The following is a 57,671-nucleotide window of genomic DNA, read 5'->3' as shown; positions in this document are numbered from 1 at the left end:
CCAGGCAGTACGCCTGAAGTCTTCAGGGTGTTTTCATACTTATAAGACAAGTAGTAGCGGGCCTGGTTGGCCGAGGTCACCGTGTAATCGGCTTTTGCGTCCCGGACCATATTCAAGGCATCGGCGATATTGTCGGTGGAGATCAGGTTCAGGTTCGGATAGCGCTGCTTGATAAATTCTTCAAGCGCGTCCGAGCGGGGTAGTGCAATTGTTTTGAGGTTAGAGTCGCTCAGGTCGAAATTGTCGTAGTCGCTGGTGCGGGTAATTACGGTATATGGGGTGGTGATGATGGGCTGGGTAAACAGGTACTTTTTATCCCGCGAGCGGGTCTCGGACAGAATGCTCAACTGTGCGCTGCCATTGTCGAGCAACACCTGGGCGTCGTGAACCGAGCGGGTTCTGATGACTTCGAAATTCAGGCCGGAACTCAGGCGTACCAACTCCAGAAAGTCGGACATGGAACCGCCAAACTGACCGCTGGTGTCAAACAACGCATAAGGCGCCAGATCCTCGCTGACCGCTATTTTGAACGTCGTGTTGCGACTTAGCAGTGCTTTTTCTTCATCGCTCAACAGGTGCAGGAATTCGCCGTTGTAACATTTGAGCGTCGACACCCACCAGTTAACCATATCCACTTTTTGGCAGCGACTGCGGGTACGCAGTTGTCGGCTGATGATGGTTTCAAGAACATGGTTGCTTGGCATCACGCCGAAACTGATCGGGGTGTCGGTGTTCTCAACAGTGAGATTGGTCACCAACTGATTGTTGAAGGTCTGGTTGATCAGATAACTGGTGCTGACGGTGTCACCCAGATAGGCCTCTGCAGAACCGTCGAGCACAGCGGCAATGGCTTCGTAGGGTGACTGGTAGCTTTTGATCGTGGTGTTGCGAAATTTTGAGAATGCCAGGTCGCTGACAAATCCGTCTTTTGTGGTCGCTATAACCGATGCTGGGTTCTTCAGGTCCAGGCTCAACAGGCTGCCGGTCTTTGAGTAAAGAGCGACACGGGTGTACGTGTACTCGGCGGTCAGCCCGGAGCCGTACTCCCTGGCCTCGGCCGGTGTGACGGCATCGACCAGATCAATCTCGCCTCGCCTCAAGGCATCAAAGGCCCGCGCCCGATTATCGAAGCGCAGGATGTCAAAGTGGATACCCAGTTTTTTCTGCAGACCGTACAAGTTGTCGGCGGAGATACCTTCGAGCTCATTCTTGGCTGTGGTAATGGTGAAAGGCGGGAAGTTGGGGCTGCTCACTCCCAAACGGACGACTTTTTTGCCCTCGAGCCACTGGTGTTCCTGCTCAGTGACTGGCGCGCTAAACCCGATGTTTTGCCCGACGTTGGACAGCTGGACGGCAGTAGCGGTCATCGCAAAGGAATGACGGACCAGTACGATCAACAGCAGCGCGGCCAGCGTCATGCCCAGGTAATTGCGCTTCATGGACTGATACTCACAACAGGTTCAGTTCTTTGGCGATGCTGGCCAGTTCGATATTGGTGCGCACGCCGAACTTTCTGAGGATTTTGATTTTGTGCCCACTGATGGTCTTGTTGCTTAAATGCAACTTTTCGGCAATTTCAAGATTGCTCAGGCCCTTGGCCAGCAATTGCAGCACGATTACTTCTTTATCGGTCAGTTGGTGCTGCGTGTTATCCGCTTTTTGATCCGATTCGCGGTAATGCGCCAGGACTTCTCTGGGGAAATACAGATACCCCTCGGCGAGGGTATTGAGCCCTTTTAATAGCACATCCAGGCTGGCGTTTTTATTAATAAAACCCACTGCCCCGGCTTGCATGCAACGGGAGGCATAGGTGTTGGCCGGGTTAGAGGTGAACACCATGGTTTTGACGGGCAGTTGCTCGGCATTAATACGTTGTAGCACCGAGAGTCCGTCCAGACCGTCGATACCGATATCCAGCAACAGATATTCTGGCGCCAAGGCGCGAATTTTGCTCAGTGCATCGATACCGTCGGCGGATTCGGCCAGCACGTCAAAGCCATTGCGCTCCAGCATCGCCTTGATTGCACTGCATATAATAGGGTGGTCGTCGACGATGATAATGGTTTTATTCATAAATCCACTCGCGCAAATATGACTGAAAAAAGCGAGTGGCAGTATAGCGACGCAAATGCTCACCATGTCAGTTAAACGGTGGTTTGGGGGCATTGATATAAGCCACTGAGTGAATTCAAGACCGTTCTTGTGTGTTTTCAAGAAAGTGCAGGGTGCTCGAACACGGATTGTTCTTTAGGGTATGGATACAGACGTATTTATGCAGGTTGGGTGTTTATGAAGTTTATCGGTGTAGATAAACGTTATGTGACAAGTCTCGCGATGGTGTGGGTTTGTGTGTTAGTCAGTGGTGTTGCGCGGGCTGACTGTACGGCTGACTTTGACAACGAGTTTCCGACGTTTGATATGGGCAGCCACTATGTTCCTCGTGATGCGCCAATAGGCTCGGTGATAGGGACGGCAAGTAAAAGTTATACGTATAGCTTCTCGGGTAGTCTCCGATGTAATCGCGGTGATACTCTCTCCACCCTGGCAAATTGGCCCGTTGTGCCGGGCATTAAAGTTCCTGCCCTTTTACAAGATGGGACAGTCTTCAAAACCAATATTCCAGGCGTTGGAATGATCGTGGAGAGCAGATGGTTAGCATTGAAAGGGTGGGAAGTAGTGTCTGGTAACTACAGTTATTCACCCTTTACCATTCGAATGACCCAATTGAATGGGGTGATTAGTTTTCCCGCTGTTGTCCGGTTTACCTTGGTTAAAACAAGTCATGATATCCCTGTTGGCACGACCAAGCTGGTAAATGGTACGTCTGCCGTGAGGTTTTATTCGGGCAGTAAAATTCTGTTCAGTACTTTTGTTACAGGTTCTGTTATCCGCTCCGAGTGCTCCTTGCCTAACACCTCACCCGGTGGGCAGACGTATATCGATGTGCCCATGGGGAGTGTTCAGCGCCGTGAGTTCAAAGGCAAGGACAGCTACCTTGACAGCAAGGCCTTCTCCATTCCGTTAACCAGTTGTGTTGCCGGTACTTACCCGACCGACCAGTCCTGGAACTTTTATGAAAATTCCAATGTGAATATAAAGTTTGAGGGCGCTGGCGGTTCGGCAATTATTGATGCGGCCAGAGGTATTGTGGGCCTGACCACAGATTCAACCGCCAAGGGCGTGGCGGTGCAAATCATGCGTAAAGACGGGGTCACGGCCTTGAAGCTCAATGAGGATGTGCCCCTTGCACAAATAAAGGGCATTAGCATGAGTATTGATTTGAAAGCCCGCTATATCCAGACCAGTGACAGCCCAATGGGGCCGGAACCGGGTGTGGCGAATGCCAAGGCGGCTTTTAGTGTGACGTATAAATAATAGTTGCTGGGGCGTTCTTGAGCGGTCAAACAAGACCGCTCGGTGAGCTATTCAAGAATTGTCTTATGTTGCGTCAAAGAGCAAGACGATAGGCTGGTATTTTTCCGCAGGTGATTCCTGTGCAGGAGCTTGGGGCTGTTGTTTTTTTTTCGCAGGCCTCGAATGACTGCATTGCAGCTATGCTGCGGGGTGGTGAATTTACACGTTGTGGGCGGGGATAATTAAGTGCAAACAAATAATGGTCAGTCGATTTCATCGACGGCCCTGCGTGCTGAGTTGATGTGTGAACTCGAGGTGCTGCGCGCGCTGGATGAGAAAGAAATCATTCCTTATTTTCAGCCAAAAGTATGCCTTGCCACGCAAAAAATCCTCGGAGTGGAAGTATTGGCCCGCTGGAAGCATTCTCAACATGGCCTGTTGTCGCCTCTGTTCTTCCTGCATTTGATCAGTAACGAAGACCTTCACCAGCAGTTGTTCTCTTGCCTGCTTGCCCAGGGGTTGAAGTTGCACAAGTACCTGTACTCCATCGGTGAGTCGCTGGTGTTCTCTTACAATATTGAAGCCAGTCAACTGGCCGATAGCGGTTTTGCCGAAGCGTTGGTATGGCAGATCAAAAAGGCCGGGGTGCCGCTCAATCAAATCACCCTTGAAGTCACCGAAAAAGAGGGCCTGGACCTTGATGCGGAGTGTGTCGAAAACATAGCCACGCTGATTAAACACGGCTTGAAGCTGTCCCTTGATGACTTCGGTACAGGGTATTCGTCAATTATGCGTCTGGCCGATTTGCCCTTCAGTCAGATCAAGCTGGATGCGGAGTTTGTCGCCAGGTCCCAGGGGGTAAAAGAGACTCGCATCATCGAGTGTGTCGCGGCCCTGGCCCGATCTCTGGATCTGGAACTGGTCGCCGAAGGGGTCGAAACACAAGCGCAGTGCGCGCACTTGCAACATCTGGGCGTTGATTCGGCCCAGGGCTATTGGTTTCACAAACCCATGGGGGGTGCTGTATTGCTGAAAGTGATTTTGGCGGACAAGCCCCTGCAACGCTTCTTGCTGCAAGGCTAAGGGATACTCATGTTTTACGGATTCACGGTACGTTTTTTGTGTGCGGTTTTAATTTCAGGCGTTCTGGGCGCAAGCATCGCGGTAGCGGCTAATCAGTACATCGAATTATCGCCCCCCGTAGAGAAGCTCGAAGGCACGCAAATCGAGGTGGTCGAGGTTTTTTCCTATGGTTGCCAGCACTGCTACAACCTGGAAAACACCATCAATCCCTGGGTTGAAACCTTGCCTGCAGATGTGAAATTCGAGCGTATCCCTGCCATGTTCGGCGGCATTTGGGATATCCACGGCCGGCTCTTCCTGACCTTGCAAGTCATGCAGGCCGAGCCATCGGTACATCGGGCCGTGTTTGAGGCGATTCGTCATCGCCAAAAACTGGTGAGCCCCGATCAAATGGGCGACTTTTTGCTGGGGCATGGCATCGACAAGGCGCTGTTTATCAAGGTTTATGCCTCCGATGAAGTACAGGCCAGGGTCATTGATGCACAACAGAAAGTCCGTGCATATGGTGTTACCGGGGTGCCGGTACTGATCGTCGATCGCAAGTACCGGTTTGATCAAAGTGCCGGTGGCCCGGAAGGCATGCTGAGACTGGCCGAGCGTTTGATCTCGCAGGAGCGGGTGGCTCGGCAACAGCCTTAGCGGATACCAGCGTGTTGCACCGGACAGCCCGGTGCCAGTCTGGTAGTACGCCGCCATACCAGGCGCCCCAGGGTAATCGTCCAGTTGCACACAGCAACTGCCAGAATGATCCAAAGCAGGGCAGGCATCCCGTAGTTGACGATGATCTGCCCGGCTAGCCAGGGAAACCCGAACACCCCGATAAAGTACGCCAGGCTGAACAGCACCAGCGACTGCGGCGTATACCCGGCAGGCGCCTCGTTGGCCGCCAGCCCATTGATCACCGAATACGTCAGGCCGTAGCCAACCCCAAGCACAACGGCGGCCAGCAAATAGGTAATGCCGCTGCTGACGAAGAACATCAGCATCAGCACCGAAACCACGATCAAAGCCGTCAGCAGGCAAGCCATGACATAGGGATCGCGCTTGACGATAAAACCTGCAATCAACAGGCGGCAGGAGATCGCTGCACCCATGAAGCCCAAAAAGAAGAGTGAGTAGTCCAGCTGGTTGAGCGCGGCATAAGAGGTTTGAAAACTCGACAGTCCGCCAAAAATGGCTCCGCCCAGCCCGACCATGATAATCGCGAACACGGCTTTGGAACGCAGCACCAACCCCGCAGCCCGGGGGGTGATTTTGCACACGGTGACCGGGCCGGATGTGCTGTGCTGGTGTTTGATTTTCGGGCCGATGGCGATAAACATCAGGCCGCCCAGCAGGCTGGCAAGCGCCGCCACCAGAAACGCCGACTCCACCGGGTAACCCAACCCCTGGGCCGCGCGCCCGAGCAAGGGGCCGGTGCCGATCCCGCTCATCATGCTGCCCGACAGCAAGGCGAAGTATTTAACCCTTTGCGCGGGTTCGATAAGCATGGCCACGACGATTGGCCCAAGGGTGTAAAACACCCCCCAGCCCAACCCCAGTAACAAGCCGAACACGAGCACTGCTGCGCCATACCCTGGCACGCTGGCAAAGCCCAGGCAGGCTGCGGCCAGCAGCAGCGCCCCGGCGGCAATCGCCTTGGGTGCGCCGAACACGTCGGTCAGGTGCCCGGAAAAAATCACTGCCATAAAGGTACTGAGCATGGCCACCGAGATGATTGTGCCCGCATCCGACTCGCTGCCGCCGTGGGCCCTGAGCATCATGGCCAATAAAAATGTGCTGCCATAAGACACCGACAACAGGTAGCTGGCCAGGCAGAACAGTCCGAAGACGCCCTTTGCCTGGCTGGGAGGGGAGGATGGCATGGCGGGTCTTCCTTGAGATTCGATTATTGTAGTGCGTCGAACCTTAATAACAGACAGCCCCGCGATCTCAGGATTCAAAGATTTGAATCCTGAGATCGGCATGCTCTAAACAAACAGAGCGCTGGTACGCGGCCGAGACCGTTTTTTAACCACGGTTTCGCAGCCTCGCGTGGCTCGTCAGCGGCTACAAAGCCCCGGTTTCAGGCTCGGGTCCTGATTGGCGCGGGCAATCACCGTAATCACCGCCAAGGCTGCAATCACCAGCCCCGGCGAGGTTGCCAACAACACACCGGCAGTACCGGCCCCGGCGGCAAGGATCTGCCCTGCGGCCAAGGGACCAGCAACCGAACCCAAACGCCCGATGGCCACAGCCGCACCGACGCCGGTAGCCCGCACTGAAGTCGGGTACAGCGGCGGGGCCATTGCATACAGCACCAACTGCGCCGCCATCACAAACAGGCCCACCGCAAAACCGGCCGTGGCCACGGGTACGATCCCCACCGAAAAACCAATCCCGGCCAGTGACGCAAGCAAACCGGCATACACCGCCAGCACCACCTTGATCGGGTTGCAGCGGTCCAGCAGCAGCCCGCCGAGCAAGGAACCCAAGGTGCCGCCGATATTGAACAGCATTTGCACCATGCCCGCCTGCGGCTTGCTAAAGCCCTGGTCGAGCAGCAGCGTGGGCAGCCAGTTCAGCAGCATGTACATCACGGTCAGGGTGAAGAAGTAACTGAGCCACAACGCCAGGGTCGAACGGCCACGGCCTTCACCGAACAGGGCCTGGCCGGTGGAGACGCGCGAGGCCTGGCTGACGTCCTGGCGGAACACCCGCGATTCGGGCAGCAGGATGATCATCAACGGCACCACCAGCAGCGGTGCCAGCCCGCCGATGATAAAGGTGGTTTGCCAGTGTTCATGGGAGAACATCGCCACCACCGCAGCCAGTGCGCCACCCAGTGGCACGCCGCAGTACATGATGCTGATGGCCGTGCCGCGACGGCGTTCGTCCACCGCTTCGGCACACAGGGCGATCAGGTTGGGCAGGGCGGCGCCCAGGCCCAGGCCGGTCATGAAGCGCACCAACAGCAGGTGTGAGTAACTGTCTACATAGGCGGTCAGTAACGAAAAGACGCCAAACAGGATGACCGCTGCGACAAGGATTTTTTTACGCCCGATCCGGTCGGCAATCCAGCCACCGAAGAATGCGCCGGGCAGCAGGCCGATGATCCCGGCGCTGAACACCCAACCCATCATTTTCGGGTCCAGGGTGAACGTTTGGCGCAGGCCTGCAGCGGCGGTGCCTGCAGCTTGCAGGTCAAATCCTTCGATAAGCGCAACGATGAAGCACAAAGCGATTGTCAGCGTTGAACGCTGCTGTGGAGTGTTCATGGGCGAACCTCATTATTGTTTTTGTAGGGGGGCTTTCTGCGAGCCAAATAAAGATTAACAAAGATAACTAAAAAAAGAAGCTGTGATGACTGATGGGATAAAAATGCCATTTAAGCCGTTTAAAACAAGGTTTTAGCTTGTTTAACCAGTCGGAATGCATAACTAGATAATAAACATAACGTTCGATTATCGGCTGTTTATGATTGACGTTGCCATGAGTTGTTTACATTCTCGTGCCCAGGAAACGCCACAAGAGCGTTCTGGTTCGTTCAAAAACAACAATAAATGGACATTCAATATGCATAAGCTCAACCAAAGCGCCCTTCGTTTATTCCCTCTCTCGTGCCTTGCCCTGAGCCTGTTTTCCACTCCGCTTTGGGCTCAGGGGTTTATTGAGGACAGCCACGGCACTCTGACCCTGCGCAACTACTACATGGACCGCGACTACAAGGACGGCGGTGCCAAAACCGCTGCACGGGAATGGGCTCAGGGTTTTATCGCCAACGTGGAATCGGGCTTTACCGAAGGCACGGTCGGCTTTGGCCTGGATGTGCGCGGTTTACTGGGGGTCAAGCTGGACTCTTCGCCTGACCGCAGCGGTACCGAATTGTTGCCGGTCAACAGTGACAAGCAGGCCGCAGATGAGTATTCGCGGCTGGCCTTCACCGGCAAACTGCGTGTTAGCCAGACCACGCTCAAGACCGGGGATGTCTCGATCTTCTTGCCGTTTGCCTTTGCCAGCCCGTCGCGCTTGCTGCCCCAAACTTTTCGCGGAACCATCCTCAGCTCGAAAGAGATTGCAGGCCTGACCTTCAACACCGGCTATATCGACGCCATCAACAAGCGCGACTCCACCAATTACCAAGCCATGACCATTGCTTCGCCCAATGGCCGATTCAAGGGCTCGGCAGAAACTTCGCACCTGGCCTACGCGGGCGGTGATTATCAGGTCAGCAAGGAACTTAGCCTGCGCGCCTACCATGTCGAAGTGGCGGATTTGTACAAGCAAAGCACCCTGGCATTGCTGCATGACCTGCCCCTGGGGGACGGTGTGCTGACTACCGATGTGCGCAGTTTTTTCAGTGATGAAGCGGGCAGCGCCAAGGCTGGCAAAGTCGACAATATCAACGCTTCGGCGTTACTGGGTTATCGACTGGGCGCGCATCGCTTCAGCGTGGGTTATATGCATTCCAGTGGTGATACGGCCACGCCCTATATCTCCGGGACCGAGCTGATGGGTATGAGCGAACTGACCATGAGTTCGGACTTCCTCAATGCCAAGGAGCGCACCTGGCAAGCCATCTATGACTACGACTTTACGGCGGTGGGGCTGGTGGGTTTGAAAGGGCGACTGCGCTATGTGCGCGGTGACAATATCGAGCTGGCGGCCCTGAATGCGGATGATCGCAAGGAGCGGGAATTTCAGATGGAGCTGGGTTATGTGATCCAGAGCGGGCCGCTGAAAAACCTCGGGCTTCTGGCGCGAAAGTCGATCTATCGCAACGATTTCCCGACTGGTGCTGCCTTTCGCGATGAAAACCAGACCCGCTTCCTGGCGATTTACACCTTACCGATCTGGTAGGGCGCTACAGGCACCGCGAAATTCCTGTAGCAGCTGACGAGCCTTGCGAGGCTGCGTTCGGCTGCGCAGCAGTCGCTAAACCAATCAACGTGGTGTTTCAGATGCACTGCATTGGTCCGGATTACGACGACTGCGTCGCCGAACGCAGCCTCGCTCCGCGAGTCAGCTGCTACAGGTATCCACTAATCGCACAGTGCTCAGTTCTGATACACCTTCTTCAACAGCCGCAGCAGTTCTTCGCGCTCGGCGCTATCCAGCGCCGAAGTCGCGTCGATATCGCTCTGGGCCGCGATGGCTTTGAGTTCCTTGAGCAGCGCTTCACCGGTCTTGCTGAGGAATATGCCGTAGGAGCGCTTGTCGGGTTTGCATCGGACCCGTACCGCCAGCGCACGACTTTCCAGTTTATTCAGCAACGGCACCACTTGCGGCGGCTCAATGGCCAGCGCACGGGCCAGGTCGGCCTGCATCAGGCCGGGATGCTGGTCGATGATCGCCATCGCCGAAAACTGCGCGGGGCGCAGGTCATGGGTCGCCAGGCGGCCGATCAGGTTCTGGAACAGCTTGAGCTGGGCGCGGCGCATGGCATAGCCAATCAGTTCGTCCAGCGCGGTGTCCAAGGGGGCCTGTGCGTCCGGGGTTGCAGGCAGGGCCTCCTGAACGTCGGCAGGGGTGGCAGGCTTGGCCATAAAGAAAAGGTCCTTGCGCGAATGAAGTTAATAAACGTATCTAGTTTGCCGCGATTGCAAGGTGATAGCCACCGTTGCTTTGTTTGACGTGCGTTTGCAGGGAATAAATTTGGTTAATTTAATTAATGGTTAATTGACATAACTAATTTTGCCGGTTAGTTTTTACTCATCTTCAAGCGAACAACAAGAGAGCTATCGCCATGAGCAAGTACGAAGGCCGCTGGAAAACCGTCAAAGTAGAAATCGAAAACAGCATCGCCTGGGTGATCCTCAATCGCCCGGAAAAGCGCAATGCCATGAGCCCGACCCTGAACCGCGAAATGATTGATGTACTGGAAACCCTCGAACAGGATTCCGAGGCTGGGGTGTTGGTGCTGACCGGTGCGGGCGATGCCTGGACGGCGGGCATGGACTTGAAAGAGTATTTCCGCGAAGTGGACGCCGGTCCCGAAATCCTCCAGGAAAAAATCCGCCGCGAAGCCTCGCAATGGCAATGGAAGTTGCTGCGCATGTACGCTAAACCGACCATCGCGATGGTCAATGGTTGGTGCTTTGGCGGTGGCTTCAGCCCACTGGTGGCATGCGATCTGGCCATTTGTGCCGATGAAGCGACCTTTGGCCTGTCGGAGATCAACTGGGGCATTCCACCGGGTAATCTGGTGAGCAAGGCTATGGCAGACACCGTGGGCCACCGCCAGTCGCTGTACTACATCATGACCGGCAAAACCTTTGACGGGCGTAAGGCCGCCGAAATGGGCCTGGTCAATGAAAGCGTGCCGCTGGCGCAACTGCGTGAAGTCACCATTGAGCTGGCGCGCAACCTGCTGGAGAAAAACCCGGTGGTACTGCGTGCGGCCAAGCATGGCTTCAAGCGTTGCCGCGAACTGACCTGGGAACAGAACGAAGACTACCTGTACGCCAAGCTCGATCAATCGCGATTGCTGGATACTGAAGGCGGGCGTGAGCAGGGTATGAAGCAGTTTCTCGATGACAAGAGCATCAAGCCCGGCCTGCAGGCTTACAAGCGCTAATCACGATGTTCAGGGTGCGCCGGTTGCACCCTGCAAATGAATTCCCGATAACGACAATAAAGAGGAATCACCATGTTGGACGTGCCCCTGCTGATCGGCGGAAAGTCGTGCCCGGCCCGTGATGGCCGAACGTACGAGCGCTGCAACCCGGTGACCGGTGAAGTGGTATCGCGCGTGGCCGCCGCCACCCTGGAAGATGCCGATGCCGCCGTTGCGGCAGCTCAGGCGGCGTTTCCTGTCTGGGCCGCACTGGCGCCCAACGAGCGGCGTACGCGACTGCTCGCCGCCGCCGAGCTGATGCAGGCGCGGGCCGCCGAGTTTATTGCAACCGCCCCGGAAACCGGGGCCATGCCCAACTGGTATGGTTTCAACGTCAAGCTGGCGGCCGGGATGCTGCGCGAAGCCGCGTCCATGACCACGCAAATCAACGGTGAAGTGATCCCCTCCGATGTGCCCGGCAGTTTCGCCATGGCCTTGCGTCAACCCTGTGGCGTGATCCTGGGGATCGCGCCCTGGAATGCCCCGGTGATTCTGGCTACCCGTGCCCTGGCCATGCCGCTGGCGTGCGGCAACACCGTGGTACTCAAGGCCTCTGAACTGAGCCCGGCGGTACACCGGCTGATCGGCCAGGTCTTGCAGGACGCCGGGCTGGGTGATGGGGTGGTCAACATCATCAGCAATGCCCCAGCCGATGCCCCGGCAATTGTTGAGCGGCTGATCGCCAACCCGGCGGTACGCCGTGTCAACTTCACCGGCTCAACCCATGTGGGGCGCATTGTTGCCGAGTTGGCAGCACGTCACCTGAAACCGGCACTTCTGGAGTTGGGTGGCAAGGCGCCGTTTCTGGTGCTGCACGATGCGGATCTCGATGCCGCGGTCGAAGCGGCAGCCTTTGGCGCTTACTTCAACCAAGGCCAGATTTGCATGTCCACCGAGCGTCTGATCGTCGACAGTCAGGTGGCAGACGCTTTTGTCGCCAAGCTGGCAGCCAAGGTTGCGACCTTGCGTGCAGGCAACCCCGAAGCGGGCGACTCGGTGCTCGGTTCGCTGGTCGATGCCAGCGCAGGAGCGCGGATCAAGGCGCTGATCGACGATGCGGTCGCCAAAGGCGCACGGCTGGTGGTGGGCGGTCAGGTTGAGGGCAGCATCATGCAACCGACCTTGCTCGATGGCGTGACCCCGAGCATGCGGCTGTACCGCGAAGAGTCTTTTGGCCCGGTTGCGGTACTGATGCGCGGGGAGGGGGATGAAGCGCTGCTGAAGCTGGCCAACGATTCGGAGTTCGGTTTGTCGGCGGCGATTTTCAGCCGTGATACCGGGCGCGCCCTGGCACTGGCGCAGCGGGTCGAGTCGGGCATTTGCCATATCAACGGACCCACGGTTCACGACGAAGCGCAAATGCCCTTTGGCGGAGTCAAGTCCAGCGGTTACGGCAGTTTCGGCGGCAAGGCATCGATCGAGCAATTCACTCAGTTGCGCTGGATCACCTTGCAGAACGGGCCGCGTCACTACCCGATCTGATCGTCTGCACAAGGCATAACAATAACAAGGATGCAGCCACGCGCTGCCATGCCTGCGCCATGCCGCTTAGATGTCGGACGGGCAGCGCATGCCTTGCTGGAGGAATACGACGTGAGTTTCGAATTCAAATTGCAGGCACGGGGCGATGCAGCTGCACCGCGTTATCGCCAGGTAACCATCGGGCACCCGCAGGTCGAAGTGGTGGAAGAAGGCGGCATCTTGCATATGCGCTCGCTCGAAGCGCTGCTGCCAAGACCCGAGCGTTTGCTTGACCGCCTGCTGCACTGGGCGCAGGTAACGCCTGAGCAGACCTTTATCGCCGCCCGGGATACCAGCGGTGAATGGCGGCGCATCAGCTATGCACAAATGCTTGCGGATGTGCGCGCCATTGCGCAAAGCCTGCTCGCTTATGGTCTGAGCGCTGAGCGTCCGTTGGCGATTTTGTCGGGTAACGATATCGAGCATTTACAGATGGCACTGGGTGCGATGTACGCCGGCATACCTTACTGCCCGGTTTCGCCAGCCTATTCGTTGCTGTCCCAGGACTTCGCCAAGTTGCGCCATGTCTGCGACCTGTTGCAGCCGGGTTTGATTTTTGTCAGCGATGCTGCGATTTATCAGCGCGCCATCGAAGCCGTATTACCCGGTGACACGCCATTGGTGGCCGTGCACGGTGAGTTGGCAGGGCGCCCCCAAGTGAGTTTCGCCAGTTTGCTGGCGCACCCGGGTGGCGCCGAGGCTGAAGCGGCTTTCAGGGCGTGCGGTCCGGACAGCATCGCCAAATTTCTCTTCACTTCGGGCTCAACCAAACTGCCCAAGGCCGTGATCACCACCCAGCGCATGCTCTGCGCCAATCAGCAAATGCTGCTGCAGACCTTCCCGGTGTTTGCCGAAGAACCGCCAGTGCTGGTGGATTGGCTGCCCTGGAACCATACCTTTGGCGGCAGTCATAACCTCGGTATCGTGCTCTATAACGGCGGCACGTTGTATCTGGATGGTGGCAAGCCAACCGCCCAGGGCTTTGCCGAAACCCTGCGCAACCTCAAGGAAATTTCGCCCACCGCTTACCTCACCGTGCCCAAGGGCTGGGAGGAGCTGGTCACGGCGCTGGAAACCGACGGTGAATTGCGCGAGCGCTTTTTTGCCCGCATCAAGCTGTTCTTTTTCGCTGCCGCGGGGCTCTCGCAAAGTGTCTGGGACCGGCTCGACCGGGTTGCCGAGCAACATTGCGGCGAGCGTATCCGGATGATGGCCGGGCTCGGCATGACCGAAGCCTCGCCCTCGTGCACGTTTACCACCGGGCCATTGTCCATGGCCGGTTATATCGGTCTGCCCGCGCCGGGCTGCGAGGTGCGACTGGTGCCGGTGGATGGCAAGCTGGAAGGACGTTTTCGCGGACCGCATATCATGCCCGGTTACTGGCGCGCCCCCGAGCAGAGCGCCGAGGCGTTTGATGATGAAGGCTATTACCGCTCCGGTGATGCGATCAAGCTGGCCGACCCTTGCAACCCTCAATTCGGGCTGATGTTCGATGGCCGACTGGCCGAGGACTTCAAGCTGTCGTCCGGGGTCTTTGTCAGCGTCGGGCCGTTGCGCAACCGGGCAGTACTCGAGGGTTCGCCCTATGTTCAGGATCTTGTGATTGCAGCGCCGGATCGTGAATGCCTGGGGGCTTTGGTGTTTGCGCGGTTGTACGAGTGCCGACGCTTGTCGGGTTTGCCCGCACAGGCCAGCGATGCACAAGTGCTGGCCAGCGAGCCGGTGCGCCTGTGGTTTGCTGATTGGTTGCAGCGCCTTAATCGTCAGGCCAGCGGCAATGCCAGCCGCCTTGAGTGGATTGCATTGCAGGATGAAGCTGCGTCGATTGACCGCGGTGAAATTACCGACAAGGGTTCGATCAATCAGCGTGCGGTACTGCAATGGCGAGCAGCACACGTCGAGGCGTTGTATCGAGGCCTGGAGCCTTCGATCCTGCGTGCCGGTAAACCGTCGTGAGCAGTACGGGGCAATACTCGGCGTTCACGGATGTGGCCATTGTTGAAGCGTTGCGCACGCCATGGGTCGACCTCGGTGGGGCGCTGGCCCAGGTATCGCCAATCGACATGGGGATCAAGGTCGGTCGCGAAGTGCTGGCGCGTGCCGGGCTGGATGGGCGAATGGTGGATTCAGTACTGGCCGGCTCCATGGCTCAGGCCAGTTTTGATGCCTACATGCTGCCGCGGCATATCGGCCTTTACAGCGGCGTGGCGCACCAAGTACCGGCGCTGGCGGTGCAACGTATTTGTGCTACCGGGTTCGAACTGCTGCACCAGGCCGCCGGGCAGGTGCGCGACGGCATGCAACTGGCGCTGTGCGTGGGTACGGAGTCCATGTCGCGCAACCCGATTGCCGCCTACACCCATCGCGGCGGCTTTCGTCTGGGGGCTGCGGTGGAGTTCAAGGACTTTCTCTGGGAGGCACTGTACGACCCAGCCCCAGGGTTGGACATGATCGCCACGGCGGAACACCTCGCCATTCGTTATGACTTGAGCCGCGAGGCGGTGGACAGCTATGCCCTGAGCAGCCACCAGCAGGCGTTACATGCCCAGGCCAGCGGCTGGCTGGCGGATGAAATAGTCACCCTGCGCAATGAAGTGTTTGAGCTTGATGGCTATCAGTCGCGGGGCATCAGCCTGCCGCGCCGTTGTGAGTCGGTCAGCCTTGACAGCCACCCGCGCTCGACCGATGCAGCGGCTCTGGCCAGGCTTGGGGCAATCCATCCTGGCGGCGTGCAAACCGCGGGCAACAGTTGCGCGGTGGTTGACGGTGCGGCGGCAGCGCTGGTCGCTCGCGCATCGGCGGGCCAGCCAGCTCTGGCTCACCTGCTGGCCACTGCGGTGGTTGGCGTGGAACCGCAACTGATGGGGATCGGTCCGGTGCCTGCAATCCAGCTACTGCTGCAGCGCAGCGGTCTGGCGTTGGATGCCATCGACCGTTTCGAAATCAACGAGGCGCAGGGAGCGCAGGTGTTGGCTGTGGCGCAGGGGCTGGAACTGGACAGGCAAAAGCTTAACTGCCGTGGCGGCTCTATCGCCCTGGGGCACCCTTTGGCGGCGACCGGTTTGCGTCTGGTGCTGACCCTGGCGCGGCAACTGCGCGAACAAAATCTGCGTTACGGGATTGCCGCAGCCTGTGTGGGTGGCGGTCAGGGCATGGCGATACTGATCGAGAACCCGCTTTTTTCGACGAATTGAGGTTTTCCCATGTGGCAGTACCAGGCGCCGTTGCGCGATATGCAATTTGTCTTTGAACACTGGCTTGATGCCCCGCGGGCCTGGGCGCAAACCACGCGTTTCGAGGGGCTGGATCTGGCCCTGGCGCAGCAGGTCCTGGAACAGGCCGGGCGATTCAGTAGCCAGGTTCTTGCGCCGCTCAACAGCAGCGGCGATCGCCAGGGCTGCGGTTTTGAGGCAGGCCAGGTGACCACTCCGAGCGGTTTTGTTGAGGCTTATCGTGCCTATACCGAAGGCGGCTGGTCAGCCCTGGCCTGCGATGAGGCCGATGGTGGGCAGGGGTTGCCGCAGTTGCTCGATGCGGCGCTGCAGGAAATGCTCTATGCCAGCAACCACGGCTGGGCCATGTACACCGGCATCGCCCACGGCGCCTACCTGTGCCTCAAGGCCCATGCACCGGAGTGGATCAAGGCGCGTTATTTACCGCAGATTGTCAGCGGTGAAATCTTGCCGACCATGTGCCTGACCGAGCCGCAGGCGGGCAGCGATGTCGGCCTGCTACGCAGTCGTGCCGAGCCGCAGGATGACGGCAGTTACCGCGTGACCGCCAGTAAGCTGTTTATCTCGGGTGGTGAGCACGACCTGAGCGCCAATATCCTGCATCTGGTACTGGCCCGATTGCCCAATGCGCCTGCTGGCAGTCGCGGCATTTCGCTGTTCCTGGTGCCCAAGCTATTGGATGACCATCAGACCAACAACGTGCGTTGCGATGGCATCGAACACAAGATGGGAATCAGGGCGAGCGCCACCTGCTCTCTGGTGTTCGAACAAGCGCAAGGCTGGCTGATTGGCGAGGCCAACCGCGGCCTGGCCGCGATGTTTGTGATGATGAACTCGGCGCGGCTGCATGTTGGCCTGCAAGGCCTGGGACATGCCGAGGCGGCGTGGCAGAACGCGCGCAGCTATGCCCGGGAGCGCAAGCAAATGCGCGCCCCCGTGCGGCCTGCCGGGGTGAGTGCCGCAGACGCCGACCCGATCCATTTCCACCCGGCCATGCGCCGCACCTTGCTTGAGTTGCGCGCCTGTACCGAGGGCATGCGGGCTGTGGGCTATTGGGTGGCGCATCTGCTTGATCAGGCCGAGCATCACTCGAGCCCGGTCGAACGTCAGCGTGCCTTGCAACTGGCACAACTGCTGACACCCGTGATCAAGGCGTTTTTCACCGACCAGGGGTTCCACCTGGCCAGCAGTGCGCTGCAGGTATTTGGTGGTTACGGCTATGTGAGCGAGTTCGCCATCGAACAAACCCTGCGCGACAGCCGGATCGCGATGATTTACGAGGGCAGCAACGAAATTCAGGCCAATGATCTGTTGCTGCGTAAGGTGCTGGGCGATGACGGGCAGGCGTTTGCCCAATTGTTGCTGGTGATGCGCGAAGAGGCTGCGCAGGCCTTGAGTACCAATGATTGCGCCAGTTTTGGCACTGAACTGGCGGTGCTCTGCGACAAACTGACAGCGGTAGTGAGTGCGGTGCGTGAGCGGGCTGTAGAGGAGGGCGAATATCCCTATCGGGTTGCCGGGGACTTTTTGCAATTGTGCGGCGTTGCGCTGTTGGGGTTTGCCTGGGCGCGTGCGGCGCGTGTTTCCCGGTTGCTGCCCGACAGTGATCCGTTGCAAGCCAGCAAGCTGCAAACCGCACACTTCTTTTTCGCTTATGGGCTTCCCGAGGCTGACTATCGCATTGCGTCAATCCATGCGGCAAAGGCAGGCCTGGCGTTTATTGAGCCCTAGGTTGTCGGGTTAGTGGATCCAATTGACTGGTTGTCTAAGCTCAAAACCAATTGAGCCCGGTGTCAGCGCCTCCTTGTGACGAGACTGGTCGATAATCGAACGGTAAAGTTGAGTCGATAGCCTAAATATAACTTCTTGTTTTTAAAGGATATAAATTATTTAAGCATATTGGTTTCAGTATTCATCTGCAGATTTTCTGGCGAGTGCGCCAGTTCCTCATATTGCCTGTGGATCCATTAACAGGTTGACTAGCGCCCTGGTGACGGCTGGATCCCCTCCTGACCGTCACCCATAAAAATTACAAAAAAAGGGTCTCGTCATGAAAGGCTTATCCAGGGCGCAGAACTGCCTGAGTTCTGCCCGTTTTATGTCTGCGCGCAATACCGTTGCTTGCCATGCCCCGATCATTTGCGACAGGCAGGTGCAGTGATGGCTATCGATCTGAAATTACGCGTGGATAACGGTCCGATGGTGGGATTTCAATGGCTTGCCATCGGGATTTGCATCGTGCTGAACATGATCGATGGTTTTGATGTGCTGGTGATGGCGTTCACTGCCGCTTCGGTGTCGGCCGAGTGGGCGCTGAACGGAGCGCAAATCGGCATGTTGCTCAGTGCCGGATTGTTCGGCATGGCGGCGGGTTCGCTGTTTATCGCGCCCTGGGCGGACCGTATCGGTCGGCGCCCGTTGATCCTGTTGTGTCTGGTGGTGAGCGGGACGGGCATGCTGCTCTCGGCATTGAGCCAGTCACCGCTGCAACTGGCGCTGTTGCGCGGGCTGACGGGGTTGGGCATCGGCGGGATTCTGGCCAGCAGTAACGTGATTGCCAGTGAATATGCCAGCAAGCGCTGGCGTGGTCTGGCGGTGAGCCTGCAATCCACCGGTTATGCCCTTGGCGCAACCCTGGGTGGCTTGCTGGCGGTCTGGTTCTTGACGCATTGGGGCTGGCGTTCGGTGTTTGTTTTCGGTGGCGTTGCCACCTTTGCAGTGATTCCGTTGGTGCTGCTATGGCTGCCCGAGTCGCTCGACTTCTTGCTGGCCCGCCGCCCGGCCACGGCCTTGCAGCGCATCAACCGTCTGGCCCGCCGACTCGGCCAGCCGGCCCTGAGCCAATTGCCTGCTGTGGTGGCGAGCCCTGCAGGGACCCGTACCGGCCTGAGCAAGCTGTTGGCACCGGCCATGCGGCGCACCACATTGCTGATCTGGTTGTTGTTCTTCCTGGTGATGTTCGGGTTCTATTTTGTAATGAGCTGGACCCCAAAACTGCTGGTGTCGGCCGGGCTTTCGGCGCAGCAGGGCATTACGGGTGGCGTGCTGCTGAGTGTGGGCGGAATCTTCGGCGCGGCACTGATCGGTGGCTTGTCATCACGCTGGCCGCTGACCCGTGTGTTGTCGCTGTTTATGCTGATTACTGCAGGTTTGCTGGTGCTGTTTGTCGGCTCCGGGTCTTCGGTCATGACTGCGTTGGGGCTTGGCTTGCTGATCGGGATGTTTGCCAATGGCTGCGTTGCCGGGCTCTATGCGTTGTCCCCCGTCGTGTATGACGCATCAGTGCGCGCCACGGGCGTGGGCTGGGGTATCGGCATTGGCCGTGTTGGCGCAATTTTGTCGCCTATCGTGGCCGGTTTCCTGCTGGATGGCGGCTGGCAGCCGCTGCATCTGTACGGGGTATTTGCCGTCGTCTTTGTCATTGCCGCAGGTTGTTTGCTGCTGCTCAAACCTTCTGCGGCTCAGGCGCAGCCAGCATTGGCCGAGGCCTGATTCAGCCGCCTGATTAATGCCCGGCCTGGTCGGGCACATTCCTCATACCTACAGAGTTGGGCGGGCTATTTCAGCTGCGGGGAGCGGCTGCGCCCAAAAAACCGGAGAACAATAATAATGAAGATGCTCACCAGTTTGCTGTCGTTGTCTGTTTGCGCATCGGCAATGGCCCAGGACGAAGGTTTTATTGACGGTGCCAAGGCTGATTTGCTGTTGCGCAACTACTACTTCAATCGGGATTTTCGCGATCACAGCGCAGGTAAAAGCAAGGTCGATGAATGGGCGCAGGGCTTTATTCTCAAGTTAAGTTCCGGTTACACCCCAGGACCAGTGGGCTTTGGTCTGGAAGGCATTGCGATGCTCGGGGTCAAGCTCGACAGCAGCCGTGTGGCCAGCGGCTCCGAGCTATTGCCGGTGAACAGTGATGGGCGCGCAGCCGACAATTTTGGTCGTGCGGGGCTGGCGGCCAAGGCCCGCTTTTCGGCAACCGAGTTGAAAATTGGCGAGTTGCTGCCGGATGTTCCGGTGTTGCGCTATGACGATGGTCGCCTGCTGCCCCAGACCTTCCGCGGGGCTATGCTGGTGTCCAAAGAGATTGAAGGCCTGGGGCTGCAGGCTGGGCAATACCGGGCTGTAAGCTTGCGCAACTCTTCGGATATGCAGGATCTCTCGGCCTGGGCTGCGCCGGGGGTGACCTCTGACCGATTCAATTATGCCGGTGCGGAATATCGCTTCAATGAGCAGCGTACGCAGGTCGGCGTGTGGCATTCGCAGCTGGCGGATATCTATCAGCAAAGCTATTTCAACGTGCTGCACAAACAGCCGGTAGGCGATTGGGTGCTGGGCGCCAACCTCGGTTATTTTATCGACAAGGACGATGGCAGTGCGCGTATCGGCCAGGTCAGTAGCCGCACGGCATACGGACTGTTTTCGGCGGCAACCGGTGGCCATACGCTGTACTTGGGGTTGCAGCGGGTCAGTGGCGACAGCAGCTGGATGTCGGTCTACGGCAGCAGCGGGCGTACGCTGGGCAACGACATGTTCAACGGTAATTTCAGTAACGCCGACGAGCGTTCCTGGCAAGCGCGTTATGACTACAACTTTGCTGCGCTCGGGGTGCCGGGGTTACTGGCGATGGTTCGCTATGGGCATGGCGACAATGCAACGACCAAGCAGGGCAGCAACGGCAAGGAGTGGGAGCGCGACACCGAGGTCGGGTATACCTTCCAGAGCGGTACGCTGAAGAATCTGAGTGTGCGGGTCAACAACGCCACCAACCGGCGCAGCTTTAACAGCGACTTCGACCAGACCCGGGTAGTGGTGAGTTATCCGTTGTCGATGTAACGCGAGAAGTCTTTGCGTGCCTTGTAGCCGCAGCCTTGTTCCTTCAGCAGCGGCTTAAGATACTTCAAGCGTGGGAGCGAGCCTGCTCGCGAAGATCATTCGCGAGCAGGCTCGCTCCCACTGGGGCTTGACCTGGAGCAGAGTATCTACAGGTTTGGTTTGTACCTTGGCTGATTCCTGTAGCCGCTCTTGCGTTACTATGCCTGCTCACGTTTTCTGGATGTTGTCTGGATGAGCAAACCAGGTCAATTGGTGCTGATCGCACTGCGCAAAATGATTGCCTCGGGCGAACTGGCCGCAGGCGAACGCTTGATGGAAACTCCCACCGCTGAATTGTTCGGTGTCTCTCGGATGCCGGTCCGTATGGCTTTCCGCACTCTGGAGCAGGAAGGCCTGTTGGTGCGGTTTGGCGGGCGCGGTTTTCAGGTGCGTTCGGTGAGTGCCAATGACATCGCGGGTGCGGTTGAAGTACGCGGTGTGCTAGAAGGCCTTGCGGCACGGTTAACGGCCGAACGCGGATTGTCGGTAGAGGCGCGGGCGGCCCTGGAGTTATGTTTGCTGCAAGGTGATGAGTTGTTCGACAAGGGCTTTGTCACTGAAGACGATCTTGAGGTGTATCACGATCTCAATATGCGTTTTCATCAGGTTATCGTTGAGGGCAGCCACAACCCGGCTATCGCGGATGCGCTGGCGCGCAATGATCATTTGCCGTTTGCTTCGGTGACGGCGCTGGCGGTTGATCGCAAGGATATGGCGCGTGAGTACCGGCGTTTCAACTACGCCCATATGCAGCACCATTCGGTGTTCGATGCGCTGGTCAGTCGCCAGGGTGCTCGCGCCGAAGCAATTATGCGCGAGCATGCCAATGCGACCTTGCGCTATGCCGAAATCTTCGGCTCGGCGACGGCTGATGAGCGGATGAAGGTCATTCACCGCTCCGGTTGAGGCTTAGATATCCAGCACTAGCAGAGGGGATTTCGAGCGCGAGCAGCACGGTGTGAACTGGTCGTTGCAGGCTTGCTCGTCCTCGGTGAGGAACATGTCGCGGTGATCCGGCACGCCTTCAAGTACCCGGGTCAGGCACGTGCCGCACACCCCTTGCTCGCACGACATGGGGATCTCGATGCCGTGACTTTCCAGCACCTGAACCACGGTTTTATCGGCTGGAATATCGAAGACCTGGCCGGTGCTGCCCACCTTGACTGCAAAACTACCGTCATTGCTGCTGTCCACGGGGGCGGCGGCGAAGTATTCGCGGTGCAGCGCCTGTTCCTGCCAGCCTTGAGTGCGGGCACTTTCCAGAATGTGCTGCATGAAACCGCCGGGGCCACATACATACAGATGATTGCCGGCTTGTGGATTGGCCAGTACCCGGGCCGCATCCAGCGCAGTTTCGGGCTGTTCGTCGAAGTGTAAAAACACCCGGTCGGCAAAAGGCGAAAGCTGGATACGCTCGACAAAGGCTGCTCGCTCGCTGGAGCGGGCGCAGTAATGCACCTCGAAATCTGCCCCGCTGTGGGCCAGGCGTTCCGCCATGCACAGAATCGGTGTGATCCCGATTCCGCCTGCAAACAACAGGCTGCGCCGGGCTTCATGGATCAGCGGGAACAAGTTGCGCGGTTCGCTGATGCGCAGGCGGTCGCCGCTATTGATCTGTTCATGCAGGCTTTGTGAGCCGCCGCGTGAAGCCGGGTCCCGGAGCACGCCAATCAGATAGCGGTGCTGCTCCTCGGGATGGTTGCACAGGGAATACTGACGGATCAGGCCGCCGGGCAGATGAACATCAATATGCGAACCGGCGCTGAACGCGGGCAGGGCGCTGCCATCGACGCTGGCCAGTTCATAACTGCAAATACCTTGGGCTTCGTTGTTGCGCGATACCACCACCACATCAATCATGTTACATCCTCGAAGCGTTGCCATTCTGGGGGGCGGGCGCAGGTGTATGCGCCATGCCCGGGGAGTTACTGCGCGGTGGCGATCAGTTGTGGTTCGGGGGTGCGTTCGCTGGCAATGATGCGGTCCAGAACCCGGCGTGACTGCACGCCGCCCGAGTCAATATTGAGCTTGAGTAATGCGCGTTGCGGGTGGTCCAGCAGGTTTTGCTGCTGGCGCTCGAGCATTTCCAGGTCTTCGCTGAAAATCTTGCCCTGACCCTCGCGAATAGTGGCTGTAAGCTCCTGGTCCTGAGGGTTGAAGTTGCGTGCCATGCCCCAGAAATACCAGATCGAGGTGTCGGTTTCGGGAGTGATAAAGTCAACCACGATGCTCGCTGCCTTGAACTCGGGCGCCGCGTGATATCCGCCTTTGCCTGCGTGAGCGACCCCGACTTCGATCAGGACGTGGCTCGGTGGCGAGAAACGGCAAATCTGCCAGCGGTCCACCGGCACATCGTCGGCCAGATTGTTGCCGCGCAATGCCATGCGCCAGAACGGCGGGGGCATGATGTTTTCCATATGGCGCGCTGTGACCACTTCGTTGCCCTCAACGGTGGTGGTCGGGGCCACTTCGTCGATTTCCTTTTGGCCAATGCTGGAGGCGTGGACGTAGGTCTCATGGGTCAGGTCCATCAGGTTGTCGATCATCAGGCGATAATCGCAGCCGATATGAAACAGTCCGCCGCCATAGGCCCACTCGTCACTCACCGCCCATTCCAGGTGGTGGATCAGTGCCGGGTCGGCCTGGTCCTGATCGCCGGGCCATACCCAGACAAAGCCGTAGCGTTCGACCACGGCATAGGTTTTGTTGCACGGGAAGCCGCGTACCCGCTGTCCGGGCATCTCGACGGTCTTGCCGTCGCAGCCCATCACCAGGCCGTGGTAGCCGCACACCAGATTGCCGTTTTCGACATAGCCCAGCGAGAGCGGTGCGCCGCGGTGCGGGCAGAAATTCTCGACAGCGGCCACCCGGTTTTCATGGCCGCGATAGAAAACCATCTTTTCGCCGCATATCTGCCTGCCCAAGGGCTTGTCGGTAATTTCATCGGGGGTGCACGCGACATACCAAGTGTTTTTTGGGTACATGACCAATCTCCAGATCAGGTGTTATTGCTTTTATGGATCCATTAAGCGGCATCTTGAACTTTCAAGTCAATTTGCCGCGCTGGAAATATGCGGATTATTTAGGTGTTTTTGCGATTACCGAACACAAAATTAAAAACGCACACGCATAGTGGATCCATTAAAAATATCTGGATCAATGGCTGATGTTCATCAACGCTTTTGCGATAAGGCTATAAACTACAAGCCTGTGTGGTTCTGACTCCTTGGTCATGGGCCTGTTAGATCATCGATAGCGAGCAGTGCATCCCTTAAATGAGCAACCCCACTTCTTCCTCCAGCGCCAACTGGCAGCCGGTCATCGCGCTGGCGCTGGCCGCTTTTGTGTTCAACACCACTGAATTTGTGCCTGTGGGGCTGTTAAGCGCGATTGGTGCAAGCTTTGACATGACCACGGCCAGTGTCGGGTTGATGCTCACCATCTATGCGTGGGTGGTGTCACTGGCCTCGCTGCCGATCATGTTGATGACCCGCAACGTGGAGCGGCGCAAGTTGCTGCTGATTCTGTTCGGGCTGTTTATTGTCAGCCACGTGCTGTCGAGCCTGGCGAACAACTTCGGGATCCTGTTGCTGAGCCGGATCGGTGTAGCGCTGTCCCATGCGTTGTTCTGGTCCATCACTGCGTCGCTGGCGGTGCGGCTGGCGCCGGAGGGCAAGCAGGTACAGGCGCTGGGCCTGCTGGCAACCGGTACATCACTGGCGATGGTGATGGGTGTGCCTCTGGGGCGTTTGCTGGGTGAGGCCATGGGCTGGCGCACGACCTTTATCGTGATTGGCGGGCTGGCCGCGTTACTGGTGTTTTGGCTGGCTCGTACTCTGCCATTGCTGCCGAGCCAGAACTCCGGCTCCCTCAGAAGCCTGCCGGTACTGTTCAAGCGCCCGGCACTGGTGGCGGTTTATGTGCTGACAGCGGTGGTGATCACTGCGCAGTTCACCGCTTACAGCTATATCGAACCTTTTGTGCAAAACGTGGCTGGCATGAGCGGTAGCACCGTCACCTTGATTCTGTTGCTGTTCGGTGGCGCCGGGATTATCGGTTCGCTGTGCTTCAGCTGGTTCCACAAGTACAGCCCGCAAGGCTTCCTGCTCACGGCTGTGGGGCTGCTTGCGCTGTGCCTGTTGCTGCTGTTGCCGGCCAGCAACTGGATCGAGTCCCTGGGCGTGCTGAGTATTGTCTGGGGGGTGGCGATCATGGGTTTTGGCCTGGCGTTGCAGTCCAGGGTGCTGACCCTGGCGCCCGATGCGACGGATGTGGCGATGGCCATGTTCTCGGGCATTTACAACATTGGCATCGGCGGCGGTGCACTGCTGGGCAGCTCGGTTGGCAGCCATTTCGGCTTTGCCTGGATCGGCCTGGTGGGTGGTTCATTGGCAGGGCTGGCGTTGGCGGGTTTTGGCTGGACAATGTACCGTTTGAAACAAGCGGGCCAGGCAACCTGAAGTGTTGACGGCCTTGGGCCGTCAACTGGCATCAGTGCCGTGGGTAGTTGAAGCGCGGGTCCTTCAACCATTCCTGCAGTTCAATTTCCGCCTGTTCCAGTGCAGTGCGGTTCAGCAACTTGCGCAGCAATGCCACATTTACCGCCCGCGAGCGCAGGTTAAAGGCCGGTGCACTGTCATTGTCATCGCCGGGTTGGCGCACACCCAGCTTCTCGTAAAGCTGTTGCAGGCGATTTTGCACGCTGCGCAACGACAAGTTGCGCCGCTGGGCAATAACCCGGTCCGTCAGCCCCAGCGCGATATCTTGCAGCACTTCATACTCGGTATCGGTCAGGCCCAGTAGCTGGTTCTGGCTTTTCTGCTGTACCCCGCGCACCTCACGGTCGATCACGCATTGCTGTTCGATAAACAGGCTGCGCAGTGCCAGCCGCAGGCGATCTTCCGAGGCGGTCTTGAGGATGTAGCCGTAGGCTGCTCCCTCCGGCACGATCCGCGAGATCCCCCGCACGTAGGCTTCATCGGCGTAGTTGGACCAGAACATGATCGAGGTGTGCGGGCGTTCACGCCAGATCGCCCGTGCGGCCTCAACCCCGGTACGACGCGGCATTTGCAGGTCCATGACGACCGAAGTGATGGCAAACTCTTGCGCCAGGCGCTCGCCTACCAGCCCGTCTTCGGCCTCATGCAAGCGCACGCATTCGGGCAGTGCGCCTTCGATGACTTCCTTGAAGAACGCGCGATGCACCGGATCGTCTTCGATTAACAGGATTTCCATGACTGTTTCCTATGCCTGACCCGCGTTCGACGGCAGCGGCAGACTGATTTGCACACAGGTGCCTTTACCGTCCGGGCCTTTGTCGATTTGCACATGGGCGCTGAGCAGTTGAGCGCGAACCTGCATGTTCTTGATGCCCCCGGTTTCCAGGCGGCTGACGCTGTTCAGGCCGGGGCCGTCGTCGAGTATGGTCAGGTGCAAGTGGCTGAGGGTAGCGGTAATTTCGACCACAATTGCATGCGGCGCGGCATGCTTGATCGCATTATTGACGGCCTCCTGAATAATGCGAAACAAGGCAATTTTTTGCGGCTCGGCCAAATCGTTGGCCAGCCCGTTCGTGTAATCGCGCAGATGCGTGACTATCGCCAGGCCACTGTTGCGCACACTACGCAGCAACAGGTCTTCCAGGCCTTCGACAAAACCGAACAGTTGCAAGATGGTCGGTTTGACCGCATCAATGATCAGCCTCAATTCCTGCATGCTTTCGTATAGCGCTTGGCCGATGGGGGCCAGATCACTGGCTGCAACCTGGTCGAGCAATTGCAGGCGGGCAAGGCGCCGGTGCAGGCGGGTCATGTCAGCCAGGGTCTGGTCGTGCAGGTCCATACCGATGCGCTGGCGTTCGTTTTCCAGCTCCTCGGTGAGGCGCAGCACACCAAGGCGCAGGCCTTCTTCACGGGCCCGGATCTGCGCTTGGGCAATGGCCAGTTGCTTGGCTTGCTCAGTCTGGCGCAAGGCGTACAGATAGGACGCCAGCAAGTCAGCCACATGCTGGGTGTGGCGCACGTCATCGAGGGTATAGAAGTTGGCCACATGGGTGGAACAACTTAGTGCGCCGATCACTTCACCCCGGGCGCGCAGCGGCACATGCAGGCGGCTGCGCAAGTGCGCGTCGAAAATCGGGTTGTTGAGCGCGCCGGGGAATTGAAAACGTTCATCGTTCATGGCGTCGTCGCTGAGGATATACGGCTCCATGCCCAGCAGCAGTGTGCGGATCGGGCTGCGCGCAATTTCCAGCGGATGAATCGCAAATTCGCTCCAGACCGTATGCAGGCCGGTCTCGTAAGCCGACAGGTGATTGTCGTCGTCCAGCAGCAGGCTGACGTCGAGATGGTCATGGGGCAGGATAAAACGAATCTCTTCGGACACTGCTTCAATCATTGACTGAAAGTCCAGGCGTCCGGCCAGTGCGCGGGAAATTCCCAGAAAGTGGTGCAACACGTTCTCTGCCGCGATGGGGACTCTTTGCGCCATGACCTGCATTCCATGAAAAGGCTCCCCGGTGGTAGCCCTGGGGCGAAGTATGGCCCAAAGAGCAGGCGGCGCAGAGGCAAAAGAGCTGCATGGATGCGCGTTTCTTTTGCGGGATCCCGCAGGTTATTTGCGTGCAAAGGGTATCAAGTGTGCAGTAACGCTCCAGACACAGGCCTTGGGCCCTAGCACACTGGCGGCGCCACTCAGTAAGCAGGTACGACCGAATCAATCGGCGACCGATACCCACAATAATAAAAAGGGTTATGTCATGGAACGTCACATGCTGCGCTGCGCCTTGTTGTCTTCTGCATTGTTGCTTGCCCCCTTTATGTCCGCCCAGGCCGACACGGCCGATAAAACCATTGCACTGTCGAATAATTACGCCGGTAATTCCTGGCGCCAAAGCATGCTCAGCAGTTGGCAGCAAACCACTGACCAGGCGGTGAAGGCGGGGATCATTGCCGGTGCCGACTCATTTACCACCGGCGAAAACCAGGCCACCGAGCAGGCGGCACAAATCCAGAACCTGATCCTTCAGGGTTACAACGCCATCGTCATAGATGCGGCGTCGCCAACGGCCTTGAACGGCGCAGTGAAACAGGCCTGCGATGCCGGAATCATCGTGGTCTCCTTTGACGGTGTGGTGACTGAGCCCTGCGCGTATCGCATCTCCATGGACTTCAAGCAAAGCGGTCTGGATGGCATGAACTATCTGGCCAAGCGCTTTCCTGGCGGCGCCAATATCCTTGAAGTGCGCGGTCTGGCCGGTGTCTCGGTGGACGAGTTGATACACACCGGGGTCATGGCCGGGACGAGTAAACATCCGCAGTTGAAAGTCGTCGGTTCAGTCAACGGCAACTGGTCGCAGACGGCCGCGCAAAAGGCGGTAGCGGGGATCTTGCCGAGCCTGCCGAAAATCGACGCGGTAGTGACGCAAGGCGATGACGGTTTTGGCGTGGCCCAGGCATTTACGGCAGCCGGTCGCCCGCTGCCGGTGATCATCTTCGGCAACCGCGAAGAGGAGTTGGCCTGGTGGAAAAAACAGAAGGACGCCAATGGCTATGAGGCCTTCTCGATCTCCAGTGCGCCAAGCATTTCCAGCCTGGCATTTTGGGTCGCCCAGCAATTGCTCGACGGCAAGCAAATGCCCCATGACCTGTTGTCGCCCGCCATCAGCGTGACTCAGGACACACTCGAAAGCTCGCTCAAGGGGTTGGAGAAGGGCGGCATCGTCAGCCATGTCTATAGCGTTGATGACGTCGCCCAACTGAAGAGCCCTGTGGCGCAGTAAGCGCAGCCAGCCGAGGAAAAGAGTCATGACCATGACCCCAGCACCGCTGGTTGACCTTAAAGGGGTTGGCAAGCATTTTGGCGCCGTACGCGCATTGAATGAAGTGGATCTGTCGTGTCAGGCCGGGGAGTGTCTGGGCCTGATTGGCCACAACGGCGCGGGCAAGTCGACGCTGATGCATATTCTTGCGGGCACCCTGCGCGCTGACTGCGGCGTGTTGCTGATGGGCGGTGAAGATGTACGCCACGGCTACTCGGTGCAGGTGGCACGCCAGCACGGTATCCGCTGCGTGTTTCAAGAGTTGTCGCTGTGTCCCAACCTGACCGTGGCCGAAAATACCCGGCTGATGTGCCCCGGATTGCGCGGCTTTGGCTGGCGGCGCAAAGCTGGCGCGCTGATTGTGGCGAGCCTGGACAGTATCTTCCCCGGCCACGGCATCAACCCCGCCGATGTGGTGGCCGACCTGCCTATCGGCCAGCGCCAGATGGTGGAAATCGCCCGGGCCTTTACCTGTGTTGATGAGCACCTGGCGTTGGTGATTCTTGACGAACCGACCTCGTCTCTGGACGCGCGAGTTGCCGAGCAATTACTCGGTTACGTACGGCACTATGTTGAAAGCGGCGGTTGTGTGGTGCTGATCAGTCATATCCTCGGCGAGATGCTCGCTACCTGTGACCGGATAGCGGTAATGAGTGACGGCTGCGTGGTTGATGTGCGTGCGGCCCGTGCGTTTACCCATGCCACACTGGTGGAGTCGATGGGCACCGTGACCCGCTCGCAGGGTGAACATTATGAATTCGTCTCCAAACGCGGCAGTGCACAGCCGGTCGTCAACCAACGCCCGGCCCGCCAGCAAAATGGCCAGACTGTTGCCGCCTGGCCCGGTGAGATTGTCGGGCTGGCGGGGTTGGCCGGGCAGGGCCAAAGCCAGTTGCTGGTGCAGTTGTTGCGCGAACGCATTGCAAGCGGCAAGCGTGTGGCGCTGGTCGCGGGGGATCGACAAACCGATGGCGTGTTCAGCCTGTGGTCGATAGCCGAAAACATCACCATCAGTTCCTTGGCTGCACTCAAGCGCGGCGCGTTGATTGACCCGCAGGCCGAACAGGCGATGGCGGCCGAGTGGCAAGCGCGTATGGGTATTCGCACCCCGGACATGAACCAGCCGATCCTGTCGCTTTCAGGCGGCAACCAGCAAAAGGCCCTGTTTGCCCGCGCCTTGGGCAGCGACAGCGACCTGATCCTGATGGACGACCCGATGCGTGGTGTCGATGTAGGCACCAAGCGCGAGGTCTACGCGATCATCAAGGAGGAGGCGGCCCGTGGCCGGACATTTATCTGGTACACCACGGAGCTGGAAGAGCTTGACCACTGTGACCATATCTACGTGTTCCGCAGCGGTCAGGCGGTAGCAGATGTGCCCCGTAATGAACTGAGTGAAGCGCAAATCCTGCGCAGTTCCTTTCAGGAGGAGGTGGCATGAACGCGCCTCAACCCATGACGTTAAAACCCCAACCCATGCTCAGTGGCACTCAGGGTGCGGCGGTCAACCGCGCCCGCTGGCTGCGCAATGCCTTGCCGGCGTTTTCGTTGATCGTATTGCTGGGCACCATCTTTATCATGCAGCCGCGGGCCATGAGCTACATGGGCATGAACCTGATGCTCAACCTGGCGGTGCCCATTGCCTTGGCGACCATCGCGCAGATGTTGATTATCACGGTCAACGATCTGGACCTTTCGCTGGGCAGCTTTATCAGTTTTGTCGCCTGTGTCGCTGCGACCCTGCTCAACGATCACCCTTTGTTGGGCAGCCTGGCGCTGCTCGGGTGCATCGGGGTGTATGCATTGCTGGGGGCGCTGATCCATATCCGCCAGCTACCGGCGATTGTGGTGACGCTGGGCATGTCGTTTATCTGGGTCGGCGGCGCCGTACTGCTGTTGCCTGCACCCGGCGGCAGCGCGCCGCAATGGTTGCAGGCACTGGTCAAGATCAAGACTCCGCTGCTGCCGTTTGCGGTGGTGGTCTGTGTTTTGTTGGCCATCGCGGTGCACCTGTTTTTGATGCGCTCAACCTGGGGCGTGGTGTTGCGCGGTGCGGGGGGCAACCCGTTGGCGATTGCCAAGGCGGGTTGGTCGCTGCTGCGGATCAAGGTCACGCTGTACGCCATGGCCGGGAGCTTTGGGGTGTTGTCGGGGCTGTTTCTGGTGGGGCTTACCACATCGGCGGACGCCAATATGGCACTGCGTTACACCCTGCTGTCGATTGCCGGGGTGATTCTGGGCGGGGGTGAGTTCACCGGAGGCCGGGTCTCGCCGATCGGTGCGGTGTTGGGCGCGTTGACCCTGGTGCTGGCCGGTTCGTTGCTGTCGTTTATTCGCATTTCGCCTGACTGGCAGATAGGTGCCCAAGGGGCAATCCTGATCCTGGTGCTGGCGTTGCGCACTGCCGTTAACCGTCTCGAGGTACGCCCGGCATGAACCTGTCCTTGCAGTTGAATCGCGTGCGCAGCAAGCCCTGGTTGTGGTCGTTTCTGGCGGCGTTACTGGTGTGGCTGGCGACCCTGGCGTTCACCCGTGGCGAGGGTGCGGGTGCGCTGACTTCCGGTGCGTTGGCGTTCTCGGCATTCTTCGTGATCGTCGGGGTTGGGCAGATGTTCGTCATCACCACCGGTCCCGGCAATATCGACTTGTCGATTCCGGCCAATATCGCCCTGAGCGGTGCGGTGGGCATGAAGCTTATGGAGGGTCAGGACAGCCTGATTGCCGTGGGGGTGGCCGGTGTACTGGCGGTCGGAGTGCTGATCGGTTGCGCCAACTACGCGTTGATACGTGTGCTGCGCATTCCGCCGATCATCGCCACCTTGTCCGCCAGCTTTCTGTTGCAGTCCATGGCCATTGCCTACGGCCGCAGTGTGCGCATAGCTCCGCCGGAGCTGTTCTATCAATTTTCCACCGGGCGTCTGCTGGGCATCCCGTACCTGGCATTGGCGGTCGCGTTGCTGACAGTGGTGGCCGGTTATGTCTTGAGCCGAACCCTTTATGGGCGCTGGACTCTGGCCGTGGGGCAGAACATGCGCGCCGCAGAATTGGCCGGTGTGCGGGTCGAGCGGGTGCGTTGGGCCACCTACGTATTGAGTGCGGTGTTTGCCAGTGTGTGCGGCGTGTTGCTGGCCGGGTTTTCCGGCGGCGCATCGCTGAGCATGGGCGATGAATACCTGCTGGCCTCGATTGCGGTGGTGGTCATCGGCGGTACCTCGGTGGCGGGCGGTTTCTCCAACGTGCCGGGCTTGTGGGGTGCGGCGCTGTTTTTGTATTTGCTGGTGAGCATGCTCAACACCTTTGGCGCCAGTGCCGGAGTGCGGTTGATTCTTACCGGCGTGATCATTATCGCGGTGATAGCCGCCGTTAGCGGGCGCAAAAGCCAGCGCAGCCTTTGAATCAGGATAGAACCATGAGCGACGATATCTACGAGTTTCACGACAAGCGTTTTCGCAGCCTGACCTTGCCCAACACCCAGCTTGAGCGCCTTTACGATCAGTGCCGCTGGGCAGAGGGGCCGGTGTGGTTCAACGACGGTGGCTACCTGTTATGGAGTGACATTCCCAACCAGCGCATCCTGCGCTGGACCCCGGAGCAGGGCGTCTCGGTGTTTCGTGCCGCCTCCAACTTTGCCAACGGCAACACCCGCGACATACAAGGGCGATTGGTAACCTGCCAGCACGGCACCCGCAGCGTCACCCGCACCGAACCCGACGGCAGCATTACCGTGCTGGCTGACCAGTTTGAAGGCCGGCGCTTGAATTCGCCCAACGACGTAGTAGTGCACAGTGACGGTGGCATCTGGTTCACCGACCCGACTTACGGCATTCTCAGCGACTACGAAGGCTACCAGGCCGAGCCTGAACAGAGCGGGCGAAACGTCTACCGCATCGACCCGCACACGTTGCAAATTGCCTGCGTGGCTGACGACTTTGAACAGCCCAACGGCTTGGCGTTTTCCCCGGATGGGAAAACCCTGTATATCGCCGACTCGGCCCGTTCCCACGACCCGGATGCGGCGCACCATATCCGCGCCATACAGGTTGTCGACAACTGTCGCTTGGGCAGTTCTAGGGTTCTGACTCATATCGAGCCGGGCATACCTGACGGGTTGCGCATTGATGTCCAGGGTAATATCTGGACCAGCGCGGGGGACGGGATTCAGTGCTTTGATGCGAATGGGGTCATGCTGGGCAAGATCAAATTGCCGGAAAAAGTCGCCAACCTTACATTTGGTGGGCCGCGACGCAATCGGCTGTTTATTGCGGCCAATACCTCGCTGTACATGATTCATGTGGCTGTGGCGGGGGCGCAGGTGCCGTAACGGCACAGGGCTCTGGCGCAAGGCCAGAGCCCTGCAAGTGTTACACCGCGCTCAGATGCTCATACAGAATCGTGGCACCCACGATGATCAACACCACCCCGCCAACAATCTCGGCACGCTTGCCGACCAGGCTGCCGAGTGCGCGTCCGAGCATGGTGCCGATGATCACCATGGTCATGGTGGCGAGGCCGATGGCGGCTGCGGCCACCAGGATATTGACGTCGACAAACGCCAGGCCAACGCCGACTGCCAAGGCATCGATACTGGTGGCAATAGCTGTGACCACCAGAATCCAGAATCCGTGTTGCGACGGTTTGTCTTCGGGTTCGTCTTCTTCGGGCTTGACCCCGTTGTAGATCATGTACAGGCCCAGCCCCAGCAGCAGGGTGAAGGCAATCCAGTGATCCCATTGCGTGACGTAACTGCTGGCGGCCTGGCCGATGGCCCAGCCGATTACGGGCGTAATGGCTTCAATCACGCCGAAGATAAGGCCGGTGCGCAGTGCTTCGCTGAAACGTGGTTTGTGCAGGCTGGAGCCTTTACCGATGGCGGCGGCAAAAGCGTCGGTGGACATGGCAAAGGCCAGGAGAATCAGGGCAATTGGGTTCAATTCAGTCATCCAGTCGGGCTTGAGACAACGACATAGCACTGCGCGCCCGACTTCAGCACAGGTATGACGTTGGTCTCGCAAATCCAGACGGATGCTATGGCCACGGCAGGTTGCCGAGAATGTTGACCAGAGCGCCGCCACTTGCGTGACGGCCAGCTACTCCCCAAAGAGGGGGCGGACTATAGCAGCAAAATCAGAAAAAAAGCTGAAAGGCTAAATTTCGCCCAGGTTGATTCGTGCTGTAGCCGCTGAGGAGCGCAGCGAGGCTGCGTTCGGCGACGAAGTCGTCGTGAAATCAGGCGCTATGGTGTGTCAGTTGAGTCCGGGATTTAGGGTTTGCGACTGCTGCGCAGCCGAACGCAGCCTCGCCGGGGCTCGTCAGCGGCTACAGTAAATTACGAAAAGTCGCGCACCAAGTTCGGTGGTATGGACGCCTCACTGATGACGCCGTTTGCGTGAACCAGAGGAAGAGCACCGACGACTTAAAAAAACTACGCCGAAGAGCACCTCCAAGCCGAAATCATCCAGAAAGCCATGGCAAAAAATCGCCTTTAATACGTGGAATATAAACTGACTCACTTGAGTATCAGTGCAAGCCTTAACTTTTCCTCTTGGCTATCGAACCCAGCGTCAGCTCTAGGTCGTGAGACCTTCCGCCGCGCCCTTCGCTTGATCCAACCAGCTCTTGGGTGGTGGTGTCTGGGCCAACGTCCCAGCCAGTAGGTTCGCCGACGCTGTAGGTGCTGTTGCGTTCACTGCCTGCGAGGCTTTGAGTATCGCAATCAAGTCATCAGTGGTGGCGGTTTTCTCCGTCAGTACCGGAGGAACGGGCAACGCCTGGGCCGCTTTTGACAGGCTGCCCGTGTCGGCGGTAAAGGTGCGAATCGACTCCAATCCATCAAGCATCGGCAGTGCCAGACCTGTCACACGGTCAAACGCACTGATGCTTGGGAAACCCACCTTGCCGCGAAACACTGGGGTTCCCAGCGACGGTAGAATCAGCCCCACCAAGAAACGTGGGTCGCGGCGTTTAATGGTCAGCCCCACACTGGCCACTGCCAATGCCACGCCAACCACGCGTTCGGCGGTTACCAACAGCGATAGTTCGTTGTTGGATTCATTGTCGAAAAATATCCCGCGATAACGAAAGTAATCGCTGAAAACCTCTCGCTCATTCAATGCCGAGTTCATAAACCATGCGCGAGAGTCATGCACATGCTCATCAAACAACCGGATAATCGGAAAGACTTTATCGTTTAACGATTTGCCGTCTTCGCCAAATAGCTTGGCGTAATTCATCTCTCCAGCCTGGCGCAGGTCGGCATAGTGCTGGGCTTCGTCCTGCGAGTTGGTCATGTACACAAGCCCACCCACCAAGGTGTTGGCAAGGGTGCCAAGGCTAAACATTTCTCCTGCGCTCAAGTTCCATTCCGGCACATAGTCACGCCGGAAATCGGCCATGGCGTTGAGCAACTGTCGACAATCAAGGTTTGGCTCATACATCTTGCTGGTGTTGAGGGTGTTTGCGGGCGGGGTGCCTGTACGACGTTCATACTTCAACTTGGTAGCTTGATTAGTTTTTTGCGTCGCCAGCTGACTTTCAGACCAGACCGGCGCCGAGGTACCGGCACGGTTGGCTGCATCTTCCTCAAGTTGCATCTTGTGTAACGCCTCAAAGGCGTCGACTTCCTCAGCAGTCATGTCTGCCCCTGGACCGTTTTTCATCACCTTGACATAAGCGTCAGTGTGGTTGGCCCGGCCCTTGGCATAACGACTGATTCGCCAACCGGTAATCAACCCTGCTTCGCGGGCCATGACTTCTTCCAGTGGGCCGTTATCCATGGCGTCGAGCCAGGTGTTGAAGCGATTGATCAGAGTAGGGCCGATGCTGTACTCAATCACCGTCTTGCTATCCATAACTCGCCAAGGCCAGCGCGCTTCTAAGTCACTCCCGAGCGCATCTTTGGGAGCCTGCAGCGGGGCCCCAATCTTGTATGCTTCGCTGTACATATGGTGCAGGGCGAGTTGCGACAACACCACATGGCCACCCTCTGCGGCCCGGCCTTGGTCGCCAGGCGGGTAGCCGCCGCCGACGTCGGAGTGCATGCCGGGGTAGATGTACTCCGCTGTACCTTGACGATAGGTGGAAGGGCAGTTTGGATCGTCAGGGTGGGCTTTGCGCCGAATCGAGTCTACGGGGAAGCAACTGCGTTGTTCGTGAGCCGCAACCAGATGCACACAGTGCTCAAGAAACCGCTCCGAATCCGACAGGCGCATGGTGCCATCGGCCCAACCCATATGCCCGGCAGCAAACGGCATCAAGTACGGAATGCCCACCGAGGCCACGGTGTCGAACAACCCCATAAACACAATTTTGATCGGTAGCCCGGCAAATAAGTAGCAGGTATCTCCCTCCACATCGACCTTGGTCAAGGCTTCAAGCCAGGTGGCAAATGCTCGCGCCTCGGCGGCCCCCCGTGAAAAACCATAAACAAATAAACGCACGGCCATGATTTTAGGGATCGATTTGGCCGTATGAGCTGCATCAATTTGGCGTTCAAGTTCCGCCAGCGGTTGAGCCAACACCTCTCGGCGGCGCGTATAGCTGCTTTTGAATACTGAAGCCCCGAGTGCGTCTTCGGTAAGGCTGGTGCCCATTTTTTGCACAAGGGTGTAGGCATCGACTGGATCAAGGTAAGTCTTGCCTGATGCCCTTCTTAGGGCATCGATCAAACGGGTGAATCCCCAGTTGATCCGGTTCTCACCCCCCGTCGACATCATCAGCCCTTGGCTATCAGGTTTGAACTCGCCTATTTCTTTGAACTCAGTGCCAACCCCCTGCATGTAGTAGGCATAAAAGCCTTCTCGCTCAGCAGCCTCGCTGTCATTACTACCCACACTCGCGTGGTATAGGCGAGCCACATTGGTCGTGGTTGAAGGCAATGCCAGGCTGTCTGACGGCTCATGGTTGTTCGTGCCGTCAAAGCAAAGCGTGACCGTCACGATCTTCATGCATGGTGCACCAGGGTAAACTAGGCCAGCTGCACGGTGTGCGTCCATCGACTGTTGTTCAAACAGATGGTAGGCCACCTGTTGCACCCGATAATTACGCAATACATCCCTTGGTGTTTGCGGCAGCAGCCCACCTATTATGAAGTCAGGTGTCGGGCTGAGGAATTGCGCTGCAGACTTTTGGAGTGGCGGGATCATGGTTTCGGGCATGTGGCTGGCTCTTCCATTTTTTGAGGGAAGCGATAGGGGTATTTGGAGGTGCGGGGCATCATAAGACCTGCCGTAACAGCTACTTGGTTACACGGCAAAAAATGCACATTGACGACACCTAGCCGCTCATACTGAGCAACTGCCACAACCGCACGATGACGGGTGTAGTGAATTTCGTGCTCTCTAGCTGCCTTGCGCCAAGCATCGGAGTATCGAGGTTTAGGCCAATTCACATATCCATGCGGATTGGGGTCTTTCTCCCATTCAACCACCACGGTCAGGCCGGGGTGCCACTTCACTGGAAGCGGTGCGCAGCAGTTCTGTTTCCCACCGCCACCATAAGGGCTGACATTCGGCCCGCCGTTACCATTTACCGAGAACCGATTAATCGCCGCCGAGGTATGGCTGTAGCCCTCGATAGGCGTACCTAATCTTTCAGGCTCGGACTTCGCACAGCCCTGCAGCGAGATACCGCTCATTAACATCACAAGGAGTAAGCGGATCATAAAAGGTCGGCGTCCATCGCCTGCGGTGCAAGCGGTTGGTAGGAGTGGCGGGATCATGGCTTCGGACATGTGGCTGGCTCTTCCATTTTTTGAGGGAAGTTAAATGGGTAGCCTGGTTGGCCAGGAAGCACGGCTACAGCGGATACCGCAACTTGATTGCATGGTAGAAAATGAACGTCTATTGCGCCCAACTCGTCATATGGCGCGACAGCCACAACCGCACGATGACGGGTGTAGTGAATTTCGTGCTCTCTAGCTGCCTTGCGCCAAGCATCGGAGTATCGAGGTTTAGGCCAATTCACATATCCATGCGGATTGGGGTCTTTCTCCCATTCAACCACCACGGTCAGGCCGGGGTGCCACTTCACTGGAAGCGGTGCGCAGCAGTTCTGTTTCCCACCGCCACCATAAGGGCTGACATTCGGCCCGCCGTTACCATTTACCGAGAACCGATTAATCGCCGCCGAGGTATGGCTGTAGCCCTCGATAGGCGTACCTAATCTTTCAGGCTCGGACTTCGCACAGCCCTGCAGCGAGATACCGCTCATTAACATCACAAGGAGTAAGCGGATCATAAAAGGTCGGCGTCCATCGCCTGCGGTGCAAGCGGTTGGTAGGAGTGGCGGGATCATGGCTTCGGACATGTGGCTGGCTCTTCCATTTTTTGAGGGAAGTGAAACGGATAATCTGGACGACCGGGATACGTAGCACCCGCCGATACAGCAACTTGGTTACACGGTAAGAAATGCACGTTTACCAACCCCAAGTCTTCATATGGCGCAACTGCCACAACCGCACGATGACGGGTGTATTTGGCCGCATGTAGCTTGTAAGCAGCCCGGTAGCCATCTGTCCCAAGCGGAGGCCAGTTCACGTACTCATGCGGTTTTTGGTCTTTCTCCCATTCAACCACCACGGTCAAGCCGGGGTGCCACTTCACTGGAAGCGGTGCGCAGCACATTTGCCCGCCCCCATATCCGTAAGGAGCTAAATTCGGCCCGCCGTTACCATTTACCGAGAACCGATTAATCGCCGCCGAGGTATGGCTGTAGCCCTCGATAGGCGTTCCTAATCTTTCAGGCTCGGACTTCGCACAGCCCTGCAGCGAGATACCGCTCATTAACATCACAAGGAGTAAGCGGATCATAAGACGGGCTCGATACGAGACAGGGTTAGTGGAAGGTGTTTGCTCAGCGCGCTGGCGATAAAATCTTCGTGCTGCTGCTTTTCCAGTTTCTGCCGGTTGATATCCAGATGGACTGTGATAAGGCAGCGAATCATGGCTTCGCGTGAAGTGAACCCATGTTCATTGGGCGTTTTTTCGTAGTCCTTGAACCACTGAATCGCTGCGCTTAAGGCTTGCAAGTACGAAACCTGCTCATCGCTCATAGTCATCCCACTCAGCGTATTCTGGTTATCTGGACGGCTGTCGAATCCTGGAAGGGTTGCGGCTTTCTTGTCATGGTCGATCCAGTGCCACTGGATTACCGGGGCGTTAAAAAGCCCTTGCTGGCGGGAGTCAAGTTGGTCGTAAAAATACCTGAACAGGCGTGTGTCGTAATAACGCAGCACACCACAGCAGGCTCCATTGCTCCAGGTGGCCTGGGTAGCACCGCGCAAATGCGCGGCGAGCTCCGCAAAGGGCCAGCGACTGATGAGTATCAGAGCACAAAAGTTGTGATGAACCGCGTTAAGCAACTTCGCAATCTCCGCACACTGCTCCTGACTGGCCAACGCAATGCGCAACAGTACGGGGCCCTGATGCGCCAATTCTTGCTCAGGCGTTTGCTCAAATAGCCAGGCGCACGAAGGTGCAGGTGTCAATTCAAGCAGTGTTGGTAGCAGTGGGGTTGGCAGCGCCGCGCAATTGATCAGTACATCAAGGTGATCAAGTTGTGCGCTACGGGCCTCATTCATCAGGCGGTGCAGCCAATCCTTCGCGGTCGGTAACATGACCCTTCCTTGTTCTATGGTGTTCGCTAAATAAGTGTTAACGCGGCACTAACGCTTCGGCCTTGACCTGTGCGGCTAGCAAACAATCCTTGCACACCGGTTTTAGCGGCAGTGGCGGCTCGGTTTCTTGAGTGACCTGATTCGACTGGTTTTGTTTCTGTTCAAGTAAGGACGGCACGGCTAGCAGGCCGAGTAAGTTTGGCAGTAGCGGCGCCGTCGCTGTCCCGCTGATAGGTGCGCCACCGATTTGAATCTCGGTGCTGCTGAAGATTCCTCCGGGACCGATGACAATGTGCTGACCTGCGGCCTTCAAGGTAATGCTCGCACCCGCGTCGAAGATCAGGTGGGCCCCGGATTTGAGGTGGACTTCCTGGCCTGCTTCGACGACTAAGATCTGCCCGACGCGGGTGTGACTGCTGCTGGCAACCTGCAAGTAATCGTTGGCCTTGAGCTCTACCTTGCGATCCGCCGTTACCGTGCGCTGATCCTCCGCTTCGAGCACCACGATGTTGTTGCCCTTGACGGTTTCATGCCGCTCGTTACCGACCTCAAGACGACTATCGTTTTCGACCTTCTGCTCCATGTCACGCTGAGCCCGCAGGTAGATCAGTTCCTGGCCACTGCGATCTTCAATCGACAGTTCGTTGTAGCCGCCACTGTGGGGGGAGCTGTGGCTGCGCAGCACGGTTTTGGTTTTGTTCGCGGGCAATGGGTAGGGCACAGGCGTGACTTTGTTGGGCACGCAACCGGTAATTAACGGGTTGTCGGGATTACCTTCCAGGTAGGTCACCACCACTTCCATGCCGATGCGGGGGATGGTCACCGCACCGAAATTGTCCCCCGCCCAGCTGGAGGACACCCGTAGCCAGCAACTGCTCTTGTCGCTGCCCAGTTCGGCGCGATCCCAATGGAACTCGACCTTAACTCGCCCGTATTCATCGCAAAATATTTCTTCCCCCGCCGGGCCGGTGACACGGGCTGTCTGGCTGACCAACACCGATTTGCGCATGACCAGCGGTGGACGGTAGAACACGTCCCAGGGAATCGCGCTGAAGCTGTTGCGGTAACCTTGGGTGAAACCGTCTTCAGATTTAACCTCGCTAGTCACTGACTCCTCAAGAACCTGCGGCTGCTTGCCTGTGTGCGTCACACTGAGCAACAACCACAAATCGTTGCACTGCTGACGCGGATGTTCAGTCAAGTCGAAGAAGTGGCCACTGCGCAGGATCGGCTGGTTGCTTTTACCCTCGGCCAACTGGTAGTCGTTACGGTGTCGCTCCAGGGCCTGCCGGGCAATTTGCTTACCGAGCTTTTCATTTTCGTGCAGCACCGGGTAACGGTAATCTTCGAGCGCAGGACTGAACTCGGCAGTAAATTGGCTTTCCAGTAACAGGCTTGGACGTTTTAAATCATAGCCCCGGCGTGTGGCCGTGCTGGTACGAGTGCTAAACCGTATGGAGAACTGGCGGACCACCGGGTGATCAGCCACCAGGCCAGAGCCTTGCTGATACGGTGTGCCCCCCAGCTTGGGGAAATAGGTCTGGTCGTCAGTAAACACCAGTTGGTGGTCATCTTGGCTGTGTTGGTGGTGCCACGAAATGCCATCTTCACTGCACAGTCTCTGGATGAACTCGAAGTCGTTTTCACCGTATTGAGTGCAGTATTCGCGCTCAGGGCTGGTGTTGACATTAAAGGTATAGGCATCGGCCTGAATCCCGTGGCCCTGGAGCACTTTGGTCACGATCTGCGGCACCGTCAGGTGCTGGAAGATCCGTTGGTTGTGGCTGAATTGCAAATAGTGCAGAGCAGGCACCAAGGTCAGGTGATAGCGGGTCAGACGCTTACCCGCTTCACCCACAAACACATCTTCGATGCGCCCATGAATCCCTTCGCCATTCAGGCCAAACTGGAGAAAAGCCGGCTGACTGAGCAGGCTCTCCAGATTGAAATCAGGGGACTCACTGACGAGCTCCACCTGGATCGCATACAAGTTGCTGATGGCTTCTGTGCCCTTAAAGGCCAGTACCTTGAAGTCGTTGCGAACAGAGGGAATCAGTAACGTGAAGTGCGCAGCATTGGCCGGAGCGAACATACGCTTATCCTTAGCTGAAAAAGGAGGCAAAACGAGAAGCCCACCTGAGACGTAATAAACAGCATCAACCGCTAAAAAGGTCGATGCCGTGAAACAGCGAGTTAGCCTCAGCCAGCGACTGGGGTACGCCAGTCATCAGAACCCGAAGTACCGGATACTTCATGGGTCCAGGTGATTTTGCGGTAGGTGAACTCCACGTCTTCCAGATGCGTGAAGTGCGAGTTCGACGGGTCCTGGCAGTTATGCATGTAGTCCTTGATGTCGACGATAATCGCGTCTTCAAGTTTGGTGGTGTAGTAGTGCTCTTGAGTGCCCGCTGCCGAGGTGCGGTACCACTGGATGGTAATCTCAGTCAGGCGCTCGCCGGAGGTCAGTGCAGCCAGCAGCAGTGGTGAGGACTTGTCGAACACCTTGGTGATTTTGACAGGCTTGTGAATGCGCTGACCGGTCGGTTGACCCGATTGCGGATCGCGAGGAATGATCACTTCGTGGCTGAAGCCCTGAACCATGACCTGGTCTTCATGACCTTCCTGGTAGGTGTTGCCGACCGAGTCAGCGGTGAAAGCACCGGCGGTGATCAGGCCTTGTTTGGTACCCGTGATGGACATATACGCTGGTGTAGCCATGGATGCTCTCCTTGCTAAAAATATAGGAACCCACAGGCAATGTTTGCATTGCAGGCTCCATAACTACCTACAAGATGCATGCCAACAAAATTAAAGTCCTTATCTATCAGTGTCATGACTAGAAAGTTGAAGGGTTGGCTAGGGGTTTACATAGAAATTATCAATAAAAGTGCGCAAGAAGTTGCGCAGTGCTGTGCAACTTCTTGCGCACTTGTCTGTGAGCTTTTAAATACTTGACCTGTAGAGATGTATGCACAGGGTTATCCACATTTTAGTGCGCAACTTGTTGCGCATAGTGGCAGTTTGGTTTAGGTTGCTGAGTGCGCCGTAAGCAGGCAGGGGAGGCTTTCAGAAAAAATAAATCAAGTAAGTTTGTTCGTTTATTTGTGATTCTACAAAATTGGTTATTCACATATCTATAATGTTTTTAAGGGCAAGGTTTTCTGGTGCATGGGGTGCGGGGATATTAAAATTTTTACCGTGCATTAAAAATGATAAGTTTTTGGCTTTCAGTTTGCATGCATAAGGATGTTTCAATAGCCGAACACGCTTTATTACTCCTCCCTTTAGCAAAAAGCCCAAAGCGCTCACCCGATAAAGCCTCTTGGATTGATGCGACTATAGGTCAGAAAGCCCCATAATTTTCGACCGGGGTTCTTGGCAAACATACTGAGTGCCGTGGTTCAGTCACTGAATAATAGGGTGTTGATCGACGGTGGCGAGTTCCATCTTGGCAGATGGGCGCAGCTTTCGGACCTTCAATTTGATTGATGATTTCAACCGTCAAGTCTTGAACATGGAAATTGTTTTATCTCTCCCAGCTGAACGTGTGGCGCGAAAAGCCTCAGGCTATTGGCAGTGATAACGGCCCGGAATTTGTCAGTGCCAAATTCATAGTTCGGGCCGAAAAATAGGGCATCCGTTTGGAGTATATTCAGCTGGGCAACCGGCAGGGGGGCTTGACCTGGAACAGAGTCTCGACAGGGGTGGCGTATCGTCAGGCCGAGGTGCTGACAATGGAACCCGAACCACCTTTACCCTGAATTGTCAGCGCTTGTAGCAATGCTGCCGTCGCCTCCTGCAACGCCCCAACGGTCGCGGCCACTTGTGCCTGGGCGCCAGCCACTGCTGCCATCTTTGCCTCGGCGCTCATGTTGCTGGCCTGGATCTTTTGCAATTCCTGCATCTGCTGCTGCAGTTGTTTCTGCAGTTGGGCGATGTGTTTTTTAAGCTGCTTGACCGCGTCCGAGCTGTCATCACTGGTGTCAGCCGCTGGCGCCGCATTCGCGTCTCTGGATGCCCGCGGTTTCACCGGGTCGGTGGCTGCCGTGCTGGTGTCACTCACCGCGGTGCTGTCGGGGGCTTTGATGGTGGTCGTGCCGGGCGTGCTCTGAATATTCAGGCTCGATGCCAGGGGATTGATGCTGCCAACCATGTCGATTCGTCCTTTTGACTTTATGTCATTCAAGGCCATCGGCAGATCGCGCCGGTGCTTTAGTCAAAAAGGCAAAAAACAACGAGCAACCACTCATATGCTTATTCTATAAAAGTATTTAAATTAAATTTCTTATATCTATAAAGTCATACCCCTGCGTACAGGTCGACCAATCGACGCGCCGCACGAAATGAACCAGCACGGGACCTCCGTGAGTTTCTGATCGATTGGCGCGCCATTGGGTGTGCCCTGCGTGGGAGTGATTTATGTCTGCACCGTCTGCCTCTGCGATTGCCGTGAGCATCGCCCCTCAAGCCTTTGAAATCCGCCCGTTCAGCGGCGCAGTGGGTGCCGAGATTATCGGCCTTGATCTGGCATTGCCGATCAATGACCAGGACTTTGCGCGCATTCACCGCGCCCATCTGGAGCATCACGTGGTGGTGTTCCGCGATCAGCGCATTACCCCGCAGCAACAGATTGCCTTCAGCCGTCGCTTCGGCATTTTGCAAATCCATGTGCTCAAGCAGTTTCTGCTGACCGGCCACCCGGAAATCCTGATCGTCTCCAACATTATCGAAAACGGCCAATCCATCGGTCTAGGCGATGCGGGCAAGTTCTGGCACTCCGATCTTTCCTATAAGGAGCTGCCGAGCCTGGGGTCGATGCTGCATGCCCAAGAGCTGCCATCCGAAGGTGGTGACACCCTGTTTGCCGATATGCACAAAGCCTGGGATGGCTTGCCGCAAGCGTTGCGCAATGCAGTTGAGGGCCGCTCGGCCGCGCACTCGTATACCGCGCGTTACAGCGAAAGCAAATTCGAAGGCAACTGGCGCCCGACCCTGACCCCGGAGCAACTGGCACAGGTCAGCGAAGTGGTGCATCCGGTGGTCCGTACCCACCCGGAAAATGGCCGCAAGGCGCTGTTTGTCAGTGAGGGTTTCACCACCCGTATCGTCGGCCTGCCCGAAGACGAAAGCCGTCACTTGCTGGCCGAGCTTTACGCCTACAGCGTGCTGCCAGAGAACATCTATCGCCACCAATGGCAGCCCCATGACCTGGTGTTCTGGGACAACCGCTCACTGATCCATCTCGCTGCCGGATGCCCGAGCCATCTGCGCCGCAAGCTCTATCGCACCACCATTCAGGGCAATGCCCCTTACTGATCGTCCCCATATTTCAAGGAGCATAACCATGCCCACATCAATCAAATCCGTGGCCGCCAGTCTTGGTCTGGGCTTGAGTCTACTCGCCAGCAGTCTTGTGGCTCCGAACGTGGCCCATGCTGAAGGCGAGATCCGAATCGCCGAGCAGTTCGGCATTGTTTACCTGCTGCTCAACGTGGTGCGCGATCAAAACCTGATCGAGAAGCACGGCAAGGAGGAGGGCATCGATATCAAGGTCGACTGGACCCAATTGTCCGGCGGTGCGGCGGTCAACGACGCCTTGCTGTCGGGCTCGATTGATATTGCCGGGGCCGGGGTTGGCCCGCTGCTGACCATCTGGGACCGTACCCACGGCAGGCAGAACGTCAAGGCTGTGGCGTCGCTGGGCAACTTTCCGTACTACCTGCTGAGCAATAACCCGCAGGTCAAAACCATTGCCGATTTCACCGAGAAGGACCGCATCGCAGTGCCTGCCGTGGGTGTATCCGTGCAGTCGCGCTTTTTGCAATACGCCGCCGCCAAGCAATGGGGCGATAAGGAGTTCAACCGGCTGGACAAGTACACAATTGCCGTCCCGCACCCGGACGCCACTGCTGCGTTGATTGCCGGTGGTACGGAGTTGAGCGGGCATTTTTCCAACCCGCCTTTCCAGGACCAGGCACTTAAAAACCCTAATGTGCATGTGGTACTCAATACCTATGACCTGCTCGGCCCGAACTCGCCCACGGTGCTGTTCACCACCGAGAAGTTCCGCAACGACAACCCGAAAACCTACAAGGCCTTTGTCGAGGCGTTAACCGAAGCCGCCGAGTTTGCCCAAAACGACAAGGGTGCTGCCGCTGACACGTATATCCGCGTCACCAAGGCCAAGATTGACCGCGCCGAGTTGCTGAAAATCATCGACAACCCACAGTACGAATTCAGCGTGACGCCGAAAAACACCTACCCGCTGGCCGAATTTTTGTACCGCGTCGGGGCGATCAAAAACAAACCTGAGTCCTGGAAAGATTACTTCTTCCAGGATGCAAAACCGCTGCAGGGGAGCTGATACCCATGAATGCTTCCGTGCAAGGCCACACGGCCAGCCACCTGACCGCAACAGGCCCGGCCCTGTTGTCGGTCGACCAGGTCAGCCTCGAGTACCGCACACCGCAGCGTGTGGTGCGGGCTACCCATCAGGTGAGTTTCGAAATCGACTCCGCTGACCGTTTTATCCTCCTTGGCCCTTCGGGTTGCGGCAAGTCAACGCTGCTCAAGGCGGTCGCCGGGTTTCATTCGCCCTGCGAAGGACACATCCGCCTGCTGGAGCAAGCCGTCACCGCCCCGGGGCCGGATCGCATGGTGGTGTTTCAGGAGTTCGATCAACTGCCGCCCTGGAAGACGGTCAAGCAAAACGTGATGTTCCCGCTGCTGGCTTCCAGAACCCTGCCTCGGCGCGAAGCCGAGGAGCGAGCGCTGCACTATCTGGACAAGGTCGGTTTGACGGCGTTTGCCGATGCTTACCCACATACCTTGTCCGGCGGCATGAAGGCTCGCGTGGCAATCGCTCGAGCCTTGGCGATGCAGCCGAAAATCCTGTTGATGGACGAGCCTTTCGCCGCGCTCGATGCTCTGACCCGGCGCAAGATGCAGGAGGAGTTGTTGCTGCTCTGGGAAGAAGTACGTTTTACCTTGCTGTTTGTCACCCATTCCATCGAAGAGGCGCTGGTGGTCGGCAACCGGATATTGTTGCTGTCGCCGCATCCGGGCCGTGTGCGCGCTGAAATCAACAGTCATCAATACGGGCTGCACAGCCTTGGCGGTACGGAGTTCCAACAGGCGGCGCGGCGCATCCACCGGCTGCTGTTTGATGAAAATGACGTTGCAAGCAGCGAACAAGCGCTGAACTTCGCCGATATTCGTATCGCTTATTGAGCTGTGGAGGATTGCCCGATGAGCCAATCATCATCTGTACGCCAGGAATACGAAGTCGTTCTGGAACCGCTGCTGACAGTGCCAGTGGAACGCGAATTACCGCTCGGCCAGCGACTCTGGCAGCAGGGCTGGTTACGTAAAAGCCTGATTCTGATCGTGCTCGCGGTACTCTGGGAGCTGGTGGCGCGCTACCAGAACAACGACCTGTTACTGCCCACTTTTTTGCAAACCGCCAGCGCCCTGTATGACGGTTTGATCAGCGGCGAACTGCTGAACAAAGTCGGCATTTCCCTGGTGGTACTGCTCAAGGGTTACCTGATCGGTATCGCACTGGCGTTCGCCTTGACCACGCTGGCGGTGTCGACCCAGTTGGGCCGTGACCTGCTGAGCACCCTGACCTCGATGTTCAACCCGCTGCCGGCCATTGCCCTGTTGCCATTGGCGCTGCTGTGGTTCGGGCTGGGGCAGAACAGCCTGATTTTCGTGCTGGTGCATTCGGTGCTCTGGGCCCTGGCCCTGAATACCTATGCGGGATTTCTCGGGGTTTCGCAAACCTTGCGCATGGCCGGGCGTAACTACGGTTTGAAGGGTATTCGCTTTGTGCTGTTGATCCTGATCCCGGCGGCGTTACCCTCAATCCTTGCAGGCCTCAAAATCGGCTGGGCATTCGCCTGGCGCACGCTCATCGCCGCCGAGCTGGTGTTCGGCGCAACCAGCGGCAAGGGCGGCCTGGGCTGGTACATCTTTCAGAACCGCAACGAGTTGTATACCGACAAAGTGTTTGCCGGGTTGGCAGTGGTGATTCTGATCGGTTTGCTGGTGGAGAACCTGGTATTCGATACACTTGAGCGGGTCACGGTGAAGCGCTGGGGCATGCAACACTGATTGCTCAACGAAACCGTATGTATTTGCATTACTGGACGTACCGCTCCTGATGGCTATCCTCACCTTTAGCTCAGAGCACCCTCGGCTCTCGCTTGGGGTTAAACCGATTCGCCGTCTGAATACCGGTTTTGAAATTTAAAGATCTTTTTTTCAAAGACGTGTGATAGGTTGATGGCTAAGTGCTACCTTGCCGTTGCGTATAGTTAAGCAATTTGGCATCACTACCTCTCTATCGGAGCGAACGCCATGCAGTTATTCAGAAAGCTGTTGAATATTCTGGGGCAGGCTGATTGCAGCCGCGAGCGTGCAGACAATCCAGTGTTTATCCCGGCCGAGTTTGAAAGTCTCAAACGCGAACTCAATATTGTTGAGCAAGCCAGCCGCCACGGTGAGCAGGGCTACCCTGCGGTAGAAGCCACTCGGTTGACTGCCATCGAAGAGAGTATCCGCACCACACTTGAGTCCGAGCGCAACAAGGTGCTGGCGTGGGCCGACTCGCGGATTGCCACGATCCAGAATCAGCTAAGTGCTCTGGATATCATCAGTACGGTGGACCGCTGCGCTCAGTTTGATCAAGAGTTTGAGCGTGCCATAGACAGTCTTCTGAATGACTACGCTGTACGGCTGCAGCGCCTGGAGTACAGCGCGCGGGAGCAGGAGGCTGAACTGTGTGCTTTCAAGGCACAAAATCACTCCGGATTGCTCAAGCAGCAAAAGCGCCGTAATGACGCGTTGGGTGTCTATCAGGATGAAATTGCAGATGTACGCAATGAGCTTATGGCACTCAAGCAAGAGTTCCTGGAAAAGCTCGAATCGGATGTATTGGCGTGCAATCAACAATTGGTCAGTTACCAGTCGGTTCTGGACGAAAAACGCACTGTAAGATCGTTGCGGGCCAGTGGTTTGAACAAGGCGGAAATGATTTTGGCGGGGCTTGTTCAATGCTATCGCGCCGAGAACCAATTGCATCGCAATGGTCGGCGAGTGCCTGCTTACTTCAATGAAAGCATTGCGCTGCAGCCCATTGAGCTATCCGAGATCGACACCGCCGATGATCAAGTTCGCCTGGCTGCACAGCAACTGGCGCTGGTGGGTTTGATTGAGCAGCTGGAGCAGATTCGTACGCGAATTCAGTCGTCGTTCTATCAAAAGTACAATCAATTGACGCCCTTATCCTGGCTGCCCGAATACCCGCCGGTAATGGACGGCCGCATTTCGGCAGAGCCGGTTTAACTTGCCTGCGGGCTGGGCGTTTACGCCCAGCCCAGGGTTAGCCCTGTCAGCAGCAGATAGCGCGCGCCCTTGGCCAGGGTGACGATCAGCACGAAACTCCACAGTGGTTCGCGCATAACTCCGGCGATGACCGTGATCGGGTCGCCGATGATTGGTACCCAACTCAGCAACAGCGACCAGCGGCCATAACGCAGGTAAAACTGCTGCGCCTTGTCGAGTTTTTGCTCGCTGACCGGGAACCAGCGTTTGTGCCGAAAACGTTCGACTGATCGGCCCAGTACCCAATTCAATACCGAGCCCAGGACATTGCCCAGAGTGGCGACTGCCAGCAATGTCAGCGCCACATACTTGCCGGACAACAGCATGCCGACCAGTACGGCTTCTGACTGCATGGGCAGTATCGACGCGGCCCCGAAGGCGGCCAGGAACAGACCCAAATAGCTGGTTAACTCAAACACTCGAAATTGCGCAGATGATGGGCGCCACCCTTGTGGGATTAATCTGGCGGTCCTTATCGCAGCCTCGCGCAATGGCTGTCAATGTAAGTGGGCCCCTTGTGGGAGCGAGCCTGCTCGCGAAGATCATGCGCGAGCAGGCTCTCTCCCACACTTGAAGTATCTAACGCGTTTACCGGGTCGCTCCTCCACGCTCCTCATAACGGGTTATTCAGGCAAAAACTTGTCGCTGACATAGGGTGAATAGTCCGCCAGTACGCTTTCGATTTTGCCTTGATCCTTGAGGAACAAGGCAGTCCGTGCGATATCCTTGGTCGTACCGCCGCCCAGCAACTGCGGCGATTTTTGCTCGGCGGCGGAAGGGAAGTGCGCGCCGTGCAGCAATTCGGGAATGTCCTGGGCATTGGCACCGGTCAGTTTGGCGATCTTCTGCACTTGTTCCGAATCTGCAGTCCAGGCGGCCTGGTGGGCATTGTAGTCGGCGATTGCGTCGAGGCTGACTTTGGCAAATTGCGCGACTATCTCAGGGTGTTTATCGGCAAAATCCTTGCGGGCGACCCAGACTTCAAAGGTCGGCGCGCCCCATTCGCTGACCTGGCCTGCGTCGGCGAGGATTTTTCCGGTCTTGCGGATTTCCCCCAACGCAGGTGACCAAGTAAACGCACCGTCGATATCACCGCGCTTCCAGGCCGCGGTGATTTGCGCGGGGCTGAGGTTGACCACCTTCACTTGTTGCGGGGTAAGGTTCCAGTGTTTCAGCGCGCCCAGCAGGCTGTAGTGCGAAGTAGACACAAAGGGCGTGGCGATGGTCTTGCCGATCAGGTCCTGCGGGCCGTTGATGCCGCTGCCATCACGCACTACCAGCGCTTCGGAACCCTTGATTTGCGCCGTGACGATAAAGGTCACCAACGGCACGTTGCGCGAGGCCGCAGCAGCCAGGGGGCTTGAGCCCAGATTGCCGATTTGCAAATCACCGGAAGCCAGTGCTGCAACCACGGACGGGCCTGAATCAAAGCGGCGCCAGTCGATTTTTTCACCAATGGCCTTTTCATAGCTGCCTTCGGCTTGGGCCAGTTTGGTGGGATCAATGCCGGTGATATAGCCGATGGTCACATCAGCCGCCTGCGCGCCGAAGCTGAGCCCTGCGATGGAAAGAGCAATCAAAACTGTGCGCATGGACATGGGTGGACCTTGTTCTGATGAGGTAGAAAGACGAGGTCCGGTGGTCCGGTCTGCTGAATCTAAGTGCTTTAAATAAAAGGCGAAAATACCGTTTTGGAACTAGCTTAGAGCGCTCGCTTGCGCCGTCTGGTTGCGCCGCCCATGACCGGGGTCAAACGCCGTGCATTTAAAAGCCGGTACAACCCCAGTGTGAGGAATCAATAACAAAACCAGCATGGCCCGTTTCGAGGGGACCACCCCAGATCGACGCCTTAAAGGAATAACGCGATGCTTTCTACCTTCCCTCGTCTGGCGTTTACCGGCCTGATGTTGCTTTGCACAGCCCATGTGCAGGCCGGTGAGCCGACAACGGCAACCAACCCCCTGATTCAACGCGGTCAGTACGTGGCCCAGCTTGGCGACTGTATTGCCTGCCACACCGCCAAGGGCGGTGCGGTGATGGCCGGTGGCCTGGAGCTGAAAACGCCGATGGGCACGATTTATTCGAGCAATATCACGCCGGACCCCGAGACCGGCATCGGTCAATACAGCTTTGAGCAATTCGACCGGGCCATGCGTGAAGGGGTCACCCCTGCGGGGCAGAACCTGTACCCGGCCATGCCGTATCCGTCTTACGCCAAGATGAGCGAAGACGATATGCGCGCCTTGTACGCCTACCTGACGCAAGGCGTTACCCCGGTCAAACAGACCAACCTTGAGGCAGACATGGGCTTTCCGTTTAACCAGCGCTGGGGGCTGGCATTGTGGAACTGGGCCTTTGTCGACACTCAGCCATTTGTTGGCGACCCGGCCAAGAGCCCCGAGCTCAACCGTGGCGCCTATCTGGTGCAGGGGCTGGGGCATTGCGGCTCATGCCACACGCCTCGCGGGATAGCCTTCCAGGAAAAGGCCATGAGTGATGCGGGCAGCAGCGGCAAGCACTACTTGGCGGGTGAGACCGTTGAAGCGTGGCGCGCCTTGAGCCTGCGCAATCTGTGGACAGTGGAGGACACCGTACAACTGCTCAAAACCGGGCAAAACCGCTTTGCCACGGTCTCGGGCAATATGGCCGACGTGATTCACCACAGCACCCAGCACTTCACCGATGCGGATCTGACCGCCATCGCCAGCTATCTGAAGTCGCTGCCACCGGGCAAGGATGATTTGCCGATGCCCGCCGTTGCAACCGGGCCGGTCAGGGCGCCAGACACCTTGTTCAGTACTCGGGGTGGTTTGGGATATACCCAGTTCTGCGCCGACTGCCATCGCCCGGATGGCGGTGGGGTCAAGGGGATTTTCCCGCCGCTAAACGGCAACCCGGGGATCGTGGCGGCTAATCCGACCACGTTGCTGCATATCACTCTGACCGGCTGGGAAACTCCGGAAACGGCCGCGCACCCAAGGGTGTACACCATGCCCGGCTTTGCGCGGTTGGCGGATGATGAAATTGCCGAGATCCTGAGTTTTGTGCGCAGCAGTTGGGGTAATGACGCCCCAGCGATCAAGTCTGCGCAAGTGGCCAAAATGCGCAAACAACTTAACCCGCAGACCATCGACGAGACAGCCTTTGTCACCCCGAGGCTGGCCAATCTGCTCAGTGCAGCCAATGCCGATCAAGTGGTGCGTGGCATGCGCTTGCACCTGCAAACCAAGGCATTGCTGCCGGACAACGTTGGCAATGCGCTCAACTGCACCAGTTGTCACTTGAACGCGGGCACCGTGGCCGATGGTTCGCCGTTTGTTGGCGTGTCGGCGTTCTTCCCCAGCTATGCGCCCCGTGCGGGCAAGGAGGTGACGCTGGAGGAGCGGATCAATGGTTGCTTCCGTCGTTCGATGGATGGCAAGCCGTTGCCGGTGACTTCGCCCGATATGCAAGCGATGGTGGCGTACTTTGACTGGATGAAAATGAATACCGTTGCTGGCGACAAGGTTGCGGGCAGGGGTGTGGGCAAGGTTGATCCGAACATCAAGCCCGATCCGGTAAACGGCAAGGCAGTGTATGTGCAGCAATGCGCGGTGTGCCACGGTGACAACGGCGATGGCTTGAAGCACGCCGATGGCAGCTTTGTGTATCCGCCGTTGTGGGGTGATGAGTCGTTCAATATAGGCGCGGGCATGGCGCGCACCTACACGGCGGCGGCGTTCGTCAAACGCAATATGCCGATTGGCTTCCATGAGAAGTTCCCGTTGGGGCAGGGCGGACTATCGGATCAGGAGGCGGTGGATGTGGCCGAGTACTTCTCGCATCAACCACGGCCTGACTTTGTCGATAAGGCCAAGGACTGGCCGAAGGGCGGCAAGCCGGTGGATGCGCGGTACTGAGCCGTGAAGTGCCAGCCAGACTGAGTTGATGCCATCGCGGGCAAGCCCGCTCCCACAAGATCGACGCAAAATCTGTGGGAGCGGGCTTGCTCGCGATTCAGTCAACCCGGTTGCAGCTTCAGACGTGCGGGGTCGTGTGTGCCTTGATCTGCGGGCTGGCGTACTGTGGTTTTAGCACGCCCTGGTTGTCGAGCAGCCAGGCGTCCATCACTTTGCGCACCACCGGGCCTGCAACCCGGCCACCGGCTTCGCCGTTTTCGATCATCACCGAGATCACAATCTGCGGGTCTTCGGCAGGGGCGAAGCCGACAAACAGGGCGTTGTCGCGATTGCGCTCGGCGGTTTTCAGGCGGTTGTAACGTTCGCCCTGCTTGATCGCCACCACCTGCGCAGTACCACTTTTACCGGCAATCCGGTATTGCACGCCCTGGGCCGCTGCCCGGGCAATGCCGCGCGGGTCGTGCATCACCAGTTGCATGGCGTGGTTGACCTGATCCCAGTCTCGCGGATCGCGCAGCACCAGATTGGGAATCGGGTGCTCATCCACCGGTGGCGTTCCGTCAACGGTTTTGGCCAGGTGCGGACGGTTCCATACCCCTTTGTTGGCAATCAGTGCCGTGGCTTGCGCCAGTTGCAGCGGGGTGACCTGCATGTAGCCCTGGCCAATCCCCAAAATCACCGTCTCGCCCGGGAACCAGGCTTGGCGGCGGGTACTGCGCTTCCACTCGCGGGACGGCATCAAACCTGACGACTCTTCGAACATGTCCAGCGACACCTTTTGCCCCAACCCGAACTCCGCCATGTAGTCGTGCATGCGGTCAATGCCCAGCTTGGATGCAAGGTCATAAAAGTAGGTGTCGTTGGAGCGCATGATGGCAGCGTTCAAGTCCACCCAGCCGTCGCCGCTGTGGTTCCAGTTGCGGTATTTGTGGTCGACGTTCGGCAGTTGGAAATAGCCGGGGTCGAACACCCTGGTCGAGGCCGAAATCACGCCGCTGTCCAGACCTGCAATCGCCACTTCGGGCTTGATTGTCGAACCCGGCGCATACAGTCCGCGCAACGCTCGGTTGAACAGTGGCTTGTCAATGGAATCACGCAGCCCGGAGTAGTCTTTTGAGCTAATACCGGTCACGAACAGGTTAGGGTCAAAGCTGGGTTTGCTGACCATGGCCAACACTTCGCCGGTTTTCGGGTCCAGGGCGATGATCGAGCCGCGACGGTCTCCGAGTGCATCTTCGGCGGCTTCCTGGAGCTTGATGTCCAGGCTCAGGACGATGTTTTTACCCGCTACCGCATCGGTGTGACGCAGCACGCGCATGACCCGGCCCTGGGCGTTGGTTTCGACTTCTTCAAAACCGACCTTGCCGTGCAATTCGTTTTCATAAAAACGTTCGATGCCGGTTTTGCCTATCGACTGCGTGCCGCGGTATTGGGTGGGATCCAGCTGTTTGGCTTCTTTCTCGTTGATCCGGCCAACATAACCGACCGAATGGGCAAAGTGATCGCCCTGCGGGTAATGGCGTACGAACTGCGCCTCGACATCAATGCCCGGCAGGCGGAACTGATTGACCGCCAGCAGGGCGATTTGCTCCTCACTCAGCTCGTACAGCAGAGTCGAGGGGTCAAACGGGTGGCGCGCCTGCTTCATGGCTTTGGCAAACACCGCGCGGTCTTCTTCAGGCAAATGCAGAATGCTCATCACCGAGTCCAGCACCTTGGCGGTATCGCCGGCCCGTTCGCGGGTGATAGTCATATTGAAACTGGGCTGGTTGTCGGCCAGCAGTACGCCGTTGCGGTCGTAGATAAAACCGCGTTCAGGCGGGATCGGCAGCACATGCACCCGATTGTTCTCGGACACCGTCGAGTTGTAATCGAACTCGGTGACTTGCAGAAAATACATACGCCCGATCAGCGCGCAGCTGATCGCCAGCACCAGCCCGGCGCACGCGATAAGTCTTTTATTGACCAGGCGTTTTTCGCTTTCGTGATCTTTAAGGGGGATCGGCTCGGGCATGGTCGGATGGTCTCGCGTCATTAAACAGATAGCAGCAGCCACAGCGAGGCTACGAAATTCGGCGCACACCTTACCAAGAAGCCTGCAGTCGAGTCAGGTTATTGGGCACCCTGAACATGAAAATCGACAGGCTGCTGTAAACTCGCTCTTTTTCCAATTGAGCCTTCCCATGCTGCCCTTGATCGACTGGCACCCCCATGCACCCTTGCAGCGTTTGCATCTTGACTGGCTGCAACAGGCCGGGGTGGAGGTGGCAGTGCTGCGCCTGGACTTGATTGATCCGCTGATCAGCGGCAACAAGTGGTTCAAGCTGACCGAGCATTTACGTGCGGCCCAGGAGGCGGGGGCTGAGGGGCTGATCAGCTTGGGCGGTGCCCACTCCAACCATTTGCATGCCCTGGCGGCAGCCGGCAAGCGTTTTGGCTTTGCCACGGTGGGGCTATTGCGCGGCCATGTGCAGCAAACCCCCACTACGCTGGACCTTGAACGCTATGGCATGCAGTTGCACTGGCTGGGCTTTGCTGGTTACCGGGCGCGCCATGAGCCCGATTTCTGGCAGCCCTGGCAAGACTTGTATCCGGGTTTGCAGCAGGTTCCGGAAGGCGGTGGTGGCTTGGAGGGTGCACTGGGCTGTGTGCCGCTGGTGGCTATGCTGCGTGAGCAACTGGTGGATGTGGGCTGGGATGATTACGACGGCTGGTGGTTGGCGGCAGGTACTGGCACAACCCTGGCCGGGCTGGTGTTGGGCGAGGGGGGGGAGCGCAGGGTTTATGGCGCGCTGGCAGTGCCGACGGATCACGGCGTGGCCCCGCAGGTGGCGGCGATCTTGCAGACGGCAGGGCACAACGAACGCAATTTCGAGCTGATCGATGCCAGCCGTGGCGGTTTTGCCAAGGTCGATCCGGCATTACTGGGGTTTATTCAGGCCAGTGAAACGGCCAGTGGTGTGCCATTGGAGCCGCTGTATACAGCCAAGGCATTAATGGCGCTTGAGCAAGCGGTGAAAGAGGGGAGTATTACACGGGGCAAACGTCTGGTATTCGTCCACACCGGCGGCTTGCAAGGCCGCCGGGGGTTTGTAGTTTAAAAAAAGGGGGGGGTGGGTTTAGCCGCGTTTAGGCAGCATGCGCAACAGGGTGTTGTCCTTGATCAAATAGTGGTGCGCCAGCCCTGCTACGGCGTGCAAGCCGATCAGCCAATAGCCGATGGTGCCGCCCAGTTCGTGCCAGCTTTTGATTTGCTTGGCGAAGTCTGGGTCTTTGGCGGTCAGCGGCAGGATGTCGAAGCCGTAGAAGTACACTGGCTTGTCGTTGTAGCTCAATACCAGATAGCCCAATACCGGCATGGCGATCATGAACACGTACAACGCCCAGTGCATCAACGTGGCAAGGGCTGTTTGCCAGGCAGGCGGGGTTGGCGTGATTTTCGGCGCTGCACCCAGCGTTCGGGCCAGCAGTCGCAGCCAGACCAGCGCAAACACCGTCAGCCCGAGCATAAAGTGCGCGTCCTTCATCAGGTTGCGGCCGTCGCTGTCTTTGGGGAAGATGCCGCGAAATTCGATTGACGCATAAATCAGTACAAACAACAGCACCATAAGCCAGTGCAGGGCGATGGACATTCGGCTGTAATGTTGGGCGGTGCTTTTCCAGGACATGGTGTTTCCTCACAGTTCAGGTCTGAAGCCTCCATTCTTGTTTGACGGAGTGCTGTTACTTTAAGCGCGTTGGGCAATTTTGCACTTGAGATGTGTCAGCTTTCGGGGGTTCCCGGCACATTTGGCCAAAAATCAGAGACTAAAAACAAGCGTTCGGCTTCTTCCCAGTCACCGTCTTCATTTTCACTCAGGCGCACCAGCAGTTGCGCTGGGGCCTGGGGGTGCAGTTCTGTCAGCCAGATGTCCAGCTGTTGTGCAGTCCATATACCTTCAGGGCCATAGTGCGCCGGGGCGAGCCAGGCATGTCGGGGCAGGGGTTGCCAGCAGCCGGCAGGGCTCTGGCGGGCAAACGCTGGCCAGTCGCGCTGATGCAGCCAGCGCCCACGCAGGTGCTGCGGGTTGGCCCCGGCAGGTGAGCTGGCCTCACCGGGCCACGGGTACAGCAAGTAACCACCGAGCCACAAGTGCGCGCTGAACGTCTGGATATCCAGGCTGGCGAGGATTTCGCGGCTTTCGGGGCGGCCCGACATGGGTAACTGATGTTGGCTGAAGTGCTTGAGTTTGCGGTCCAGCCGGTCATTGCTGCCGGGGCCGAGCCATTGCGCAGGGTCCGTGCCGTCACCGTCCTGAGGACCGAGGTAGAGCTTGATCGCCAGTTCCAGGTGATGCACGCCTTCGCGGTCACGCAGCAATAAGTCGAGTTCGCCCAGTGTATGCCCGCCCAGGCGGATCGGCAGGTTGGCGGCCACCAATTCAACGCCGGGGGCGTGCTGCACGGCAAATTGCCACAACCGTTCGTAATAGCGCCCCAGCCGCCGGGTAGTGGCCAGTTCGAGCCAGTGCTGGAGGGGCTCACTGTGCTGATCCAGTTCACGCAACCAGCGTTCCAGTTGTTCCGGAGCCTGGACCCAGTCACTGCCCGCCAACGGATGGCGTTGTGGCCAGGGTGTCTGGATCAGCATCGGCGGGGCGAGAATCACCCACGCCAGATCGCGCACCGCAGGGTGGCGCAGTTGGCGGGGCAGGTTGAGCAAGTCGGGGAAGAGGGTCATTGTCCGAGCATAGCTGTCCTGAGGGCTGAAAGGGTTTTGTCTATCGTGGTCTTTCGCCCATAATCGTTGTTTTCGCACGTATTGAATCCCGCAGGAGCCCCATGGAGCAATTTCGCAATATCGGCATCATAGGTCGTCTGGGCAGCTCGCAAGTGCTCGACACGGTTCGCCGACTGAAAAAATTCCTGCTTGAGCGGCACATGCACGTGATCCTTGAAGACACCATCGCCGAGGTGTTGCCCGGTCATGGTCTGCAAACCTCGTCGCGTAAAATGCTCGGTGAAGTGTGCGACATGGTGATAGTGGTCGGCGGCGATGGCAGTTTGCTTGGCGCCGCGCGGGCACTGGCCCGGCACAATGTCCCGGTACTGGGCATCAACCGTGGCAGCCTGGGCTTCTTGACCGACATCCGCCCCGATGAGCTGGAAGTCAAGGTGGCCGAGGTGCTCGACGGCCACTACCTGGTTGAAAACCGTTTTCTGCTGCAAGCCGAAGTCCGCCGTCACGGCGAGGCCATTGGCCAGGGCGACGCCCTGAATGACGTGGTGCTGCACCCCGGCAAGTCCACGCGCA

Annotated in this window: 49 protein-coding genes and 1 pseudogene (2 of these 50 only partly in view); 27 read left to right on the top strand and 23 right to left on the bottom strand. The window is 57.8% G+C overall.

The window, feature by feature from the left end; all coding sequences use genetic code 11:
* Together N7D90_RS13355 and N7D90_RS13350 are read right to left on the bottom strand one after the other, a co-directional pair.
* Nucleotides 1-1,439, bottom strand: partial view of an ATP-binding protein gene (locus N7D90_RS13355; protein WP_261738463.1) — the beginning only. 2,101 nt of this gene lie to the left of the window's left edge; 1,439 of the gene's 3,540 nt are visible here — the first part of the coding sequence; the start codon lies at nt 1,437-1,439; its stop codon lies beyond the left edge, outside the window.
* Nucleotides 1,440-1,449: 10 nt separating this feature from the next.
* A complete protein-coding gene (locus tag N7D90_RS13350; protein ID WP_261738462.1) occupies nt 1,450-2,073 on the bottom strand; it encodes a response regulator transcription factor in 624 nt (207 codons plus the stop codon).
* 216 nt (nt 2,074-2,289) lie between these two features.
* Between N7D90_RS13350 and N7D90_RS13345 the strand changes: the two genes are divergently transcribed.
* The 3 genes from N7D90_RS13345 to N7D90_RS13335 all read left to right on the top strand — a co-directional run bounded on the left by N7D90_RS13345 (nt 2,290) and on the right by N7D90_RS13335 (nt 5,076).
* Nucleotides 2,290-3,375 carry a fimbrial protein gene (locus tag N7D90_RS13345; protein ID WP_261738461.1) on the top strand — a complete coding sequence of 362 codons (1,086 nt, stop codon included), beginning with the start codon at nt 2,290-2,292 and terminating at the stop codon, nt 3,373-3,375.
* Between the two features lie 225 nt (nt 3,376-3,600).
* On the top strand, nt 3,601-4,437 hold the full coding sequence (locus N7D90_RS13340; RefSeq protein WP_261738460.1) for an EAL domain-containing protein: 837 nt from the start codon (nt 3,601-3,603) through the stop codon (nt 4,435-4,437).
* Nucleotides 4,438-4,446: 9 nt separating this feature from the next.
* Nucleotides 4,447-5,076: a thiol:disulfide interchange protein DsbA/DsbL gene (locus tag N7D90_RS13335; protein ID WP_261738459.1), complete on the top strand. Its 630-nt coding sequence runs from the start codon at nt 4,447-4,449 to the stop codon at nt 5,074-5,076.
* Here the strand turns inward: N7D90_RS13335 and N7D90_RS13330 are convergent.
* Nucleotides 5,073-6,302, bottom strand: coding sequence for an MFS transporter (locus N7D90_RS13330; RefSeq protein WP_261738458.1), 1,230 nt, complete (start codon nt 6,300-6,302; stop codon nt 5,073-5,075). The genes N7D90_RS13335 and N7D90_RS13330 overlap by 4 nt on opposite strands.
* A 177-nt stretch (nt 6,303-6,479) precedes the next feature.
* Nucleotides 6,480-7,694 carry a 3-(3-hydroxy-phenyl)propionate transporter MhpT gene (gene mhpT, locus N7D90_RS13325; protein ID WP_261738457.1) on the bottom strand — a complete coding sequence of 405 codons (1,215 nt, stop codon included), beginning with the start codon at nt 7,692-7,694 and terminating at the stop codon, nt 6,480-6,482.
* Between the two features lie 298 nt (nt 7,695-7,992).
* Between mhpT and N7D90_RS13320 the strand changes: the two genes are divergently transcribed.
* Nucleotides 7,993-9,276 carry an OprD family porin gene (locus tag N7D90_RS13320; protein WP_261738456.1) on the top strand — a complete coding sequence of 428 codons (1,284 nt, stop codon included), beginning with the start codon at nt 7,993-7,995 and terminating at the stop codon, nt 9,274-9,276.
* Between the two features lie 197 nt (nt 9,277-9,473).
* On the opposite strand, the gene N7D90_RS13315 is transcribed toward N7D90_RS13320, so the two are convergent.
* Entirely contained in the window at nt 9,474-9,962 is a 489-nt protein-coding gene (locus N7D90_RS13315; protein ID WP_261738455.1) for a MarR family winged helix-turn-helix transcriptional regulator, read from the bottom strand.
* 200 nt (nt 9,963-10,162) lie between these two features.
* Between N7D90_RS13315 and N7D90_RS13310 the strand changes: the two genes are divergently transcribed.
* The 8 genes from N7D90_RS13310 (at nt 10,163) to N7D90_RS13275 (ending at nt 21,567) form a co-directional block, all read left to right on the top strand.
* The gene (locus tag N7D90_RS13310; protein WP_261738454.1) at nt 10,163-10,993 is read left to right on the top strand and encodes a p-hydroxycinnamoyl CoA hydratase/lyase; all 831 of its coding nucleotides are present in this window, start codon (nt 10,163-10,165) and stop codon (nt 10,991-10,993) included.
* Between the two features lie 72 nt (nt 10,994-11,065).
* The gene (locus N7D90_RS13305; protein WP_261738453.1) at nt 11,066-12,514 is read left to right on the top strand and encodes an aldehyde dehydrogenase; all 1,449 of its coding nucleotides are present in this window, start codon (nt 11,066-11,068) and stop codon (nt 12,512-12,514) included.
* Nucleotides 12,515-12,625: 111 nt separating this feature from the next.
* Nucleotides 12,626-14,509, top strand: a complete 1,884-nt coding sequence (locus N7D90_RS13300) for a feruloyl-CoA synthase (protein ID WP_261738452.1) — start codon at nt 12,626-12,628, stop codon at nt 14,507-14,509.
* Nucleotides 14,506-15,747, top strand: a complete 1,242-nt coding sequence (locus N7D90_RS13295; protein WP_261738451.1) for a thiolase family protein — start codon at nt 14,506-14,508, stop codon at nt 15,745-15,747. The genes N7D90_RS13300 and N7D90_RS13295 overlap by 4 nt, the downstream gene beginning before the upstream one ends.
* 9 nt (nt 15,748-15,756) lie before the next feature.
* Complete coding sequence (locus N7D90_RS13290; protein ID WP_261738450.1) at nt 15,757-17,517, top strand: acyl-CoA dehydrogenase; 1,761 nt, start codon at nt 15,757-15,759, stop codon at nt 17,515-17,517.
* A 429-nt stretch (nt 17,518-17,946) separates the two neighbouring features.
* Nucleotides 17,947-19,278 (top strand): MFS transporter, encoded by a 1,332-nt coding sequence (locus N7D90_RS13285; protein WP_261738449.1) that lies wholly within the window; start codon nt 17,947-17,949, stop codon nt 19,276-19,278.
* Nucleotides 19,279-19,395: 117 nt separating this feature from the next.
* On the top strand, nt 19,396-20,622 hold the full coding sequence (locus N7D90_RS13280; RefSeq protein WP_261738448.1) for an OprD family porin: 1,227 nt from the start codon (nt 19,396-19,398) through the stop codon (nt 20,620-20,622).
* A 231-nt stretch (nt 20,623-20,853) separates the two neighbouring features.
* Nucleotides 20,854-21,567, top strand: coding sequence for a GntR family transcriptional regulator (locus N7D90_RS13275; protein WP_261738447.1), 714 nt, complete (start codon nt 20,854-20,856; stop codon nt 21,565-21,567).
* A gap of 3 nt (nt 21,568-21,570) precedes the next feature.
* Here the strand turns inward: N7D90_RS13275 and N7D90_RS13270 are convergent, their stop codons facing one another.
* Complete coding sequence (locus N7D90_RS13270; protein ID WP_261738446.1) at nt 21,571-22,521, bottom strand: PDR/VanB family oxidoreductase; 951 nt, start codon at nt 22,519-22,521, stop codon at nt 21,571-21,573.
* A 65-nt stretch (nt 22,522-22,586) separates the two neighbouring features.
* Nucleotides 22,587-23,645, bottom strand: coding sequence for an aromatic ring-hydroxylating oxygenase subunit alpha (locus N7D90_RS13265; protein ID WP_261738445.1), 1,059 nt, complete (start codon nt 23,643-23,645; stop codon nt 22,587-22,589).
* A 291-nt stretch (nt 23,646-23,936) separates the two neighbouring features.
* Between N7D90_RS13265 and N7D90_RS13260 the strand changes: the two genes are divergently transcribed.
* Nucleotides 23,937-25,121: a sugar transporter gene (locus tag N7D90_RS13260; RefSeq protein ID WP_261738444.1), complete on the top strand. Its 1,185-nt coding sequence runs from the start codon at nt 23,937-23,939 to the stop codon at nt 25,119-25,121.
* 31 nt (nt 25,122-25,152) lie between these two features.
* On the opposite strand, the gene N7D90_RS13255 is transcribed toward N7D90_RS13260, so the two are convergent.
* Complete coding sequence (locus tag N7D90_RS13255) at nt 25,153-25,896, bottom strand: response regulator transcription factor (protein WP_261738443.1); 744 nt, start codon at nt 25,894-25,896, stop codon at nt 25,153-25,155.
* A gap of 9 nt (nt 25,897-25,905) precedes the next feature.
* Nucleotides 25,906-27,150, bottom strand: a complete 1,245-nt coding sequence (locus N7D90_RS13250; RefSeq protein WP_261738442.1) for a GAF domain-containing sensor histidine kinase — start codon at nt 27,148-27,150, stop codon at nt 25,906-25,908.
* 268 nt (nt 27,151-27,418) lie between these two features.
* Here N7D90_RS13250 and N7D90_RS13245 point away from each other — a divergent pair, with 268 nt between their 5' ends.
* From N7D90_RS13245 to N7D90_RS13225, 5 genes are read left to right on the top strand one after another with little or no spacing between them, the layout of a single operon-like run.
* Nucleotides 27,419-28,441, top strand: a complete 1,023-nt coding sequence (locus tag N7D90_RS13245; RefSeq protein WP_261738441.1) for an ABC transporter substrate-binding protein — start codon at nt 27,419-27,421, stop codon at nt 28,439-28,441.
* 25 nt (nt 28,442-28,466) lie between these two features.
* The gene (locus N7D90_RS13240; protein ID WP_261738440.1) at nt 28,467-29,921 is read left to right on the top strand and encodes a sugar ABC transporter ATP-binding protein; all 1,455 of its coding nucleotides are present in this window, start codon (nt 28,467-28,469) and stop codon (nt 29,919-29,921) included.
* Nucleotides 29,918-30,916, top strand: a complete 999-nt coding sequence (locus N7D90_RS13235) for an ABC transporter permease (protein WP_261738439.1) — start codon at nt 29,918-29,920, stop codon at nt 30,914-30,916. The genes N7D90_RS13240 and N7D90_RS13235 overlap by 4 nt, the downstream gene beginning before the upstream one ends.
* Nucleotides 30,913-31,875, top strand: a complete 963-nt coding sequence (locus N7D90_RS13230) for an ABC transporter permease (RefSeq protein ID WP_261738438.1) — start codon at nt 30,913-30,915, stop codon at nt 31,873-31,875. Before N7D90_RS13235 ends, N7D90_RS13230 begins: the two co-directional genes overlap by 4 nt.
* Before the next feature lie 14 nt (nt 31,876-31,889).
* Nucleotides 31,890-32,801, top strand: coding sequence for an SMP-30/gluconolactonase/LRE family protein (locus N7D90_RS13225; RefSeq protein ID WP_261738437.1), 912 nt, complete (start codon nt 31,890-31,892; stop codon nt 32,799-32,801).
* Between the two features lie 40 nt (nt 32,802-32,841).
* On the opposite strand, the gene mntP is transcribed toward N7D90_RS13225, so the two are convergent.
* The 8 genes from mntP to N7D90_RS13185 form a co-directional block, all read right to left on the bottom strand.
* A complete protein-coding gene (gene mntP, locus N7D90_RS13220) occupies nt 32,842-33,411 on the bottom strand; it encodes a manganese efflux pump MntP (RefSeq protein ID WP_261742442.1) in 570 nt (189 codons plus the stop codon).
* A 636-nt stretch (nt 33,412-34,047) separates the two neighbouring features.
* Nucleotides 34,048-36,423, bottom strand: a complete 2,376-nt coding sequence (locus N7D90_RS13215; protein ID WP_261738436.1) for a T6SS phospholipase effector Tle1-like catalytic domain-containing protein — start codon at nt 36,421-36,423, stop codon at nt 34,048-34,050.
* Nucleotides 36,424-36,617: 194 nt separating this feature from the next.
* Nucleotides 36,618-37,112, bottom strand: a complete 495-nt coding sequence (locus N7D90_RS13210; RefSeq protein ID WP_261742441.1) for a DUF3304 domain-containing protein — start codon at nt 37,110-37,112, stop codon at nt 36,618-36,620.
* An 80-nt stretch (nt 37,113-37,192) separates the two neighbouring features.
* Nucleotides 37,193-37,687: a DUF3304 domain-containing protein gene (locus N7D90_RS13205; RefSeq protein ID WP_261742440.1), complete on the bottom strand. Its 495-nt coding sequence runs from the start codon at nt 37,685-37,687 to the stop codon at nt 37,193-37,195.
* A gap of 80 nt (nt 37,688-37,767) precedes the next feature.
* Complete coding sequence (locus N7D90_RS13200) at nt 37,768-38,259, bottom strand: DUF3304 domain-containing protein (RefSeq protein ID WP_410012301.1); 492 nt, start codon at nt 38,257-38,259, stop codon at nt 37,768-37,770.
* A 23-nt stretch (nt 38,260-38,282) separates the two neighbouring features.
* The gene (locus N7D90_RS13195; protein WP_261742439.1) at nt 38,283-39,056 is read right to left on the bottom strand and encodes a DUF4123 domain-containing protein; all 774 of its coding nucleotides are present in this window, start codon (nt 39,054-39,056) and stop codon (nt 38,283-38,285) included.
* A gap of 73 nt (nt 39,057-39,129) precedes the next feature.
* The gene (locus tag N7D90_RS13190) at nt 39,130-41,184 is read right to left on the bottom strand and encodes a type VI secretion system tip protein VgrG (RefSeq protein WP_261738434.1); all 2,055 of its coding nucleotides are present in this window, start codon (nt 41,182-41,184) and stop codon (nt 39,130-39,132) included.
* Nucleotides 41,185-41,291: 107 nt separating this feature from the next.
* Nucleotides 41,292-41,810, bottom strand: coding sequence for an Hcp family type VI secretion system effector (locus N7D90_RS13185; protein WP_261738433.1), 519 nt, complete (start codon nt 41,808-41,810; stop codon nt 41,292-41,294).
* A 739-nt stretch (nt 41,811-42,549) separates the two neighbouring features.
* Between N7D90_RS13185 and N7D90_RS13180 the strand changes: the two are divergent.
* A pseudogene (locus tag N7D90_RS13180) lies at nt 42,550-42,721 on the top strand (IS3 family transposase); the annotation flags it as partial.
* Nucleotides 42,722-42,807: 86 nt separating this feature from the next.
* Here the strand turns inward: N7D90_RS13180 and N7D90_RS13175 are convergent.
* Nucleotides 42,808-43,245: a hypothetical protein gene (locus tag N7D90_RS13175; RefSeq protein WP_261738432.1), complete on the bottom strand. Its 438-nt coding sequence runs from the start codon at nt 43,243-43,245 to the stop codon at nt 42,808-42,810.
* Between the two features lie 266 nt (nt 43,246-43,511).
* Between N7D90_RS13175 and N7D90_RS13170 the strand changes: the two genes are divergently transcribed.
* From N7D90_RS13170 to N7D90_RS13150, 5 genes are all read left to right on the top strand, one after another.
* Nucleotides 43,512-44,408 carry a TauD/TfdA dioxygenase family protein gene (locus tag N7D90_RS13170; protein ID WP_261738431.1) on the top strand — a complete coding sequence of 299 codons (897 nt, stop codon included), beginning with the start codon at nt 43,512-43,514 and terminating at the stop codon, nt 44,406-44,408.
* 28 nt (nt 44,409-44,436) lie between these two features.
* On the top strand, nt 44,437-45,456 hold the full coding sequence (locus tag N7D90_RS13165; protein ID WP_261738430.1) for an ABC transporter substrate-binding protein: 1,020 nt from the start codon (nt 44,437-44,439) through the stop codon (nt 45,454-45,456).
* Between the two features lie 5 nt (nt 45,457-45,461).
* Nucleotides 45,462-46,322, top strand: a complete 861-nt coding sequence (locus tag N7D90_RS13160; protein ID WP_261738429.1) for an ABC transporter ATP-binding protein — start codon at nt 45,462-45,464, stop codon at nt 46,320-46,322.
* A gap of 18 nt (nt 46,323-46,340) precedes the next feature.
* Entirely contained in the window at nt 46,341-47,207 is an 867-nt protein-coding gene (locus N7D90_RS13155) for an ABC transporter permease (protein WP_261738428.1), read from the top strand.
* Between the two features lie 246 nt (nt 47,208-47,453).
* Complete coding sequence (locus N7D90_RS13150; RefSeq protein ID WP_261738427.1) at nt 47,454-48,440, top strand: hypothetical protein; 987 nt, start codon at nt 47,454-47,456, stop codon at nt 48,438-48,440.
* 20 nt (nt 48,441-48,460) lie between these two features.
* On the opposite strand, the gene N7D90_RS13145 is transcribed toward N7D90_RS13150, so the two are convergent.
* A complete protein-coding gene (locus tag N7D90_RS13145) occupies nt 48,461-48,898 on the bottom strand; it encodes a YqaA family protein (protein WP_261738426.1) in 438 nt (145 codons plus the stop codon).
* A gap of 204 nt (nt 48,899-49,102) precedes the next feature.
* The gene (gene tauA / locus N7D90_RS13140; RefSeq protein WP_261738425.1) at nt 49,103-50,077 is read right to left on the bottom strand and encodes a taurine ABC transporter substrate-binding protein; all 975 of its coding nucleotides are present in this window, start codon (nt 50,075-50,077) and stop codon (nt 49,103-49,105) included.
* Between the two features lie 267 nt (nt 50,078-50,344).
* Here tauA and N7D90_RS13135 point away from each other — a divergent pair, with 267 nt between their 5' ends.
* Entirely contained in the window at nt 50,345-52,378 is a 2,034-nt protein-coding gene (locus N7D90_RS13135; RefSeq protein WP_261738424.1) for a c-type cytochrome, read from the top strand.
* Between the two features lie 118 nt (nt 52,379-52,496).
* Here N7D90_RS13135 and mrdA read toward each other — a convergent pair whose 3' ends face one another.
* Complete coding sequence (gene mrdA, locus N7D90_RS13130) at nt 52,497-54,392, bottom strand: penicillin-binding protein 2 (protein ID WP_261742438.1); 1,896 nt, start codon at nt 54,390-54,392, stop codon at nt 52,497-52,499.
* Nucleotides 54,393-54,561: 169 nt separating this feature from the next.
* On the opposite strand from mrdA, the gene N7D90_RS13125 reads away from it, so the two are divergent.
* Complete coding sequence (locus N7D90_RS13125) at nt 54,562-55,479, top strand: 1-aminocyclopropane-1-carboxylate deaminase/D-cysteine desulfhydrase (protein WP_261738423.1); 918 nt, start codon at nt 54,562-54,564, stop codon at nt 55,477-55,479.
* 18 nt (nt 55,480-55,497) lie between these two features.
* Here the strand turns inward: N7D90_RS13125 and N7D90_RS13120 are convergent, their stop codons facing one another.
* Nucleotides 55,498-56,046, bottom strand: a complete 549-nt coding sequence (locus N7D90_RS13120; protein ID WP_261738422.1) for a cytochrome b — start codon at nt 56,044-56,046, stop codon at nt 55,498-55,500.
* A 95-nt stretch (nt 56,047-56,141) separates the two neighbouring features.
* Nucleotides 56,142-57,098: a DUF1853 family protein gene (locus tag N7D90_RS13115; protein WP_261738421.1), complete on the bottom strand. Its 957-nt coding sequence runs from the start codon at nt 57,096-57,098 to the stop codon at nt 56,142-56,144.
* Nucleotides 57,099-57,199: 101 nt separating this feature from the next.
* Between N7D90_RS13115 and N7D90_RS13110 the strand changes: the two genes are divergently transcribed.
* Nucleotides 57,200-57,671, top strand: the 5' portion of a protein-coding gene (locus N7D90_RS13110) for an NAD(+) kinase (RefSeq protein WP_095000386.1). The gene runs 419 nt beyond the window's last position; only the first 472 of its 891 coding nucleotides appear in the window; it begins with the start codon at nt 57,200-57,202; its stop codon lies beyond the right edge, outside the window.

Origin of the sequence: Pseudomonas fragi (assembly GCF_025426255.1) — a bacterium.
Taxonomy (GTDB): Bacteria; Pseudomonadota; Gammaproteobacteria; order Pseudomonadales; family Pseudomonadaceae; genus Aquipseudomonas; species Aquipseudomonas kulmbachensis.
This window is presented reverse-complemented; position numbering and strand designations above follow the sequence as displayed.

Bases quoted from the DNA above. Each gene is read 5' to 3' on its own strand.
- N7D90_RS13350 (WP_261738462.1), bottom strand. From the start codon at position 2,073: ATGAATAAAACCATTATCATCGTCGACGACCACCCTATTATATGCAGT.
- N7D90_RS13345 (WP_261738461.1), top strand. From the start codon at position 2,290: ATGAAGTTTATCGGTGTAGATAAACGTTATGTGACAAGTCTCGCGATG.
- N7D90_RS13335 (WP_261738459.1), top strand. From the start codon at position 4,447: ATGTTTTACGGATTCACGGTACGTTTTTTGTGTGCGGTTTTAATTTCA.
- N7D90_RS13330 (WP_261738458.1), bottom strand. From the start codon at position 6,302: ATGCCATCCTCCCCTCCCAGCCAGGCAAAGGGCGTCTTCGGACTGTTC.
- mhpT (WP_261738457.1), bottom strand. From the start codon at position 7,694: ATGAACACTCCACAGCAGCGTTCAACGCTGACAATCGCTTTGTGCTTC.
- N7D90_RS13320 (WP_261738456.1), top strand. From the start codon at position 7,993: ATGCATAAGCTCAACCAAAGCGCCCTTCGTTTATTCCCTCTCTCGTGC.
- N7D90_RS13315 (WP_261738455.1), bottom strand. From the start codon at position 9,962: ATGGCCAAGCCTGCCACCCCTGCCGACGTTCAGGAGGCCCTGCCTGCA.
- N7D90_RS13310 (WP_261738454.1), top strand. From the start codon at position 10,163: ATGAGCAAGTACGAAGGCCGCTGGAAAACCGTCAAAGTAGAAATCGAA.
- N7D90_RS13305 (WP_261738453.1), top strand. From the start codon at position 11,066: ATGTTGGACGTGCCCCTGCTGATCGGCGGAAAGTCGTGCCCGGCCCGT.
- N7D90_RS13290 (WP_261738450.1), top strand. From the start codon at position 15,757: ATGTGGCAGTACCAGGCGCCGTTGCGCGATATGCAATTTGTCTTTGAA.
- N7D90_RS13285 (WP_261738449.1), top strand. From the start codon at position 17,947: ATGGCTATCGATCTGAAATTACGCGTGGATAACGGTCCGATGGTGGGA.
- N7D90_RS13280 (WP_261738448.1), top strand. From the start codon at position 19,396: ATGAAGATGCTCACCAGTTTGCTGTCGTTGTCTGTTTGCGCATCGGCA.
- N7D90_RS13275 (WP_261738447.1), top strand. From the start codon at position 20,854: ATGAGCAAACCAGGTCAATTGGTGCTGATCGCACTGCGCAAAATGATT.
- N7D90_RS13270 (WP_261738446.1), bottom strand. From the start codon at position 22,521: ATGATTGATGTGGTGGTGGTATCGCGCAACAACGAAGCCCAAGGTATT.
- N7D90_RS13265 (WP_261738445.1), bottom strand. From the start codon at position 23,645: ATGTACCCAAAAAACACTTGGTATGTCGCGTGCACCCCCGATGAAATT.
- N7D90_RS13260 (WP_261738444.1), top strand. From the start codon at position 23,937: ATGAGCAACCCCACTTCTTCCTCCAGCGCCAACTGGCAGCCGGTCATC.
- N7D90_RS13255 (WP_261738443.1), bottom strand. From the start codon at position 25,896: ATGGAAATCCTGTTAATCGAAGACGATCCGGTGCATCGCGCGTTCTTC.
- N7D90_RS13250 (WP_261738442.1), bottom strand. From the start codon at position 27,150: ATGGCGCAAAGAGTCCCCATCGCGGCAGAGAACGTGTTGCACCACTTT.
- N7D90_RS13245 (WP_261738441.1), top strand. From the start codon at position 27,419: ATGGAACGTCACATGCTGCGCTGCGCCTTGTTGTCTTCTGCATTGTTG.
- N7D90_RS13240 (WP_261738440.1), top strand. From the start codon at position 28,467: ATGACCATGACCCCAGCACCGCTGGTTGACCTTAAAGGGGTTGGCAAG.
- N7D90_RS13235 (WP_261738439.1), top strand. From the start codon at position 29,918: ATGAACGCGCCTCAACCCATGACGTTAAAACCCCAACCCATGCTCAGT.
- N7D90_RS13230 (WP_261738438.1), top strand. From the start codon at position 30,913: ATGAACCTGTCCTTGCAGTTGAATCGCGTGCGCAGCAAGCCCTGGTTG.
- N7D90_RS13225 (WP_261738437.1), top strand. From the start codon at position 31,890: ATGAGCGACGATATCTACGAGTTTCACGACAAGCGTTTTCGCAGCCTG.
- N7D90_RS13215 (WP_261738436.1), bottom strand. From the start codon at position 36,423: ATGAAGATCGTGACGGTCACGCTTTGCTTTGACGGCACGAACAACCAT.
- N7D90_RS13210 (WP_261742441.1), bottom strand. From the start codon at position 37,112: ATGAGCGGTATCTCGCTGCAGGGCTGTGCGAAGTCCGAGCCTGAAAGA.
- N7D90_RS13205 (WP_261742440.1), bottom strand. From the start codon at position 37,687: ATGAGCGGTATCTCGCTGCAGGGCTGTGCGAAGTCCGAGCCTGAAAGA.
- N7D90_RS13200 (WP_410012301.1), bottom strand. From the start codon at position 38,259: ATGAGCGGTATCTCGCTGCAGGGCTGTGCGAAGTCCGAGCCTGAAAGA.
- N7D90_RS13195 (WP_261742439.1), bottom strand. From the start codon at position 39,056: ATGAATGAGGCCCGTAGCGCACAACTTGATCACCTTGATGTACTGATC.
- N7D90_RS13190 (WP_261738434.1), bottom strand. From the start codon at position 41,184: ATGTTCGCTCCGGCCAATGCTGCGCACTTCACGTTACTGATTCCCTCT.
- N7D90_RS13185 (WP_261738433.1), bottom strand. From the start codon at position 41,810: ATGGCTACACCAGCGTATATGTCCATCACGGGTACCAAACAAGGCCTG.
- N7D90_RS13175 (WP_261738432.1), bottom strand. From the start codon at position 43,245: ATGGTTGGCAGCATCAATCCCCTGGCATCGAGCCTGAATATTCAGAGC.
- N7D90_RS13170 (WP_261738431.1), top strand. From the start codon at position 43,512: ATGTCTGCACCGTCTGCCTCTGCGATTGCCGTGAGCATCGCCCCTCAA.
- N7D90_RS13165 (WP_261738430.1), top strand. From the start codon at position 44,437: ATGCCCACATCAATCAAATCCGTGGCCGCCAGTCTTGGTCTGGGCTTG.
- N7D90_RS13160 (WP_261738429.1), top strand. From the start codon at position 45,462: ATGAATGCTTCCGTGCAAGGCCACACGGCCAGCCACCTGACCGCAACA.
- N7D90_RS13155 (WP_261738428.1), top strand. From the start codon at position 46,341: ATGAGCCAATCATCATCTGTACGCCAGGAATACGAAGTCGTTCTGGAA.
- N7D90_RS13150 (WP_261738427.1), top strand. From the start codon at position 47,454: ATGCAGTTATTCAGAAAGCTGTTGAATATTCTGGGGCAGGCTGATTGC.
- tauA (WP_261738425.1), bottom strand. From the start codon at position 50,077: ATGTCCATGCGCACAGTTTTGATTGCTCTTTCCATCGCAGGGCTCAGC.
- N7D90_RS13135 (WP_261738424.1), top strand. From the start codon at position 50,345: ATGCTTTCTACCTTCCCTCGTCTGGCGTTTACCGGCCTGATGTTGCTT.
- mrdA (WP_261742438.1), bottom strand. From the start codon at position 54,392: ATGCCCGAGCCGATCCCCCTTAAAGATCACGAAAGCGAAAAACGCCTG.
- N7D90_RS13125 (WP_261738423.1), top strand. From the start codon at position 54,562: ATGCTGCCCTTGATCGACTGGCACCCCCATGCACCCTTGCAGCGTTTG.
- N7D90_RS13120 (WP_261738422.1), bottom strand. From the start codon at position 56,046: ATGTCCTGGAAAAGCACCGCCCAACATTACAGCCGAATGTCCATCGCC.
- N7D90_RS13115 (WP_261738421.1), bottom strand. From the start codon at position 57,098: ATGACCCTCTTCCCCGACTTGCTCAACCTGCCCCGCCAACTGCGCCAC.